Source organism: Enterococcus sp. 22-H-5-01, assembly GCF_050310005.1.
Lineage (GTDB): Bacteria > Bacillota > Bacilli > Lactobacillales > Enterococcaceae > Enterococcus_A > Enterococcus_A hailinensis.
The window spans coordinates 1947672-2005342 of the sequence record NZ_CP189993.1 but is presented as its reverse complement, the minus strand read 5'-3'; the positions used below and the strand labels follow the sequence as shown (position 1 = coordinate 2005342).

At 39.0% G+C, this 57671-nt stretch carries 47 protein-coding genes and 1 pseudogene (1 of these 48 only partly in view); 9 read left to right on the top strand and 39 right to left on the bottom strand.

The genetic code is table 11. The features are described from left to right. Positions 1-548 precede the first annotated feature (548 nt). Complete coding sequence (ahpC, locus tag ACQKTA_RS10190; RefSeq protein ID WP_407856496.1) at positions 549-1112, top strand: alkyl hydroperoxide reductase subunit C; 564 nt, start codon at positions 549-551, stop codon at positions 1110-1112. Positions 1113-1121: 9 nt separating this feature from the next. Next, the gene (gene ahpF, locus ACQKTA_RS10185; RefSeq protein ID WP_427813636.1) at positions 1122-2654 is read left to right on the top strand and encodes an alkyl hydroperoxide reductase subunit F; all 1533 of its coding nucleotides are present in this window, start codon (positions 1122-1124) and stop codon (positions 2652-2654) included. Positions 2655-2739: 85 nt separating this feature from the next. On the opposite strand, the gene spx is transcribed toward ahpF, so the two are convergent. Next, positions 2740-3165 carry a transcriptional regulator Spx gene (gene spx, locus ACQKTA_RS10180; RefSeq protein WP_427814547.1) on the bottom strand — a complete coding sequence of 142 codons (426 nt, stop codon included), beginning with the start codon at positions 3163-3165 and terminating at the stop codon, positions 2740-2742. 365 nt (positions 3166-3530) lie between these two features. Continuing rightward, positions 3531-4763 (bottom strand): 3D domain-containing protein, encoded by a 1233-nt coding sequence (locus ACQKTA_RS10175; RefSeq protein ID WP_427813635.1) that lies wholly within the window; start codon positions 4761-4763, stop codon positions 3531-3533. A gap of 473 nt (positions 4764-5236) precedes the next feature. Here ACQKTA_RS10175 and ACQKTA_RS10170 point away from each other — a divergent pair, with 473 nt between their 5' ends. Together ACQKTA_RS10170 and ACQKTA_RS10165 are read left to right on the top strand one after the other, a co-directional pair. Beyond that, the gene (locus ACQKTA_RS10170) at positions 5237-6964 is read left to right on the top strand and encodes an ABC transporter ATP-binding protein (RefSeq protein WP_427813634.1); all 1728 of its coding nucleotides are present in this window, start codon (positions 5237-5239) and stop codon (positions 6962-6964) included. Continuing rightward, positions 6957-8714, top strand: a complete 1758-nt coding sequence (locus ACQKTA_RS10165; RefSeq protein ID WP_427813633.1) for an ABC transporter ATP-binding protein — start codon at positions 6957-6959, stop codon at positions 8712-8714. Before ACQKTA_RS10170 ends, ACQKTA_RS10165 begins: the two co-directional genes overlap by 8 nt. 58 nt (positions 8715-8772) lie before the next feature. Here the strand turns inward: ACQKTA_RS10165 and pcp are convergent, their stop codons facing one another. The 12 genes from pcp to ACQKTA_RS10105 form a co-directional block, all read right to left on the bottom strand. Beyond that, positions 8773-9417: a pyroglutamyl-peptidase I gene (gene pcp, locus ACQKTA_RS10160; protein ID WP_427813632.1), complete on the bottom strand. Its 645-nt coding sequence runs from the start codon at positions 9415-9417 to the stop codon at positions 8773-8775. Positions 9418-9439: 22 nt separating this feature from the next. Beyond that, the gene (locus ACQKTA_RS10155) at positions 9440-10384 is read right to left on the bottom strand and encodes a DUF979 domain-containing protein (RefSeq protein ID WP_427813631.1); all 945 of its coding nucleotides are present in this window, start codon (positions 10382-10384) and stop codon (positions 9440-9442) included. Positions 10385-10396: 12 nt separating this feature from the next. Continuing rightward, a complete protein-coding gene (locus ACQKTA_RS10150; protein ID WP_332581660.1) occupies positions 10397-11077 on the bottom strand; it encodes a 5-oxoproline transporter, DUF969 family subunit in 681 nt (226 codons plus the stop codon). A gap of 165 nt (positions 11078-11242) precedes the next feature. Then, complete coding sequence (proB, locus tag ACQKTA_RS10145; RefSeq protein WP_427814546.1) at positions 11243-12019, bottom strand: glutamate 5-kinase; 777 nt, start codon at positions 12017-12019, stop codon at positions 11243-11245. Between the two features lie 446 nt (positions 12020-12465). After that, on the bottom strand, positions 12466-13632 hold the full coding sequence (locus tag ACQKTA_RS10140; RefSeq protein WP_427813630.1) for a glycoside hydrolase family 3 N-terminal domain-containing protein: 1167 nt from the start codon (positions 13630-13632) through the stop codon (positions 12466-12468). Between the two features lie 136 nt (positions 13633-13768). Further along, complete coding sequence (locus ACQKTA_RS10135; protein ID WP_427813629.1) at positions 13769-14473, bottom strand: winged helix-turn-helix domain-containing protein; 705 nt, start codon at positions 14471-14473, stop codon at positions 13769-13771. 169 nt (positions 14474-14642) lie between these two features. Continuing rightward, on the bottom strand, positions 14643-15254 hold the full coding sequence (locus ACQKTA_RS10130) for a hypothetical protein (RefSeq protein WP_427813628.1): 612 nt from the start codon (positions 15252-15254) through the stop codon (positions 14643-14645). 90 nt (positions 15255-15344) lie between these two features. Continuing rightward, positions 15345-16298, bottom strand: coding sequence for a rhodanese-related sulfurtransferase (locus tag ACQKTA_RS10125; protein ID WP_427813627.1), 954 nt, complete (start codon positions 16296-16298; stop codon positions 15345-15347). Positions 16299-16550: 252 nt separating this feature from the next. Further along, the gene (locus tag ACQKTA_RS10120) at positions 16551-17666 is read right to left on the bottom strand and encodes a DUF3089 domain-containing protein (RefSeq protein ID WP_427813626.1); all 1116 of its coding nucleotides are present in this window, start codon (positions 17664-17666) and stop codon (positions 16551-16553) included. A gap of 117 nt (positions 17667-17783) precedes the next feature. Then, a complete protein-coding gene (gene rsmA, locus ACQKTA_RS10115; protein WP_427813625.1) occupies positions 17784-18656 on the bottom strand; it encodes a 16S rRNA (adenine(1518)-N(6)/adenine(1519)-N(6))-dimethyltransferase RsmA in 873 nt (290 codons plus the stop codon). Further along, entirely contained in the window at positions 18653-19216 is a 564-nt protein-coding gene (gene rnmV / locus ACQKTA_RS10110; protein WP_407854998.1) for a ribonuclease M5, read from the bottom strand. Before rnmV ends, rsmA begins: the two co-directional genes overlap by 4 nt. Continuing rightward, positions 19209-19985: a TatD family hydrolase gene (locus tag ACQKTA_RS10105; protein WP_407856486.1), complete on the bottom strand. Its 777-nt coding sequence runs from the start codon at positions 19983-19985 to the stop codon at positions 19209-19211. Before ACQKTA_RS10105 ends, rnmV begins: the two co-directional genes overlap by 8 nt. Before the next feature lie 223 nt (positions 19986-20208). Between ACQKTA_RS10105 and ACQKTA_RS10100 the strand changes: the two genes are divergently transcribed. Next, positions 20209-20820 (top strand): hypothetical protein, encoded by a 612-nt coding sequence (locus ACQKTA_RS10100; RefSeq protein WP_427813624.1) that lies wholly within the window; start codon positions 20209-20211, stop codon positions 20818-20820. 46 nt (positions 20821-20866) lie between these two features. On the opposite strand, the gene ACQKTA_RS10095 is transcribed toward ACQKTA_RS10100, so the two are convergent. Further along, positions 20867-22360 (bottom strand): helix-turn-helix domain-containing protein, encoded by a 1494-nt coding sequence (locus ACQKTA_RS10095; RefSeq protein WP_427813623.1) that lies wholly within the window; start codon positions 22358-22360, stop codon positions 20867-20869. Between the two features lie 495 nt (positions 22361-22855). Further along, positions 22856-24316, bottom strand: a complete 1461-nt coding sequence (locus tag ACQKTA_RS10090) for an NAD-dependent succinate-semialdehyde dehydrogenase (RefSeq protein ID WP_427813622.1) — start codon at positions 24314-24316, stop codon at positions 22856-22858. A gap of 234 nt (positions 24317-24550) precedes the next feature. Between ACQKTA_RS10090 and ACQKTA_RS10085 the strand changes: the two genes are divergently transcribed. Further along, positions 24551-25060: a GNAT family N-acetyltransferase gene (locus ACQKTA_RS10085; RefSeq protein ID WP_427813621.1), complete on the top strand. Its 510-nt coding sequence runs from the start codon at positions 24551-24553 to the stop codon at positions 25058-25060. Positions 25061-25241: 181 nt separating this feature from the next. Here the strand turns inward: ACQKTA_RS10085 and ACQKTA_RS10080 are convergent, their stop codons facing one another. The 8 genes from ACQKTA_RS10080 to ACQKTA_RS10045 form a co-directional block, all read right to left on the bottom strand. Next, complete coding sequence (locus tag ACQKTA_RS10080; protein ID WP_427813620.1) at positions 25242-26840, bottom strand: SpaH/EbpB family LPXTG-anchored major pilin; 1599 nt, start codon at positions 26838-26840, stop codon at positions 25242-25244. Then, positions 26840-27544 (bottom strand): hypothetical protein, encoded by a 705-nt coding sequence (locus tag ACQKTA_RS10075; RefSeq protein WP_427813619.1) that lies wholly within the window; start codon positions 27542-27544, stop codon positions 26840-26842. Before ACQKTA_RS10075 ends, ACQKTA_RS10080 begins: the two co-directional genes overlap by 1 nt. Positions 27545-28197: 653 nt before the next feature. Beyond that, on the bottom strand, positions 28198-29586 hold the full coding sequence (locus tag ACQKTA_RS10070; RefSeq protein WP_427813618.1) for a helix-turn-helix domain-containing protein: 1389 nt from the start codon (positions 29584-29586) through the stop codon (positions 28198-28200). 586 nt (positions 29587-30172) lie between these two features. After that, positions 30173-30664 (bottom strand): SpaA isopeptide-forming pilin-related protein, encoded by a 492-nt coding sequence (locus tag ACQKTA_RS10065; RefSeq protein WP_427813617.1) that lies wholly within the window; start codon positions 30662-30664, stop codon positions 30173-30175. A gap of 18 nt (positions 30665-30682) precedes the next feature. After that, positions 30683-32776, bottom strand: a complete 2094-nt coding sequence (locus ACQKTA_RS10060; protein WP_427813616.1) for an SHIRT domain-containing protein — start codon at positions 32774-32776, stop codon at positions 30683-30685. Between the two features lie 336 nt (positions 32777-33112). Then, positions 33113-35731: an SHIRT domain-containing protein gene (locus ACQKTA_RS10055; protein ID WP_427813615.1), complete on the bottom strand. Its 2619-nt coding sequence runs from the start codon at positions 35729-35731 to the stop codon at positions 33113-33115. Positions 35732-36095: 364 nt separating this feature from the next. Beyond that, entirely contained in the window at positions 36096-37529 is a 1434-nt protein-coding gene (locus tag ACQKTA_RS10050) for a 6-phospho-beta-glucosidase (protein WP_427813614.1), read from the bottom strand. A gap of 26 nt (positions 37530-37555) precedes the next feature. Beyond that, on the bottom strand, positions 37556-38944 hold the full coding sequence (locus ACQKTA_RS10045) for a 6-phospho-beta-glucosidase (RefSeq protein ID WP_427813613.1): 1389 nt from the start codon (positions 38942-38944) through the stop codon (positions 37556-37558). A 217-nt stretch (positions 38945-39161) separates the two neighbouring features. Between ACQKTA_RS10045 and ACQKTA_RS10040 the strand changes: the two genes are divergently transcribed. Next, on the top strand, positions 39162-40079 hold the full coding sequence (locus ACQKTA_RS10040; protein ID WP_332581160.1) for a MurR/RpiR family transcriptional regulator: 918 nt from the start codon (positions 39162-39164) through the stop codon (positions 40077-40079). Between the two features lie 47 nt (positions 40080-40126). Here ACQKTA_RS10040 and ACQKTA_RS10035 read toward each other — a convergent pair whose 3' ends face one another. After that, positions 40127-42025, bottom strand: a complete 1899-nt coding sequence (locus tag ACQKTA_RS10035; RefSeq protein WP_427813612.1) for a beta-glucoside-specific PTS transporter subunit IIABC — start codon at positions 42023-42025, stop codon at positions 40127-40129. Positions 42026-42052: 27 nt separating this feature from the next. Further along, on the bottom strand, positions 42053-42895 hold the full coding sequence (gene licT / locus ACQKTA_RS10030) for a BglG family transcription antiterminator LicT (RefSeq protein WP_427813611.1): 843 nt from the start codon (positions 42893-42895) through the stop codon (positions 42053-42055). Between the two features lie 453 nt (positions 42896-43348). Here licT and ACQKTA_RS10025 point away from each other — a divergent pair, with 453 nt between their 5' ends. Next, the gene (locus ACQKTA_RS10025; RefSeq protein WP_427813610.1) at positions 43349-43861 is read left to right on the top strand and encodes a type 1 glutamine amidotransferase domain-containing protein; all 513 of its coding nucleotides are present in this window, start codon (positions 43349-43351) and stop codon (positions 43859-43861) included. A 39-nt stretch (positions 43862-43900) separates the two neighbouring features. On the opposite strand, the gene ACQKTA_RS10020 is transcribed toward ACQKTA_RS10025, so the two are convergent. From ACQKTA_RS10020 to ACQKTA_RS09965, 12 genes and pseudogenes are all read right to left on the bottom strand, one after another. After that, entirely contained in the window at positions 43901-44092 is a 192-nt protein-coding gene (locus ACQKTA_RS10020; protein WP_427813609.1) for a hypothetical protein, read from the bottom strand. 341 nt (positions 44093-44433) lie between these two features. Further along, positions 44434-44805, bottom strand: coding sequence for a cupin domain-containing protein (locus ACQKTA_RS10015; RefSeq protein ID WP_427813608.1), 372 nt, complete (start codon positions 44803-44805; stop codon positions 44434-44436). A gap of 155 nt (positions 44806-44960) precedes the next feature. Continuing rightward, entirely contained in the window at positions 44961-46970 is a 2010-nt protein-coding gene (gene metG, locus ACQKTA_RS10010) for a methionine--tRNA ligase (RefSeq protein WP_427813607.1), read from the bottom strand. A 185-nt stretch (positions 46971-47155) separates the two neighbouring features. Next, positions 47156-47590: a hypothetical protein gene (locus tag ACQKTA_RS10005; RefSeq protein ID WP_427813606.1), complete on the bottom strand. Its 435-nt coding sequence runs from the start codon at positions 47588-47590 to the stop codon at positions 47156-47158. A 109-nt stretch (positions 47591-47699) separates the two neighbouring features. Then, positions 47700-48869 (bottom strand): annotated as a pseudogene (locus tag ACQKTA_RS10000) (NAD(P)-dependent malic enzyme). A 1-nt stretch (position 48870) separates the two neighbouring features. Next, on the bottom strand, positions 48871-50238 hold the full coding sequence (gene fumC, locus ACQKTA_RS09995; protein ID WP_427813605.1) for a class II fumarate hydratase: 1368 nt from the start codon (positions 50236-50238) through the stop codon (positions 48871-48873). A gap of 144 nt (positions 50239-50382) precedes the next feature. Then, complete coding sequence (dtd, locus tag ACQKTA_RS09990; protein WP_332580674.1) at positions 50383-50829, bottom strand: D-aminoacyl-tRNA deacylase; 447 nt, start codon at positions 50827-50829, stop codon at positions 50383-50385. Between the two features lie 27 nt (positions 50830-50856). Beyond that, the gene (locus tag ACQKTA_RS09985; RefSeq protein ID WP_427813604.1) at positions 50857-53067 is read right to left on the bottom strand and encodes a RelA/SpoT family protein; all 2211 of its coding nucleotides are present in this window, start codon (positions 53065-53067) and stop codon (positions 50857-50859) included. A gap of 74 nt (positions 53068-53141) precedes the next feature. Then, the gene (locus ACQKTA_RS09980) at positions 53142-53885 is read right to left on the bottom strand and encodes a 16S rRNA (uracil(1498)-N(3))-methyltransferase (RefSeq protein ID WP_427813603.1); all 744 of its coding nucleotides are present in this window, start codon (positions 53883-53885) and stop codon (positions 53142-53144) included. A gap of 1 nt (position 53886) precedes the next feature. Further along, a complete protein-coding gene (gene prmA / locus ACQKTA_RS09975; RefSeq protein ID WP_332580677.1) occupies positions 53887-54834 on the bottom strand; it encodes a 50S ribosomal protein L11 methyltransferase in 948 nt (315 codons plus the stop codon). Positions 54835-54898: 64 nt separating this feature from the next. Further along, a complete protein-coding gene (locus tag ACQKTA_RS09970) occupies positions 54899-55375 on the bottom strand; it encodes a DUF3013 family protein (RefSeq protein ID WP_332580678.1) in 477 nt (158 codons plus the stop codon). Positions 55376-55377: 2 nt separating this feature from the next. Continuing rightward, positions 55378-56004 (bottom strand): DNA-3-methyladenine glycosylase, encoded by a 627-nt coding sequence (locus ACQKTA_RS09965; RefSeq protein WP_332580679.1) that lies wholly within the window; start codon positions 56002-56004, stop codon positions 55378-55380. A 181-nt stretch (positions 56005-56185) separates the two neighbouring features. Here ACQKTA_RS09965 and ACQKTA_RS09960 point away from each other — a divergent pair, with 181 nt between their 5' ends. Further along, positions 56186-57469, top strand: a complete 1284-nt coding sequence (locus tag ACQKTA_RS09960) for a replication-associated recombination protein A (protein ID WP_332580680.1) — start codon at positions 56186-56188, stop codon at positions 57467-57469. 34 nt (positions 57470-57503) lie between these two features. Here the strand turns inward: ACQKTA_RS09960 and ACQKTA_RS09955 are convergent, their stop codons facing one another. Further along, positions 57504-57671: the end of a serine acetyltransferase gene (locus tag ACQKTA_RS09955; RefSeq protein WP_427814545.1), read on the bottom strand. It continues 330 nt past the right edge of the window; 168 of the gene's 498 nt are visible here — the last part of the coding sequence; its start codon lies off the right edge, out of view; its stop codon occupies positions 57504-57506.

The window sequence follows — 57671 nt, the reverse complement described above, 5'->3', positions numbered from 1 at the left end:
ACCAACCTTTAATTAAAATTTAATTTAAAAACAAATAATGTCTAAAAAGATAATTACATTATCCTATGACCTATTTTTTATTACAAACGATAACGCTTGGAATATAACATTATCCCTACTAATTATAATAAAAAAGACTGAATAATAGCCAGCTTATTTTATAACTTCTTTTCTTTTTAATATTTTCTATACTTGATAATGAATAGTTGCACATAATATTTTCTTCTCACAATCCTATTTATTTTTTCTATTTGATTCTTCGCTATAAACGAATCAGCTTTGCTCGTAATCCCTATCAAACAAAATCATAGTCATTATTAATTGTCATTTTAGCTACTTGTTTACCTTCTAAAATATAGAATAACTATTATTAATTACGTTATATTTAAATAAATATTTACTAGATTAAAACCAGAAAAACGTTTGCAACTACTTTTCTTTTTGTTTATAATTATTGTAAATAAGAGGTCAAGCTTCCCCAGTTCCAGAGATCTCTTATTATCAACTATGAGAATATTTTCTCAATTTAAACTCAGGAGGGTTCATCTATGTCATTAATCGGAAAACAAGTCGAAGCATTCCAAGCACAAGCGTATCGTCAAGGAAAATTCATCGAGGTCTCAAATGAAACACTTCAAGGTAAATGGTCGATCATCTGCTTTTATCCCGCGGATTTCACCTTTGTCTGCCCAACTGAACTAGAAGATTTACAAGAACAATACGAAACATTGCAAACACTTGATGTGGAAGTCTACTCTTGTTCGACGGACACTCATTTCACACATAAAGCATGGCATGATACATCCGACGCGATCGGTAAGATCAACTACACGATGATTGGTGATCCATCCCATCATATTTCACGCATTTTTGATGTTTTAGATGAAGAAGCTGGTCTAGCACAACGCGGGACCTTCATCATTGATCCAGATGGCATTGTCCAAGCTATGGAAATCAACGCCGATGGAATTGGACGGGATGCTAGCGGATTGATCGATAAAATTCGTGCAGCTCAATATGTCCGTACACATCCAGGAGAAGTTTGTCCGGCTAAATGGAAAGAAGACGGCGAAACCTTGAAACCAAGCTTTGACTTAGTTGGAAAAATTTAAGGTGGCCCTATGTTAGATAATGAAACCAAAGAACAACTCAAACAATATTTAGCCTTACTAGAATCAGAAGTTGTCTTTTCAGCCAGTTTTGATCAATCGGAAGATTCGAAAAAGGTCGAAATATTTTTGACTGAAGTTGTAGAAATGAGCGAGCAACTGTCACTTGAAGCAAAACCTTTACTACGTACACCGAGCTTTGAGGTCAATCAAAAAGGCGCTCCAGCTAGCGGCATCATCTTTGCTGGTTTGCCGATGGGCCACGAATGTACTTCCTTTATCTTGGCACTGCTGCAAGTCAGTGGACGGCCTCCGAAAGTCGAAGACAGTATCGTCCAACAGATCCAAAGTATTGAACGACCTTTGACTTTCGAGACATACGTCAGCTTAACCTGTCACAATTGTCCGGATGTTGTTCAAGCATTGAATATTTTAGCGGTCTTGAATCCTAAGATTTCTCATACTATGATCGAGGGCGGCATGTACCAACAAGAAATCGATGACAAACAAGTCATGGCGGTACCGACTGTTTTCCTAGATGGATCCGAATTCGACAGTGGCCGAATGACGATCGAACAAATTTTGGCAAAAGTAGCGGGACCACTTAGTGCCGACGAATTTGCTGACAAAGACATTTTTGATGTTTTAGTCGTCGGCGGTGGACCAGCTGGTGCTAGTTCCGCTATCTACGCAGCACGAAAAGGCATCAAGACTGGGATGGTCGTAGAAACTTTTGGCGGTCAAGTCCTCGAAACTTTAGGGATCGAAAACGTCATCGGTACTCCCTATATCGAAGGCCCGCAATTAATGCGTCAAGTCGAAGAACACGTTAAACAATACGATGTCGATATCATGAAAGGACAACGTGCCACAGCGATCACGAAATCTGACTTAATCGAAGTGACATTGGAAAATGGTGCGCAATTAAAAGCTAAAACTGCGATCCTTTCCACTGGTGCTCGTTGGCGTGCGATCAATGTTCCTGGTGAAAAAGAATTCAAAAACAAAGGGATCGCTTATTGTCCTCACTGCGATGGTCCTTTGTTCAAAGACAAAGAAGTCGTCGTGATCGGCGGTGGAAACTCAGGGATCGAAGCAGCCATCGATTTAGCCGGCGTAGCGAAACATATCTATGTCTTAGAATTCTTACCGGAATTAAAAGCGGATCAAGTCTTGCAGAAAAAACTGCATTCGCTGGACAATGTCACCGTCATCACCAATGCCGCAACCAAAGAAATCACTGGCTCTTCACAGGTAGAAGCATTGACTTATACAGATCGGTTGACCAATGAAGAACATACTTTGAAGGTCGAAGGCGTCTTCATTCTGATTGGTTTGATGCCAAATACTGAATGGCTGCAAGACTCGCTTGAGTTAAATCAACGCGGTGAGATCTTAGTCGATGGTCATGGTGCGACCAATGTACCTGGTATTTTTGCTGCTGGTGATTGTACTGACAGTATCTACAAACAGATCATTATTTCGATGGGCTCAGGCGCTACTGCCGCTCTAGGAGCTTTTGATTATTTGATCCGTCACACGTAAAAAAACTCATTCAGTTTTCTTTTCGAAGAGACTGAATGAGTTTTTTATTGTTTAATGCAGTAAAAAATTCTTCGCCTCAGCATAATCAAGCGAATTGTTGGTTTTTCAAGTCCATATAAAGCAGCTGTTCGGTCATTCTTAATGAAGTCATCTTGCGAACTTCACGGGGAATAAACTGATGGATATCTTCTTCGTTATAACCGATCTGTAATTTCTTTCCATCAGTAATGATCGGACGGCGCAAAAGACTTGGATACTTCACGATAATCGCTACCAATTCGCTCAATGATAATTCATTGAAATCCAGCGCCAATTTTTCATAAACTTTTGAACGAGTCGAAATGATTTCATCCGTCCCAAATTCTGTTAAACACAAAATACGTTTAATCTCTTCTTCATTTAATGGTTCAGAGATAATGTTGCGTTCTTCGATTTCTAATCCTTGCTCTTTCAGCCAAACCTTGGCTTTACGACAAGACGTTCAACTTGAGGAGCTATATACTTTAATCATCTGCAGCATACCTTTCCTTCATCGAATTCAGTAGTTTTTTTATGAAGTAAATACTACAATATTTTTTTATGTATGTTAAATATTTCACTATAATATTTTTTGAAAAAGAATATTTTTTATAAATTACAGTAATTTATATAACTTTTATTCATATTTTCATTTTAAAGGCTTGCTAGGAATGATTAACTTATTGGTTGCATGGCTTAATTTTTAGAAGAAATGGTCTAGACGTTTTTATAACAACTAGTAGGTAGTTCTGCGTTTTTTATCAAAAATTTCCTAAAAACGACAAAAGCTGATTGGTGTTTAGCCAAAAAAAAGTTGGTCCAAAAGTAGTAACTACTCTTGGACCAACTGCTTCTATATTAACTAATGATCGTTACTGTGACCGAACGTCTGCCCCACTGTATGCACTGCTCTTCTGTAGGAAAATGACAATCAATAATATTTCCTTTGATTGCACCACCCGTATCACCAGCAATCGCAATACCATAACCTGAAACTTCCACCATTGAACCTAATGGGATCACGCTTGGGTCAACAGCGATCACTTGAGGATTTTGACGTAAGTCAATGCCCATCGCCGTAAAATACGTATTGACCGATTCAGCACATGAATAAGCTGTCGATTCCATTTGTAAGGTTCGACCAGAAGTTGTCGGCGTACTTGGCGTTGTCGCTTGGGCCGATGATTCTGTTGTTTGTTGACTTGTTGATGTTGTTGCTGCGGTACTGCTTGATGCAGCACTCGACGCTTTGGCTGTTGCTTGGGCCGCATCTTTGGCAGCTTGTTGTGCGGCAGCTTTGGCTGATGCTTCTTTGGCTGATTTTTCAGCCTGTGCTTTTTCAGCTGCTGCGGCTTGCGCGGCCTTTTCTGCTTGTGCTTTTTCAGCTGCCGCCTTTTCTTTGGCTTCTTTAGCCGCTTTTTCAGCCTGAGCTTTCAATGCTGCTTGACGTGCTTTTTCAACTTCTTTATCTTGGCTGATTTTTTCTAAACTAGCTTTATTGTCAGCCAACTCTTGTTTTAGATTGGCCATTTTATCATCTAACTTAGCCGTTTCAGCTGCCAGATTTTTGCTATCTGTTTCTAACTGAGTCTGGGTCTTTTCTTGTGTTGCTTTCAATTCAGTTAATTGTTCTTTCGCTTCACCTAAACTAGCGACTTTCGTTTTTTCAGTATTCTGGATGACCGACATCGCAAAAGCTCGATTCAAGAATTCACCTAAATTTTTCGCTTCTAATAACGCAGTGATCGAACGTTCATTCATCCCATTGACTTGGGCAGTTTTCATCCGTTCAGCGATCGCTGTTTTCCGACGCTCGATTTTTTGTTCGGTTGCTGTGATCTCCGTTTTTGTTTCAGTCAATTTGTTCTCATTTTGACTGATTTTTTCCCGAATATCATTTACTTCTTGATATTTTTCATTCACATCATTCAATGCTAATTGAATTTCACCGCTGATTTTATCGCTTTGACGCGTGATCACGGATTCTTGTTTATCTAATTCACTCAGTGACTCTGCTTGTGCAAAGACTGGGAAAAGTACGTTAACACCCAACAATAGTGTTGCAACGACCCCAAATACCTGCTTTTTCACTTAAAAAGTCCACCTTTCTATTTTACCCTTTGTCATTATACGAGAAAAAAGCTCTAATATTATTTCACCAGCATTACATTTGATTACAGATTGGGAATAAAAAGTAAGTAAAAATAATTTATATGGATGCATTCAGCATAAAAAGAGAGTCTTTTCAAGGATGAAAGGACTCTCTTTTTTGTCATGTTTCTGTAATATTCTAGTATCATCCTCTACATAATTCGAATGCTGTCCTCCTGATTCGTCTCATTTAAGACTAGCTTGTAGCTAAATTCGTCTATTTCATTATGAAAATAGGTATGATAATTTTCTAAATGTTTTTCATTTTTAAATATCTTTTGATATGATACAACTGATGACCCGTTTTTATTCTTTCTATAGAAGTTTATTTTTTTAGAATACTTAGAAATAAGCTACAATGAGAACAACATGCTGATTGTCGATTTTTTACTTTATATAATGGAGGAACTTATATGATTCAGCTTTTACGTTATGCCAAAGATTATCGTAAACAAGTGATCCTTGGCCCTTTTTTCAAATTTTTAGAAGCCATCTTCGAGTTGGTCTTGCCTTTGTTCATGGCGAAACTCGTCGATGAAGGAATCGCGCAACATGACCGTAGCAAAGTGATCCAAATGGCTTTGATCATGTTAGCCTTATCAGTCGTTGGATGGATCTGCGCATTGATCTGCCAGTACTATGCTTCGGTCGCTTCCCAAGGTTTCGGGACGGTCTTGCGCAATCGATTGATGGAAAAAATCAATCAATTCTCACACAACGAGTTAAACCGTTTTGGTACCGATACATTGATCACTCGAATGACCAACGATATCAACCAAATGCAGGGCGCTTTGGCAATGATGATTCGTCTAGTCATTCGGGCACCCTTTCTAAGCATTGGTTCAGTGATCATGTCCTTTTATATCGATTGGCAAATGGGACTGATCTTTTTGATCTTATTACCAATTTTTTGTCTGATCCTTTACTTGATCATTCGCTACTCAGTACCACTTTATAAAAACATCCAACAAAAATTGGATCAATTGAATCAATTAGTCACACAAAATTTAACTGGGGTTCGTGTGATCCGGGCTTTTGCTCGAACAGAAACAGAAACGAACCATTTCAACGATGAAGCGGAAGAAATTTCTCATTTGAACCAACGTGTCGCCAATATCTCAGCCTTGCTTTCACCTAGCACGACCTTGATCATGAATGCTGGAGTTGCTGCTTTGCTTTACTTTGGCGGTTTCAAAGTCAATGTTGGCCACTTAGAGCAAGGTCAGATCTTAGCTTTGATCAATTATATGAACCAAATGTTATTAGCATTGATCGTTGTTTCAAACTTAGTGGTTCTGTTCACGCGGGCAGCCGCTTCTGCTAACCGGATCAACGAAGTTTTCGCAACGGATACGACCTTAGCCAATGAGGGGACGATTCAAGAAACGAACCCGCAAGCTGCACTTTTAGCTTTTGACAAAGTTGATTTTCGTTATACAGAAAAATCTGGTTTAGCCCTTGAAGGTATTACTTTTTCAATGAAAAAAAATGAGATTCTGGGGATCACCGGAGCGACCGGCAGCGGGAAATCGACCTTGATCAGTTTGATTCCGCGATTTTACGATGCGACAACAGGAACTGTTACTTTCACCGGCAGCAACGTCAAAGAGTGGGATCTTGATAAACTGCGTTCTGAGATCGCAATCGTTCCTCAAACGGCTGTCTTGTTCAGAGGAACGATTCGGGAAAATCTCCTTTGGGGTAAAGCAGATGCTACCGACGAAGACTGTTGGACAGCTTTAGCCACTGCTCAAGCGAGTGAATTTGTCGAAACCTTGCCTAAAGGCTTAGATACCGTAATCTTAGAAAACGGGAAAAATTTCTCTGGCGGACAACGTCAGCGCTTAACGATTGCGCGCGCTTTGATCCGTAAACCAGAATTATTGATTCTTGATGATTCGTTATCCGCGTTGGATTATCAAACCGACCTTGATCTGCGTCAAGCATTGAAACAAGACTTGGACTGTGGTGTGATCATCATCTCGCAACGATTGCGTTCGATCCAAGAAGCAGAAACGATTTTACTGATGGATAGCGGAAAAATCGCGGCTAAAGGGAACCATGAAGCCTTATTGAACAATTCTGTCCTTTACCAAGAATTAGTCGAATCACAAGCGGAAGGAGTCGAATCACATGCGTAAACAAAAAAACTTCTTCCATTCAATGAAACTATTTATCCCTTATTTAGCTGCTTATCCGAAACAATTGATCATCGCAGTGATCTTAGGGATCGCAAGTGGGATCACCTCGGTCTTGATGACCTATTACATTGGAGTTGCAGTCGATCAAATGGTCGATAATGGCAATGTTGATTTCACGCACTTGTTCCATATCTTGCAACTCTTCATCGGGATCTTTTTAGTCACAGTCGTCAGTCAATATTTCATCCAGCGAATTGGAAATACCGTAGCTTTTGACTCGGTTGCTAAACTACGAGAAGAAACATTTACCCACTTGAATAAATTGCCTTTGAGCTACTACGATCAAAGTACCAAGGGTGATATCGTCAGCCGGTTCACTAATGACATGGATAATATCTCGACCGCGATCTCAGCCGTCTTCAACCAAGTCTTTTCAGGCATGACTGTCGTCTTAGTCGCTTTAGTCTTTATGCTGTTTCTAAGTCCGATGCTGACTTTAGTCGTTTTAGTCGCTACGCCGATTATTTTCTTACTGACGTATATCGTCGCCCGAGCATCGCAACAATCATTTACCAATCAACAACAATTAGTTGGTTCGATCTCTGGTTTTATCACTGAGATGGTCGGTAATCAAAAAATCGTCAAAGCCTTCCAACGAGAAGAACAAAATCAACAAAATTTTGAAGCCTTGAATCAAGAATTATATGTCCGAGGACAAAAAGCCCAATTCATTTCTTCATTGACCAACCCGTCTTCACGGTTCGTCGATCATTTGGCTTATTTATCGGTCGGTTTAGTTGGTGGACTATTAGCCTTACGGACCAATAGCGAGATCACGATCGGGATCATTTCAAGTTTCACGATCTACTCAAGCCAATTCACCAAACCATTTATTGAATTGTCAGGTATCACGATCCAGATCCAAACTGCGATTGCCGGATTGGATCGTTCCTTTGAATTATTAAAAGAACCGATTGAAAAACCGAATGCCCTAAATGCCAAAGTTTTGACCGACGCCAAAGGAAAAGTGGTCTTTGATCACGTCGACTTTGCTTACCAAAAAGATCAACCATTGATCGAAGATTTCAATTTGGTGGTCGAGCCTGGCCAAACGATTGCGATCGTCGGAAAAACGGGTGCCGGTAAATCAACCTTGGTCAACTTGCTGATGCGTTTTTATGAAGTCGATCATGGTACGATCCAAATCGATGGCACCGATATCCGCTATTTGACTCGCGACAGTTTGCGCCAACAATTCGGGATGGTTTTACAAGAAACCTGGTTGATGGACAGCAGCCTCCGCGAAAATCTTCGGTACGGCCGCGAATCAGCTACCGATGAAGAAATCTATGATGCGTTGAAAGATGCTTATATGTATGATTTCGTACTGCGCCTGCCGGATAAATTGGATACGATCGTCGGTGAAGCTGGAGTGAAACTCTCTGATGGTCAGCGCCAATTACTCACGATTGCTCGGACGATGATCAGTCGTCCTTCGATGTTGATTTTGGATGAAGCAACCAGTTCGGTCGACACGTTGACTGAACAAAAAATCCAAAATGCCTTTCTGGCAATGATGGAAAATCACACGAGTTTCGTGATCGCCCACCGCTTATCAACGATCCAAAGTGCCGACAAGATTTTGGTCTTGGATCACGGAAATATCGTAGAAATCGGCAGCCACGATCAACTACTCCAATTAGACGGCTATTACAAAAAACTTTACCAAGCACAATTTTCTCAAAGTTAATAAAAAAAGACGGAGACAAACGCATTGCTGCGTTTGTCTCCGTCTTTTTTGTTTTACCTTACATGATCGTTCCCATAGCAGTATTTTGGTCTTCTTCAGTCGTTACTGCAGCCGCAATCGCAAATTCTAATCCTTTTGCGATTGTTTCAACTGGTAAACTAGGCGTTCCAACTGGTAAGCCAACTACTTGTTCTGGTAAATATGGCACATGGATGAAGCCTCCGCGAAGATCCTTGCCTTGTTTTTCTGCTAAATACAACAAACGATACATGATATCGTTGCAGACGAAAGTTCCTGCAGTATAAGAGACACTTGAAGGAATTCCTGCTGCTTTTACATTGTTGACCATTGCTTTTACAGGGATAGTCGCAAAATAGGCTGTCTCGCCATCTTCATGGATTACTTGGTTCAATGGTTGTTGTTGCTCATTATCTGGAATACGTGCTTCCATCAAATTGATTGCTACTTTTTCAATCGAAATATCTGAACGTCCGCCCGCTTGTCCTACACAGATCACGACATCTGGTTGAACATCTTCGATTGCTTTAGCTAAAACTTCTCCGTCTTTTTCAAAAACCGTGGGAATCTCTAGCTTAGTGATACTTGCTCCTTCGATCGTGTCTGGTAATAATTTCACTGCTTCATAAGCAGGATTAATTTCTGCCCCGCCAAAGGGATCAAAACCAGTAATCAATACTTTCATAACTCTCACCTTTCTTCGTCAATTATTTAAATAAAATCATATAACAAATTTGAAATACTAAGAAAATCACTGCCAATAAGGCTTGGTTTTTGATAACGCCAAAGCGGTCTTTCATCTCTAACATCGCGACTGGCACGATGTTAAAGTTGGCAGCCATTGGAGTACACAACGTACCGCAATAGCCGCAAGTCAATGCGACCATGCCGATCAATACTGGATCTGCTCCATAAGCTAATACAAACGGTGCACCGATCCCGACAGTCATGACGGTGATAGCCGCAAAGGCATTCCCCATGATCATCGTGAACAACATCATCCCGATCGCAAAAACAATGATCCCTAAATTAACATTGCCTTTTGGAATGACCTTAGCTACTAGATCAGAGATCACTTCACCCACACCTGCAGCAGTGAAGATCGCCCCTAAACTTGCTAACAACATTGGCAACATACTTAATGGACCGACCGTTGATAACATCCGCTCCGCATCATCTAAGAAGACGATTGGTTTGTTTGAGTGAGAATAAACCATCAAGATCACGATCGCTACTAAAACACCGACACCCACACCGACTAATGCGCCTAAGTTCGTAAAGACCGCAAAAATAATTGCGAAAATTCCCATTGATAAAGCTGGAATAAAAATCTTCATTCCGATCTTATCAGCCATTTTCTTCGTAAAGACTTCATTTGGAGCACTTTCTTTTCCTTTGTTAACTTTTTTGAAGATCGGCGGCAAAGTCATGATAATTACTAAGACACCATCGATCATTGTTGGAATCCAACGACCAAACATCATCACGATCCCTAATGCGCACCAGAAAATTGCCGTACCGATCGGCGTAGGATTTTCTTTGTCCCGTGCGTTTTTGATCCCTGTGTAGACCGCGACCGCACCCATAATAATATAAATAATTTCAAGTAATTTTTCAGATAATAGTACATCTTGGCTTAGAAAAAATGACATCGACGTTCCTCCTTATTTACTGTTCCCGTAATATTTTTTGTATAATTTTCGATCTTTTAGGAAGTAATAAACAATCGCCACGATTACCGCAAAGAGCGCGACTGGAATTTCTACTTTAGCCAAATCAAGCAAACTCGTTTCATAGCCTAAATCTTTCAATGTTGCTTGGACTAATAATGCTCCCGGACCGCCGACAAACAATACTTGGAAGAAGAACCAAGCAATATTTTCCATCCCAGATGACATGCCTTTCAATTCCTCAACATAATCTTCTGCGGGTTCTTGGCCTTTCGCTTCGATCGAACCGATAACCATCGGCATAATGATCGGACGAACAAATCCAGCAACGCCGCCAAAACTAATATTGAATGCCGCAAAGAGTGACCGCATGATACCATAGGCCCCGATCACAGCTCCAGCAGACGCATTCTTGATTTTACCAATCAATTTAGCAGCGGATTCTTTCAAGCCATTTCGTTCCAACGTTCCCGTTACTAACATGATCAAGATAAAGATCGCCATCGAACGATTCGAAACAAAACTTGTTCCTAATGTCGTTAACAAACCTTCTACACCTAATCCTCCAGTGATTGCTGTCACTACTGCGGCAACTAAAATAATCAAAATTGAATCTAATTTTAGTGCAAACCCGATGATAACAATCAGAATTCCAATCAATTTTACTAATTCCATACTAACTATTCCCCTTTAATTAAAATTAATCTATTCATTTACTAAAATGAGTTTGATTCCGTTTCTTTAAAGCTACTAACGTAATATCAGATTGATTTTTTCATTATTTATCCAACAAACGAATGATTTTTCAATCTTCTGAATTTTCAATTTAAATAAAATAGCTCAGCGCTTGAACAACGTACCGACTTCTTGACCGGCCAAAATATCAAATAGTACTTCTGGACGTTTTCCGTTCGCTAGGATCATCGAAATGTTCGATGCTAATGCTCCGGAAGCAGTCTTTAATTTACTGCGGATACCGCCACGGCTAAGTCCATCCAATGCCGGACTCGCATTTTCGATCAAGGTTTGATCAATGCTTGCTAAATGTTGAAACATAGTTGCTTCTTCATTCATGAAGGGATTTTCTGAATACAGACCATTAACATCTGACAACATGATCAGTAAATCGGCGTTGACCGCTTTTGATACTAATAAAGCTAATTCATCATTGTCAGCAAATTTTGCTAAATGATTTCCTTCATCGATCGTTACTGCATCATTCTCGTTTATAATAGGTAAGATTTTATTGGCTAATAACTCATGGATCGTTTCAGCGAAGTTCGCTTGGCTTTCAGGATAAGCCAACACTTCACGACTCAACAATAGCTGACCAATCTGTTGTTCTTCCTTACCAAAAGCTTTTTCGTATAAACTAGTCAATTTTCCTTGTCCGACTGCTGCCGCTGCCGATCTTGAGACAGGCCCTAATTGAGTCAAACCGATTCCTACTGCCCCAGACGAAACCAAAATTACTTGCTTACCTTCTGCCGTTAATTCAGATAATACGAAAGCCAATCGCTCGATGACTGACTCCGCGATCCCTTGTTCGGAAGATACTAATAAGCTGGTTCCAACTTTTATTACAATAACGTTTGCTTCTCGTATTTCTCTTCTCAACATTCGATTCACCTTTTTATAATAACATTAAATAATAATTGTGTTTTACGATTTCTAATTATACTATCATAACAGTTGAGAAAAAAACAGATTTTTTATGAAATAAAATTTTAAAACTGTATTATTTATTATGGAAAAATAATTCAAATCGAGCTATATAGAGCGTTTTTATTCATCATAACTCATTAATAAAAGTAAAAAATTCTATTTTAAAAAAAATCGATAGAATTATTGATTAATTCCATCCGCATTCAAGTTCTATTCACTAGTTATATCCAAACCATTATTTGGTAAATATAAATAAAACATTACGGACATTTTCTTCATTATAATCTAATCTTTCAGCTCCTGTTTTATTTAATAACTAAAAAATTAATATATTCTATTTAACATTAGTAAATGTATAACAAAAAACCTTCTATTGAATAATCAATAGAAGGTTTTTTTTAAATCAATCCCAAATTCGCTTTCCAAGTCAATAAACGTTCCACGGATTGGTCCAATTGTTTCTCACTGTACTCACCGTTTTGGATCGCTGTTAAAATATAAGGAATCTGTGTGCTGTAGCTCGAAGATAGGATCATGTCATTTCCAGCTTGTAATGCTTGTAACCCAGCTTCTTCTTGCGAGATAAAATCAGCTAAGCCCGCCATATCCATATCATCCGTCATGATGACACCTTTGAAACCTAACTCATTACGGATCGTATCATGCACGGGTTTCGAGATCGAAGCTGGGCGATTGCCATCGATGGCTTGAACGATATTGTGTGACACCATGATGCTGTCAGCACCTGCTTTAATTCCTGCTTCAAAAGGCAAGAAATCATTTTTGCGTAAATCCTCTAAGGAACGATCATCAGTTACGATCTCAACGTGCGAATCACGGTTATTTCCATAACCAGGAAAGTGTTTCAATGTAGAACCGATCATTTGTTTTTTCATTTCGTCAACACTCAGTGTAACATATTTACTTGTTCCAGCAGCATCCATCCCGATTGTCCGATCATAGATAAACGATTGAGAGTCAGTCGAAACATCCGCATCTGGGAACATCCCGATCTGAATGCCTAATTCTTTAAAAACTTGAGCTTTGCGATCGATATCTTGGGTAATTCCATCCCAGCCATTGGTTTGATATTGTACTTGGGGACTTTCAAATGCTGGTGAAACGATTTGATTACGGCTTAACCGACTGACTGTTCCTCCTTCTTCATCTGAACCAATAAACATCGGTGTTTGGCTGGCTGCTTGATAACTAGCAATGATTTGCTTCAAATCACTTTGTCCCTTGCCTTCCATATCTCGATCAAACAATAGATACCCACCTAGATGATATTGTTGGATATCTGCGATTTGATTTGCTTCCGGTACACGCGCCATAAATAATTGCCCGACTTTTTCTTCAATAGACATTCCATCCATGGTTTGTTTCACTTTTTCTTTAACACTTTTATTTTCACTTGTATCCTCTTTTGATGTTTTCGTCGTCGTTGACTTACTTGTAGTCGTTGAATGACTGCTGGCAGAAGATTTTTTCTCTGAACTGCCGCAAGCGGTAAGTGTAACGACTGAAGCCAACACCAACAAACTAAATAATAGAAGCTTCTTCATGTTTATCCCCCTTTTACACATGGCTATTTTAGCACAGCTATCTGTAAGAAGCGCCTATTTACTATTAACGATTAGAATCCGCTCATAACAAAAAAAAGGAACAAAAGTAGCAGCTACTTTTGTTCCCGCACTTCTTTTATCTTGTTTGGATCGCTACGTCATTACGTACACGGTAGCCTTTTCCCCAAATCGTTTGAACGATTTCCTGATCCGTTTCTAAACATTCTAATTTTAATTTGATATTCTTAACTAGTGAAGAAAGTTGTGCCAAACGTGATTGAGAGATATCCCCCCAAAGTGCCATACATAAGTCATCCCGAGAAACGATCTCACCAGAATGATTACGCAAGATTTCTAAAACTTGTAATTCTAATGAAGAAAGATTGATCAATGTCATCGAAGTGATATCGTGCTCCTCTTCACCTGCAAAACAACGTTTTACGTGAAGTGGTTCAAAAGGTTTTCCTTGATATTGGGTCGCCACTTCGGCCAATTGTTCCCGTAACAATTCGATCGAGTCGCTGCTTTGGACAAAACCATTCAATCCTTGTTCATATAAAATCGCTTTTTCATCTTCTGTCAGCAAATGATCGACTTCTCGTAAAATACTTTGACCGCCGGCTTGTAATTTTGGTAATAACAATTCCATCTCATAGCTAGAAATCGTTTCGCCGATGATCACGATTGGAAAATAGTTAACAAATTCGGAAATTTGACCAGTCGCTTGCAATTCTTCCAAGATGCTTGTCGAACAAAAGAATTCATAGTTTAAATGTTGTAATTTTGTTGCTAAAATTTCTTCTGCTAAAATATTTTTGGTTAAAACTAATACTCGAACCATTTAATCGCCCTCATTTTCTAATCAATAATTATTATAAAAAGAATATAACTTAAAACTAAGCGAATAAATGGTCTTATTTTAGATGATATTGAATAAAATTATGAACATTCCTCATTTTTCTGTTTTTTTTAACATAAAATAAAGAAAAAATCGCGATTTCACTCGCGATTTAAGCCGTAGCATTGTTTAAGTTTTTCTTACGATTAAGAGCTTTTGCAAAAATTGGTAAGTTAAACTGCTTATATAAGGCACCCGCTACAAAATAGGCGATATTAAAGTCAATCAAGCTATGGATCAAGCCGCCAACTCCCATCAAAATAAAAATGGTATACATGTAGCCCTGTGAGTAAAATGTCTCGGGCATATTTCCCATAAAGTAAAAGACGGAGACGACCAACATTTCTGCCGCAGCATGGATCAAACCAATCACCAGATTAAATAACTGGAAACGCCCATTGGCTAAGGTAAATTTGCCATTTTTCAATACGATCTCTGGATGTCTTTGCAAGTAAGCCGCTCCGATCACGGCAAAAATTATATGTGATAATGCCCGCATCGCAATAATCGGCGTAGTTGATAGAAAGAACCCAAAAGTCGTTCCTAAAACTACAGCAACAGCAACTGCTGGCGAAAAGAACATCGCAATAAAGACTGGTACATGACTGGCTAACGTAAACGAAGCCGGTCCGATCACGATTTTCGGCATGACCATTGGAATCAAGACTCCTAACCCAATCAATAAAGCTGAAATCGTCAAATGTCTTACTGAATTATTTCGCATGTTTATCCCCCGTTAAGTGTCAAGACACTTGGATTTGACTTTAGTTTAGTCCAAACCGCATCAAGTGTCAAGACACATGGGTTTTTTTTATTATTTTACGAATTGGCTTTCTAATTCTTTGATTCGTTGTTCCCATTGAGCGGTACTGATTTGATGTTTTTTCACATACCGATTTTGCGGATAGCGCGCGCACTCGATCGAACAAGCCCCTAAGTATTTAGCCTCATTTTCTTCAGAGACTAACATTTGACGATTGCATTCGGGATTGCTGCAATTGATATAACGTTCGCACGGTGTCCCATCGAACCATTCTTTTCCGACCACATTTTTGTCTACTTGATTGATCTCAACACTAATACGTTCATCAAAGACATACATTTTGCCATCCCAAAGCTCTCCACGCGTTGCTTCGTCTTTCCCATAAGCAGCGATCCCACCATGTAGCTGAGCGACATCTTCAAAACCTTCTCGTAATAACCAACCGGAGAATTTTTCACATCGAATACCGCCAGTACAATAAGTAACGATTTTTTTATCCATGAATTGTTCTTTGTTGTCACGAATCCAGGCAGGCAGTTCTCTAAAATTACGGATTTCCGGCCGAATAGCGCCCCGAAAATGGCCTAGATCATATTCATAATCATTGCGCGCATCGATCACGACTGTATCTTCTGAAATCAAAGCTTCGCGAAAAGCTTTAGGCTCTAAATATTTTCCCGTTAGTTGATGTGGATCAACGTCTTCTTCCAAATTCAAAGCGACTAATTCTGCTCTTGGACGGACAAATAGTTTTTTAAACGCATGCCCTTCACTTTCGTCCATTTTAAAATAAGTATCCTTGAAACGTTCATCAGCTAACATCGCAGTCCTATATTGCTCTGTTGCTGCGATCGTCCCTGAGACGGTCCCGTTGATACCTTCTGGAGCAACTAAGATCCGACCTTTCAATCCTAAATCACGACAAAAGGCTTTGTGCTCTTGAGCAAAAGCTTCGGGGTCTTCAATTGTTGTATAGTTATAATATAGTAATACACGATAGTCCATGGTTGTTCCTCCTAAGTTGTCTCACCCTTTTTTTGTTTAAAAGAGCTCTCTGATTCTGTAGATTCATTCACTAACCCTTTTTCGTCTCTACATTTGATCAGCTGATTTTTTAATCTTTTATTACTATAGGAGATAGAAATCGTTTTTTCTAATTTGATGCTTGTAAAACTTTTTACAAAGATTGACAAAAAATTCATTTTATAAAAAAAAAGCACGAGAGCAAAATTTTCTACTTTGCTCTCGCGCTTTGGCTTATTGGGCTGTTTGTGTTTGGGTTTGGGCTTGATCCGGATGAACGGCAAGATATTGTGCCACTCGATTTTCAGCATTGGCTTGCAAGTTATAATAATAGAAACTGATATCATTATTAAGGTACGAGCCTTGCGGGAAAATCTTACGCGTACTTTCCGGCATTGAGTATTTGGCTTCATCCGCAGTGGAACAAACAACTAGACCGCGGGTCGTATCGACTGTTGCATCTGCTAGATTCATTTCTTTCGTATAATCACCAGAATCATTTCGAACATATGAACCTAAATTTTCTGCTGCGGTCGCCGTTGTACCATCAGTGGTCCAATTGATTGGATTGATGGCTAATGCTCCTTCATCCCAGGTTGGTAATTGACCCGTGAAGTCAGAAGCGACCGTATTATATGAAATCACGACGCCGGTATCATCTGCACCCGTTGCAAATTTAACTTGTGGATTATCCGTCATTTCTTGTTGGGTCACAGATTGACCAATCACATATGAGGCGATCATTCGATCACTTACACCAGGATTTGCTTTGAAATAATCATACATGATCGCTTTAAGCATCCGAGCGCCTTGTGAATGGCCCACTAAGATAAAGGGACGGTTATTATTTTCATGTTTGATATAGTAATCAAATGCAGCCATGACATCCACTTTAGGAACACCATCGATATATTCATTTTGTTCCGTTTTAGATTTAGACAATAACCAGTTAGAATCTAATTGACGATAATACGGAGCATAAATATTTCCGCTTGTCTCAAAGGCAGAACCTTGACTCGCTAAAAATACTTGCGCGCCTGCACGCATACTGGCATTGTCGATCTTGGCGATTGGAGACGCATCCGTATCTTTTCGAGCATACGCACTTGGATACAACATAAAAACATCGGCCTGATTCGTAATTTCCGTTGGTTTGGCCAGCCAATTGTCTGCATCACTATAATCAGTTGCTTTGATCGTTTCCCCGGCTTTTTCTGGATCTTTGGTTTTGACTGAGGTCTTGCGCGTCTCTTCTTTGGGTTCTTCTTTATTATTCATCGTGGTATACGCATAGTAGCCCCCCGCACCAAGTAGCACTACTACAAGCAATCCTAACATAAATTTTTTCATTTCTTCCTCCAGATAAAAACTATTTTATTGTTACTATTATAAGGGAGCTGGGTTTTAATTACCAAATTATCTGTGGATTTAATGAAAAAATAAAAAGAGCCGCAGCTCTTTTTATTTTTATTTATTCTGTTCCAAAGCATTTGATAAACGGGCAAATTCTGCTAATGAAAGAGTTTCACCTCGACGTTTTGGATCGATTTCGGCTTGTTGCAGGCTTGCTTCTAACCAAGCTTTTGTTGCATCGTCTTTCCCATAAGTATTCAATAAATTGTTCCATAATGTTTTACGACGTAAGACAAACGCTGATTTTGTCAGTTTGAAAAATTCTTTTTCATTTGTGACCTCGACTGCTGGTGTCTCACGGCGAACTAAGCGTAAAATCGCAGAATCCACATTCGGTTGCGGGATAAAAACTGTTTTAGGTACGATGAAAGCCGTTGTTGCTTCCATATAATATTGGACAGCGATCGACAATGAGCCATAGGCTTTTGTTCCTGGTTTGGCCGAAATACGATCGGCGACCTCCCGTTGCATCATCACGACCATTTCATCGACTGCCAATTCTGATTCTAAAATATGCATCATGATCGGCGTTGTAATATAGTAAGGCAAGTTTGCGACCACTTTGATTGGACCTTTTTGATCAAAGTAGGCGGTCTCTTGATTCAAATCGACTTTCAAGATATCGTTGTGGACGACTTTGATATTGTCATAAGGACTTAACGTATCGGCTAAAACTGGAATCAAACGATCATCGATCTCAAAAGCCAAAACTTGATGGGCTGCTCGGGCTAAATGTTCCGTTAATGCACCGATCCCTGGACCGACTTCGATCACATTAGTCTGATCATCGATCTCTGCAGTCGCGACAATTTTTTGTAAAATATTGGGTTCCGTCAAAAAATTTTGTCCTAAACTTTTTTTGAAAGAAAAACCATATTTTTGTAGGATTTCTTTTGTTCTAGAAGGCGTTGCTATATCTTTGTTCACAAGGTTTCCTCAACTTTCTTCATGGCCTCATGTAATTGATCTTCCGTAATACGAAACATCATCAAACGTTTTTCTAATTGTTTGGCATTCGTATATCCAATCTTTAATTCATCCCCAAGCTTTTCTCTACGTTCCCGCGCTTGAGCTCCCGCTATTAAACCATATCCTAATAAGGTTTGTCTAGTTATTTCGGGTTCGTCTGTCTCTGCTGGGGTCACGACTTTTTGCAACGCTTCGATGATCGCTTCATCACTAGCATGCTCGACCCCTAAACTTGCTCCTCTTTTCTGTGGTGCCGCCATTCGACGAGAAAGAAAAGCGTGTTGGGCATCAGGAACTACTTCCATGATCGTTTTCCTGATCTTTTCGCCTGAAAAATCAGGATCGGTAAACACGATCACCCCTCGTGTCGCTTGAGCGTGTTCGATTTGTTCTAAAATATTCTCATCGATCGCTGAACCTCTTGTTTCGATCGTATCGACTTCGAATACTTCTTTTAAACGTTTTGTATCGTCTTTGCCTTCAACAACTATGATTTCTTCGATTTTATCTTTAGCCATGATCACTGATCCTAAATAGACGGTGTGCATTTTCAGTCGTCTGACGTGCGACTTCTTCCCAAGGTAGATTACGTAATTCCGCGATTTTTTCGACCACATAACGAGTATAGCCTGGTTCATTACGTTTGCCGCGATATGGCATGGGTGCCAAATAAGGCGCATCCGTCTCAACCAATAATTTATCCATTGGGACAACAGTCGCTGCTTCTTGGACATCCAAAGCTTTTTTGAAGCTCACGACGCCAGAAAAAGAAACGTGCATACCTAAATCTAAGAAACGTTTGGCCCATTCGCCGCTGCCGCTGAAGCTGTGCATGATTCCGCCGATATCTCGAATGTCTTCTTCTTTTAAGATTTTATAAGTATCTTCTAGTGCTTCACGCGTATGGATACTGATTGGTAGATTCATTTCTTTAGCGATCGCGATTTGACGCCGAAAGACTCGATCTTGAACTTCTTTTGGATCTTCCATCCAATGATAATCTAAACCGATTTCGCCTAAAGCGACCACTTTTGGTAAAGTCAGTTTTTGGATCAAGTCTGTTTCGATTTCTTTCGTATAGCTGCCCGCTTCAGTCGGATGCCAGCCAATGATCGAATAAACTCCTTCATATTGTTGGTTTAATTCTAGACTTTTTTCGATCGTGGGTGTATCGAATCCTACAACTGCCATCTCAGTCACACCTAATTCTTGTGCGCGTTGGACAGTTTCCGGAATATCATTTTCAAATTGCTCTGCATTTAAATGCGTATGCGAATCAAAAATCATTTGTTTTCCTCTTTTCTTTCAATTTCCTAGTGGTTCTTCACTGAACAGATGTCTACCATACAATAGCACAAAATCCAGATTTTCTCATTCTCTATGAAAATCCGCCGAAAGTCGGATGTGTAATCATCAAATTCCTTTTATACTTGCCTATACCCTCATTTTAGGGTTGAAATGAATCAGTTCGTTCTATCCAAGAATTTTACTATATGAAAGCGGGGATCGTATGCCTAATTTTCAACGCGATTATCCAGAAGCGGCACGTTACTTAAAACAAAAATATCCAGAAAAAGTCCCGACGAACAGCGTCTGGCACTGGGGTATGCTGGCTTTATTCAGCTTGTTAGCCATTGCCGTCATCAAACAGCAATTACTATTGATCGGCCTTTTGATTTTGATCAGTGCTTTAGCTAAAGGTCCGGGAATGTTGATCTTCGGTGCCGTTTATTCTTTACTAGTCAGCTTCTTCCCGCCAATCGGGATCGTTTTATCCGCCTTGTTCTTTTTATTCAATCTGCGCTTATTGACTAAAAGCTGGCGGGTTAACTTAGTAACGACGTGGTTTTATTTATATCCTCTAGCAATGAGCTTGCTGCGTTATTTCACCCATTGGGATGCTTCGTGGCAAGTTGGTTTAGAGTTGCTGCCGGGCTTGCTATTATTGCATCTAGCCCTGGTTAAAGTTTATGACTTCCACCCAAGTGCCCGACAGGTCTCTTGGACGATCTTAGCTGCGCCTTTCGAATTGGTTTCTTTGCTGCTCCCTAAACGGTTCAAAAAAACGTTCAATAAAACAGCAACTACGAAAAAAGCGGACCTACCAAATCGCAAACTATAAAAAAACAACACTAGAAAATGGCCTATTTTCTAGTGTTGTTTTTAGTTTAGCCAGCCAATTGACTGACCAGTTGTTGAAGTTGGAACACATTTTGATTGGTTAAAAAGGGGTCGATCACGACTGTCGGATATTCAGCGGGGATCTCTTCGACACTGCTGGAAGTAACTAAAGCATCATACTTTTCCAATTCTGAGCGTTTGATCGCTGCATGACTTAATTTTTTCTCGACATAATGGACTTCAAAATTGCCATAGATTTGATTTTCGATTTGACTGCCTAAAAAGAATTCTTCCGTTGGTGATAATTCTGAAAGCAATAATAATTTCAATGGCCGATCACAGCTGGCAAGCAGAGTCAGACTTTGAGGAACCATCGTGATCAATAGATAGACATAATTCCAGACAAAGTCCTCTTCTTGATAGATTTGCTGGCGTCTGACAAATTGCTCGACGATTTTTTTAACTTTGCGAACAGCTTGTTCATGGGTCTCTGCTAATTTTTCTAAGAAGATCCGCCGTTGAAGAAAGAGGATATCGATCAATTGGCCGTCAGGCGCGTAAAGCCGTTGTTCATTCAATAGAACCAGCGTCACTGCTTGTTTTTTTTCATTCCCTAAAGAAAAATTCAATAAGCGGTCAAAATTTTCTACCAATTCTAAATGATGATAATAACTTTCGATGTATTCGCCACCTTTTTTAAAGGCGCTATGCAGCTGTCCAATACTCGAAACAACGCTATCACTGTACACTAACCACAGACAGTCTTTGACTAAATCAGCCGATAACTTCAAGCGAAACACTTCCATCGCCATTCGTTTGAAAGCATCCAAGATCGGAACATCCGGCAGCATTAAGTGGCTGCCTAATTTTTCTTTAGGATAATAATGACCGTTTTTGATCCGCCATAAGCTGATAAACAAGGTATATCCTAAGCGTTTACGCGAAATAAATTGATCATCTAGTCGATTGACTTGAATAAATTGATTGACGAAATCGGTGATTGAGCGAATTTGAAATTCACGCAAATCATGATACAAAGAATCCAATCGATCCGATTTTTCAAGAAAATAACGATAATACATATGACGGATCACGCTTTCTTTCCCTTCTAATCGCAACGGCCGATAGTGGAGCGTGATTCCAGCTCCTGATAAAACGCTTTCTATTTTCTTTAAATTGCGTTGTGTCTTAGATGAACTCAAAAAGAGTTTTTTTGACAACTCATTGATGTTCTCACAACTTTCATACAATAGTTCCTCCAAAATTTGAAATTCTGGCGATTGCTGGATCGTTTCTGCATATAAACGATTGATACTGATATGCGATTTGACCCTTAACTGATACAATCCTTTGTATTTAAAAATTTGGAAAGCATCTTGCTGGCTATTGATCAGTTTGACATCCTTTAATAAAACAGACAATGAACATTCCAATTCTTCCAATAATTGATCGCTAGGCAATCCCGTGCGACAAGCATATAATAATTCCACTAAACGTAAATGACGTAATGTACTAACACTCAAGATCTCCCTAAAATTCATTTCATCCCCCTCATTCCCCTAAAATCGATCGTGACGCTTGTGTTCTTTTGTTAAATGGTACCTGATATTCGTTTGAACTGCTTTGGTAGCAAAACGAATAAATTTTGTTATTAAATCTATTTTAAAAACGTTAAAGAGTGCGTCCTTTAAAATAACCTAGTTATTTGAATCACTTTCTAAAATTAAAATAAATTTTTTTCTAAATTAATAGTTAAATTTTTTTTGTTTCGTTTGAATTATTGTTCAAAAATAGTATTTATTGCGATATTCGTTGGCTTCCTGCCTTTTTAGCAACCATCGACTATTCGAACGGCTGTAACCATCAAACGGATAGTTAATGACGATCTAAACGACCGATACATTTTGATTTTTTTGATTTCTTATATCAAATTAACTCATAATTAAGCATGATGACTGAATCGCTGGTTAGATTATTTTTAGACAATAAAAAAGCTTACAGCCTTTAACTTTGCCGTAAGCTTTTTTGTCATCTAATTATTTAGCTGTGCGAATATTGACGAATTTCACTTCGACATATTCTTCCACTCCGTACGTACCATTTTCACGACCGAAACCAGAATGTTTCACTCCGCCAAATGGCGTTGCTGAGTTAGAGATGTTAGTGTCATTCACACCGACCATCCCGTATTGTAATTTATTGCTGACATTATCGATCGTATGGATATTCGTCGCAAAGAAATAAGAAGCCAAACCAAATTCTGTATCATTCGCATCTTTGATAACTTGTTCTTCATCGTCAAACGTAATCAATGGAATCACGGGACCAAAGGTTTCTTTATAGAAGATATCCATTTCTTTTGTAACACCAGCTAAAATCGTTGGTTCAAAGAAGAAACCATCTGCATATTCGCCTTCATCCAATTTATGGCCCCCAGCTAAAATCTTAGCGCCTTTATCCGTAGCATCTTTGATTTGTTCAACTACCTTATCGACACCGTCTTGATTGATCAATGGTCCGACCGTTGTATCATCCAAACCATTGCCGACAGTTACCTCTTTGATCGCTTCTACCAACAAATCGGTCACTTGATCTTTAACATCCTTGTGGACAAAGATCCGATTTGGCGACGTACATACTTGGCCATTATTGATAAATCTCGTTTTGATCAACGTATCGACAGCCCGTTCGATATCGGCATCCGGGAAAATAATGTATGGCGCATGACCACCAAGTTCCATTGAAACATTTTTCAATGTTGGCGCCGCCTGTTCATTTAATTTTTGGCCGACTTCAGTCGAACCAGTAAAGGTAATTTTTTGTACATCTTCTGATTCAGATAAGATCGTACCGATGGTTGAAGAATCCCCCATCACGATATTGACTACCCCTTCAGGAAAACCTGCTTTGTCAAATAATTCCATCAAAGCTAATGCAGATAACGGGGTTTGTTTCGATGGTTTTAAGATCACGGTACAACCAGCTGCGATTGCTGGTGAAATTTTTCGAATGATCATATTCGACGGGAAGTTCCAAGGAGTGATCGCACCCACGACTCCGACCGCCTGTTTTCGAACTTGCCATTGATTAGTTGCCGGTGAAGGAACGATCTCGCCTAATAAACGTTGGCCTTCTGCCGCATTCCAACGCAAGTTTTCAACGTTGGTTTGGATTTCACCTTTAGCTTGTGTCAAAGGTTTTCCTTGTTCCATCGTCATAATAGTTGCTAAGCGTTCTGCGTCTTCTTCGACTAAATCCGCCATTTTATTCATTAATTTGGCCCGTTCAGCTGGTGCTTTACGTGACCATTCAGGAAATGCTTGGTTTGCTGCCTCAATCGCTGCCTTGATTTCTTTTTCTCCGCCCGCTTGGATCTTAGCCAATGTTTCGCCGGTCGCAGGGTTTGTTACAGGTACCGCGTCTTCTGAGCCGTTTTCCCATTTTCCATTGATATAGAGACGTGTTTCGACTGCTGGTAAAGCTTGATGTTTTCCCATGTGTCTAAATCCTCCTTAGTATCTGGTTCTGGTCAATCGTAGTTAAACATTTTCCTATTTCCTACACTATTCACCCTAACACGGAAAAAAACAAAGCTCAAAAAATCAGCTTGTCTTTCTTTTATTTGAGATCAATCCATCATTTTTAGTGAAGACGATCAATAACTAGCGTATACTTTTGATAATCGATTATTTGCTGATCTCAAAAAGCCATTACAAAGGAGCTATCGTTTTATGCGTCTTATACTCTCACTTGATTTAGCTAAACAATCAGAATCTGCTGAATTTTTGACTTTAGACACTCAATATATGCTGCAACATTTAACGAACGAGTCTGATTCCTTGGCACAGTTGCTCTACCGGTCTTTCAAAGATTCTTTGGACGATCAAGGTGAAACACTCGAAGAATGGCAAACAGAAGTCACTGCAACTATGAACAATAAATATGGCGAAATCATTACTGCTTTTTCATTTAATCTATACCACGAGGAATTATTGATCGGTACTTTGATCACTGCTAGCTTTCGAGAGGTTCCATTGATCCTTTACATAGCGATCCATCCCGATTACCAAGGGCAAGGTCTAGCAAAAATTTTATTGCACTGCTTGATAAAGCAAGCGCAACAAGTTCATAGCCACCAGCAACTTTTTTTAGTGGTAGCCGCAAATAATGTACCTGCGTATAAACTATACAAAAAAATAGGTTTCACTGAACGTGGAACGAACTGGGATGCTATTCTCTAATATTTTGATACCAAAAACTTAGGAGGGATTTCTTTGTTTACACTTTATGTTATCGTAGTCGCTTTGATCGGTATTGCGACCGGTTTTTATTGGAGCAAAAAAATGCGTTCAAAAAAATAATTTTATCCGTAAAAAAAACGAGTGAAAAGAATTTCTTTTCACTCGTTTTTACTTATTTTGCTTACACTTCGAATCTTACACGACGGTAGCGGATCATCGCTGTGGCCATCAAGCCAAGACCGATCACGATAAATGCTGCGATCCCCATACCACCAGTACCTGGTAATAAGCCACCTTTAGGCGTATTAACTACATCTAATTTTTGGTCATCCGCATAAGAACCTTTTGATACTGTGAACGAAATGTCGTTAGTTAATAATTGGAAACCATTTGGTGCTTTGATTTCTCGTAAGTAATATGTGCCATAGTCTAATCCAGTGACGCTAAAACGTCCGTCTTGATCGGAAATAAATTTCTTCGCATCTGCATACGTTTCGTTTGCACCGACTGCGATCCAGCTATTGGCATTGTTTTCTACTTTTAAGTAGTGGTCTACGCTGTTGATTTTTTTGATCACTACAAATTCAGCACCAGCTAATGCATCTTTGTCTTCATTATCTTCATGTTTGTAGAATTTTTTACCACCCGTGATGATTGGCGGTACCACAGGATCATTTTTCTTTTCTTCGTCTTTGCCGCCATCATGGTTGATCGTCACAGAGAATTCATTGTTGATATCTTTATCCACCGGTGTGCTTTCTGTGAAAGATACCGCGTAGAAAATCTCTACTTTTTTACCTGCAAAATCAGCTAAATAATTCGCTGTTGTCACTGCATTGGCACCGGTCAAGTTCATTGAGATATTAAAGCCTGCTAAACCTGAAAATGGTGCCGTCAGATTGGTATAAGTAGTTGTTGCATGACTTAAGAAAATGTTTTTATCGATCGCGACGCCATTAACGACGATTCGTTCGATTTCTTCAAATTTTACGCCTTCAGTATCTACCGCATCTTTTAAGTCTAATTTGCTGTAACGAGGATCACCATTGCTTAAAATATCACCGATTTGACTTGGCATAGTAAATGCCGCACGGTAATGGATTTTTGCTCCGACTTCAAAATCATAGCTGCCAGCTGGACGTGATGGTAATGGTTTACCCTCTTCATCGACTAGTTCCTTTTCAGGATTTTCAGCTTCAACTTTGTTTTTGGGATATAAATGGATATCCGTATTTTCTTTTCCATCATTTTTCAACGGTAACATCAAAATTAATTTGTATGAACCAATCTCTACACCTGGAGAAGCATGCTCTTCAAAGTAATAAACTTTATAGGTTCCGTCTGAATTTTTTGCTGGTAAATTATTAAATGTCGCTTTTCCGTCTGCATCTGTTGTTTGGTCTCCCGGAACTTGCGTGGCCGTTTGTTTGTCTAAAGTAAAGTTCTCCATGACTTGTTTGGTTTTTGCAGCATATTCAGCATCGGTCTCTTTGCCAGTCAAAACAGCATTCAATGCCGCATAGAAATCTTTTGAGATGTCCCACGCGGTAAAGGTGATACCTTCTAACCCTTCGTAGCGATCAAATTCAGTCATTTCTTTCCCCGTATTTTCTACGCTATTCGATGGGAATTCATCCATTTTTTTCTTGTGTAACGTTACATCCACTGTGTTTTTTGAAGCAGCTTGCGCGCTAGTCCCACTGCCTAGTACCCCTGCTAGTAGTGGAACCATGCACAACATCGTCGTAACTATCGCGACCCATTTTCTTTTGTTTTTCATTATTCTTTTCCCCCTTGTTTTTTGAACAAACCGATAAAACCGATCGCTAGTAGCGATCCCCCTAAAAGACAATAGTTTTGGATCAAAGTATTTGTTGCTGGAAGTACTTTATCTGGATATGTTTTTGTTCCTTGCCAACTATCACTTGGTATCGTGATCGGCGGTTCTGAACTATCTATTGTCGGTGGTTCTATTGGTGTTGGTGAGATTTCTCCATATTTGCAATAAATCACCCATTCGGATACTTCCTCTTTTGTTTCGATATCTATCTGCGGCAAATAGATGATGACAGGCAACATCTGGTAGTTTTTCGTTTCCCCAGAAGCAAGGATCAGATAGGCCGCATCTCGCTCGGCTTGATAACGTGGCAAATTAAGTGCGACTCGCCCTGCTTCATCCACCGGTATCGCTGTCTGATTCACTTTCTTCAATTGCTCATTTTGTACAAATGATGCCAATTTTTCTTTTGTAGGATACTTATTTAAGATGTATTCTTTATCGGTTTTTTCATCGCTCGCTCGTTTGACTCGCCACTCAGTCAAGTCATAAATATCTAAGACGAGCGCTTCCGTTCCTTCATAACGTGAACCATCTATTTTCTGTGTATTTACCTGTACTTCCACTTTACCTTCCTCTGCAAAAGCAGTAACCCCCATGTTACAAATTCCCAGAATTAGTCCCAAGAGAAGAATCATTTTTTTCATTACGATCCCCTCCTTCTGTTACAACACTGATCTCGACCAACGAGTGAGCCGCCAATCAACATAAAACACTCCACAAACACGATGTAAGATCTTCCTGTGTTGTCTAACTTCCACTCGATCCTTTGAATGAGTGATTTTGATTCTTTTAAAACGATCCTCCTTTCTTTATTTTTTAGCTATTCACTGCTCACTTCCTTTCTTTTCGATCATCTTTAAATTAAGGCGACACACATCAGTGCTAGTCTGATTTTTTTCGTAAGTAATCGCAAAGTGACCGCAAAAAATCAGCTAGCTATTAAGAGTAAGTTCTATAGATTTACTCTGCAAAAAAGCCTGCAAATCACTTACCCTTGTTCTTTATAGCAATATAATAGCCGATATTATTTGCGGCTGCTTTTTGTATCTTTTTATAAAAAATAGTTATTAAAAACACTATTTTTGTTTATTATCCAATCTTTGATATAACAATTGACGTTATCGAATCCAATTACTTAAAAACGGATAAAGATTAATAAAGTTTGAATAGACCCAAAAAAATTTATCTTTTGAATTATTCATTATCCAAAAAAAATAAAGAAGACAGCTTAGACTGTCTTCTTTATTTAAAGCGCTATCATTTTAAACAAAAAATAATTTTCACGCTCTTTTATTGTTTAGCGATCTGATAGATCACTAATTAATTGTTGTAATTGACCGATATTTTGTCCTGTTAGATAAGGATCGATGATCACAGTCGGATAGTCGTAAGGGACTTCTTCTACACTGCTAGAGGTGATCAATGCATCATATTTGTCTAATTCTCGTTGCGTGACCCGCGCATCCCGTGAGCGTTCTTCGATGAAATGAACATTGAAATTACCATAGATTCGTTCTTCGATTTGCTCAGCTAAAAAAACTTCTTCGGTTGGAGAAAGCTCAGATAATAGAAGGATCTTCAGCTTTTGGTCTGCGCTCGCCAATAAATTTAGGCTTTGGGGCACCATCGTGATCAATAAATACGCATAATTCCAAACAAAATCATTTTCTTGATAAATGCGATAGCGTTTTACAAAGCTTTCCGAGATCCGCAAAACTTTTTTGACCGCTTGATAATGTGTCTCCATCATTTTTTCTAAGAAAATACTACGTTGCCGATAAAGAATGTCGATGTAGCGGCCTTTAGTCGTATACATCCGCTGATCATTCACCAAAACGATCGCCAGCTCACGTTCTTCGTCTTCATTCAATGAATAATTGATCAAACGATTAAATTCTCCCACTAGTTCAACATGCTTTTGAAACAAATCGCGATAACTTCGACTTTGTTTCATCGCTGATTTCCATTGATCTTCACTGAATACTAGCATATCCGCATAAGAAAGCCACAAGCAATCTTTGATTTGCTCAGTAGTTAAACGCAACCGAAACACTTCTAAGGCCATTCGTCCAAAAGCATCTAATATCTCTTCATCTGGTAAACTCAACGGACTGATCAGCTCTTCTACTGGATACAGACGACTATTTCTGATTCGCCACAAACTAATGTAGATATTGTAACTAAGACGCTTTCTAAAGATATGCCGATTCTCTAGATGATTTACCTGGATAAACTGATCTACAAGGTCAGTGATCGTTTTTATTTGATGCTCTTTCAAATCAGCAAACAATGACTCCAATCGATCCGATTTTTCCAAAAAGTAGCGATAATAAAAATGTCGTACGACGCTTTCTTTCCCCTCGATCCGCAATGGTCGATAATCTAATTTGATACCGACTTTTTTCAGTGCTAATTCGATTTTTTTTAAATAGCGTTGCGTATTCGATGCACTCAAATACAACTTATCTGCTAGGTCGCTGATACTTGAACATTTTTCATACAATAGTTCTTCAATGATTTGAAATTCTGGCGAATGTTGCAAAACATCCGCATACAAGCGATTGATACTTACGTGTGGTTTCACTTGTATTTGATACAGCCCTTTGAATTTTTCAATATGGAAATCATCCTGATCGTCATTGATCAGTTTGACATCCTTTAATAAGATCGGTAAAGAACACTCCAATTCCTCAAGCAGTTGATCACTTGGTAAGCCGACTTTACTCGCGTACTATAATTCGACAAAACGCAACCTTCTCAAACTGCTCGTTCCCAAGACTTCTCTAAAGTTCATCTCCTCGTCCCCTTTTTATACTCTCCTCGATGTATCTTTTTATACTATGTAAAACAAGTTCTTAATATATACTCATTTTTTCTCCTACCAACATAGTAATTCGATAAAATAGCTTACTTCGCTAGATCTTCCGTTAGGCCTTCACGCTCCTCTTTGACAAAATAATTTGTGGCAAGAATAAGATCTTATTTGGCGACTATTCCTTTTCCCTATCCGACTGATTCCGCTTTCAACTATCTCTATGATAACCAAACTTATTTTTTATGTATTTTTAGTTATTTTCAATTTCACAGTTATAATATACTCTTATAAATCAATTAAATAAGTATCTATTCTGTTTATATATCGTTATTTAATCCTTTTAATTAATTCGGTATAAATTTTACAAATAGTCAAAGTATCTGGATTTATTAAAAAAAAAGATTCACTAATAGCAAAAAAGACGATAACTTTTTTGTTATCGTCTTACGTTTACTAGCTATGTTCTTTTTATTCTAGGAACCACATAAAAAAGTGAGAGTACTACTCCACTAATACTTAAAAGCAGAGCACTAAAAGCAAATACTGATTTTCCTTTTCCGCCGGTCTGAGGAAGCATCGCAGCATATTTTTCATTTAGCAAGCGAAAAACACCGGCATATTTCCCTTCAGTCAGCAGTGTGAATTGGGGCGGAGCTTTGCCATCGCTACCTGCGATTCCGATGAAGCTATCCTGATTGATCACTCCACCTGCTTGTAAGGTAAAGCGCCATTGTCCACTGGGTTTGATATATCCATTAGGCGCTTTGGTTTCCACCAATTGAAAGTACATTCCTTCTTTAGCCGAAACAAAAAATTCAACTACTCCTTCTGCTTGACTCGTCTGTTTGCCTAAATGTTTCCAATGTTCCGATTCATCCGTTACGAGTTCTTGTTCTGCTGGTTTTTCTTCACCCACCCAGGCATACAGATCAAACTCTGCTCCTTGCAAACCATTGCCATCTTTCGCTTATTTGACGAAACGGAAATTATAGCCGACATACCGCCACTTGCCAACAAAGGTAACATCTTCTCCTTCAATCGTCTTTTGTGCTTTGTCCCAACCAGTAAATTCCCACCGTTGTCCATCCTTCGTATCAACAAATTGCGGAATCGTTGAATCGGCAGTGAATACATGTTGATCCGCATAACCACCCGTGGTTCCTGGTTTTAATTGAGTGATTTCTTCTGGCAATACTTGTTTCGGATCGGTTTCATTTTCAAAAATATGATGGACCAAATATCTTTTCAATTCTGGCTGTTCTGAAGACGTGATACTTTCATCTTCTGCTCCCATCGCAAGATTCGTAGGCAAAGTTCCTGACGCAGACAATTCAGTTCCTGCTTTTAATTTTACTTTTATTTTTAGGGTGTGGATGACCCCTGCTTCACACCCTGTCAGATCCCAAGTGATACTTTTACCATCGATTGTTGTCGTTTTTTTTCCATCTATATCAGTAGATGCTTGAATATCTTCGACGTTGCCTGTAAATTCAAATTCCTCGCTTAAGATATCTTTGATTTTAAGATCCAGCGCTGGAGCAGGTTCTACTAAGTCATCCAATACTTGTTCCATGATTTTTGCCATTGCAGCACTGTCTTCGGCCAAATATTCGGTTTGCTCATCATAAGAAATAGCTTTTAGACTATTCCCAAGTCCCCCTTTAGATACATAGATCCCGATTGGGTATACGCGAACACCTAAATCACGCAAAACTTTCGCTTGAGCAATTCCTTCTCCATTTTCACTAGGATAGCCGTCGCTTAGAAAAATCACTACTGGGATGCGATCAGGATCTTGATTGGCTTTGATGATATCGATTGCCCATTGCAGTCCACCACCGTAATTCGTAGCTCCGCCCAACATATTAGGTTTCGTCAGCAGTGTCTGGGCGATCTCCTTTGTATCTTTAGTAAAATCAGTTTTATAGATCGGTTGATTCGCATAAGAAAAAGCGACTAACGACATTCGATTATCGTATCCGGGCTGAGGTGTCTCCAGTAATAATTTGGCTGCCCCATTGATGATATCATTCAAATAAAGCGAACGATGGAACTTATATTTTTCGCCATTGAAGGCACTAACAGCTTCTGCCCAATATTGCATCGAGTCACTGAAATCTTGCACGACTACCACATCCAGCTTTGCTTTTTGATTCAATTTTTTACCATAATCAATGCGAATCTCTGCGGTTGTTCGATCCTCGTCTAACCATTTAGCTGCTTTATGCAAGACATGCTCTTCGTTTGAACTATCCACTTGGCTTTCGTAATCTTTTGCTTCTTCTGAAAGCTCTGGGATCGTACTTTGAAGCGTTGGTAAGTCTCCAGTCAATTCTAAGACCGGGTTATGTTTTAATTCTGAAAATCTCTGCTGGTTACTATCAAGTAGAAAGGCATGATTCCCTAAAATACGCAAACTATCAGGAAGCCTAACTGGTTTTCCCCCTAATCCATTTGCTGATTTGAAAGCAGAATTACAGATTTCATTCAATGTAGAATTTTCACCGAAAATTAAGCCGGTGATACCTGTATTTTGAAAAGCCCAGTCCCAAATGATACGCAACTTGGTACAATTAGAAAAATCCAAAGTCCCAGTCAAAGAAGTTCGATCCTTGAAAGCACTCGCTCCGATCACTTCAAGATTTGAACCTTGGGCAAATTCAATCCCTGTAAGTCGTTTATTAGCTTCACTTGTATTCTCTTTTGTAAAAGCATTGTCCTCGATTTTGATGACGGCATAAGCTTCATTATTATAAGTCACTGCATTAGGGATCCGTGTTACACCAGAAAAATCAGCTCTAGGTTCATACAACTCAGCGGTTTTGTCTGAATAGAACTTAAACCAAAATTTATCTGTTTGAGCGGTATGGATGTGTTCTCGAGCTCTACTATTGCTATTTTCTATTTTTTTTTGCTCACTGCCTTCGATCACTTCCGGATAGATTTCAGATAGCTCAGTAGGCTTTTTTATTTCCGCCGCCTGTACTGGAACAGTATGATCCACAGAAAAAAAAGCTGCAAAAGCTGTGCTTACTGTTTGAATGGTGAGTACTATCACCATTAAACCAAGCCAAGATTTAAAATAATTGTGTCGCCTTCTTTCTTTATTCATGTTTTCACCCTTATTTTCGTATTCTATATCTTTAAATTCAGTATAATATAGGGCTACTTTGATTAATTGTTCATTTTTTTTAAGCTTTATTCGTAAAAAGCTTAAATAATCTAAGATAAAATACATGTCTATAAATTAAAATAGAGTTATTCGTAAGAATAATACTTATAAAAATAACTAATTCTGCTAGTATAAGTCGTTTAGCTTTTGCTAATTTTTTCTCTTTAAAAAAATGAATACAAAAAAATAGTCTGTTGATAGTGCATCAAACAGACCATTTTTATCTTAATGAATATTCTTTTTTACTACATTAAAAGTGTAAACACCTGACAATCCCAACCCGATCAAACTGCAAATAACTGTCAGTAAGGTAATACTGGCTTTACCTTTACCACCTGTTTCCGGCATAGTAGGTTGTCTTGTCTCATTCTTTAGGCTCAAATAGCCCGCATATTCTCCAGTAGTCAGCTCTTTGAATTCTGGCGGCAGCCGACCGTCATCCCCAGCAATCCCGATCAGTTGATTATCTTTGATCAAACCTGTTTCAGCTAAAGTAAAACGCCATTGTCCGCTAGGTTTTAGATAACTATTTGGCGTCTTCGTTTCAACCAATTGAAAATAGGTTCCTGCCGCAGCCGAGACAAAGAGATCAACACGCCCGTCTGCTTGACTGACTTGTGTTTCTAATTGCTGCCATTTTCCAGCAGTGATGCTTTCTGTCGTGACGAGCTCTTTATTACTAGGTATCCCAGCGCCTTTCCAGGCATAAAGACTAAATTCAACATCTTTTAATCCTTTTTCGTGATCATCAAGTTTGATAAAACTAAAATGATAGCCTGCATATTTCCATTTACCAACAAAAGTCACATCGGCCCCAGCTATTTTTTTCGTTGTTTCGTCCCAGCCGACAAATTCCCACCGTTGGCCATCCTTGGTATTGACTGTTGTCGGAAAGTTGTTGTCAGCATTTACGACTGTCTGATCAGCATAACCTCCTTTAGAATCAGGTTTCAAATCCATGATTTCTTCTGGTAGCGGGGTTCCTGGATAAGTCGCATTCTCAAACTGATGATGCGCCAAGTAACGTTCTAGTGCTGGCTGATCTGTCGAGGTGATCCGACCATCTTCAGTATCCAACTCATCATTTGTCGGCAACACACCTGAAGCAGTTAATTCTGTCCCTGCTTTTAATTTCACTTTGATTTTCAATGTATGAGTAACACCTTTATCACATCCATTCAAATCCCAAGTAATGGTTTTTCCATTTACAGTCGCAGTCTTTTTACTTGGTGTATCTGTCGAGGCTACGATATCGTCAATCTCTCCAGTAAACTCAAATTCTTCGCTTAAGACGTCTTTGATTTTCACATCCAGTGTATCGATTGAATTGACCACGTCATCTAAGACTTGTTCCATGATTTTAACGAATGATTCGCTATTTTCTGCCAAATACTGTGTTTTGCCATCATAAGAGATATTTTTTAAATTTTCTCCCAGTGCATTGTTCTCAACATAGATACCGATTGGATAAACTTTTACGCCTAGGTTTCTTAGTTCCTCAGCAGCTTTTAAACCATAAAAATCTTCGCCATCGCCGAATGGCTGACCATCACTTAAAAAAATAACTACAGGGATTCGATCAGGATCTTGATTGGCTTTGATGATGTCAATAGCGCCTCGTAATCCTCCAGAATAATTGGTTGCACCGTTGTTCATGTTTGGTATACTGATCAATTGATTGGTAATATCTTGCACTTTTTTCGTAAAATCAGTGGCATAGATAGGCGTCGGATCATGTGAAAAAGCGACTAATGAAACACGATTGTCATAACCAGCTTTGGGTGTATCCAACAATAATTTAGCCGCTCCATTCACGATATCATCTAAATAGAAAGAACGATGATAGGAATATTTTTCGCCGCCTACTGTACTATAGGCGGTAGCTGGTAATTGCATCGAATCGCTATGGTCTTGTACGAATACTACATCTAAATTAGCTTTTTTTTCTGCCTTCTCTCCATAATCGATGCGAATTTCTGCAGTTGTCCGTTTTTCATCCAACCATTTGGCTGACTTATGCAAAATATATGGATCTTTAGAGCTGTCTACCCAACTTTCATAGTTTTTTGCATCATTTGATAACACCGGATTGCTGTTTTGAAGAGTTGGTAATTCTCCGGTCAATTCAAGCACAGTATTATGAGTCAAGGCTGAAAATGTTTCCGGCGCACTATTTGTCAAAAATGCTCGGTGTCCCACATGACGTAAACTAGCTGGCAAATGGACTTCTGTATTCAATAAAGAGTAGCATTCTTGAAACGAATACGAGCAGATATCTCTTAAAATCGATTTTTCACCAAAAATCAGACGCTCTATTTTCGTATTTCTAAAAGCGTAGTCCCAAATGATCAATAATTTTGTACAGTTGGAAAAATCTAAGCTCCCAGTTAGATTTTCACAATTTTGAAACGCTCGTGCGCCAATCACTTCCAAGTTGGAACCAGGACTAAAACGCAGTCCGGTAATTTTTTTGTTAGCTTTGTCATTTGCTTCATTTCCAAAAGCATTGTCTTCGATTTTAACGACTGGATAGCTCGTACCATTATGCGTTACCGTATTCGGAATCTGTGCAATGCCCGAGAAACGATCTAGTGCGTTGATCAATATAGCCGTTTGATCGGAATACAAATTGTATTCAAAATCGCCAACTTGGATGCTTGTTAATAACGTACCCGCTCTAGCAAGACTGTTTTTTGTCGTAGTCGGTTCTTTTTCTGACTCAACGATATCTGTTTTAATTTTTTTTTGACTATTAATGTTCTCGACTGCCTGGACTTGATTTGTTCCATTGATAAGCTCTACCAATGAAAAACTAAGCAATTGAAAGACAATCATTGATACCATCACGAACAGACAATAGCTAAAAAGTCGCGTTCCCCTTCTTTCCTTATTCATTCGTTTCACCCTCAATTTATTATTCTTAACGTCAGTATAAGGGATAACGTTTTTATTATTTGTTCATTTTTTTTATGCTTTTCACGGAAAGAATCGGCAAAAATAGAAGAATTGAATGAGTAACTTTATAATTATATTAGTTATATACGTTAAATATTTTATCCACCTTTTGTGTCCCTAAAAAAATTATTTGCTAATTATTTATTTTTTTCTTTTTTATTAATCTTGTCCAAAAATAAACTGCTTTTTGGTACAAAATTTATTCCCATAAAAAGAAAAAACAGCCTTTGCTCTATGAGCAAAGGCTGTTTTTTTAGGCAGTCGTTAAATCTTCGCCATTTGTTGCAATGACTTTTTTGTACCAATCAAATGATTTTTTCTTGCTGCGTTTCAAGGTTCCATTTCCTTGATTGTCTCGATCGACATAAATAAATCCGTAACGTTTCTTCATTTCACCTGTCCCTGCAGAAACTAAATCGATACAGCCCCAAGTCGTATAGCCTAAAAGATCTACACCATCTAGATCAACGGCATCGCGCATCGCTTGGACGTGTTGCGCTAAATAGTCGATGCGATAATCATCGGCGACATAGCCATTTTCATCCGGTGTATCTACTGCACCTAAACCATTTTCAACAATAAATAATGGTTTTTGATAACGATCATATAGATCATTCATCGTAATACGTAAGCCTAGTGGATCGATTTGCCAACCCCATTCACTTGATTCTAAGTATGGATTTTTGACTGAAGCAAAAATATTTCCAGCTGTTTGCTCAAGTAATTCAGGATCCGTTGTTGCTACCCGAGAAGAATAGTAAGAGAAAGAAATAAAATCAACGGTATGAGCTTTCAATAACTCTTTATCGCCTTCTTCCATTTTCACTTCGATCCCTTTACGTTCCATTTCCTTCAATGCATATGCTGGGTATTCACCACGCGATTGAACATCGATAAAGAAGTAGTTTTCACGTTCATCTTGACGTCCCGCCCACACATCTTCAGGTTTTGGTGTATAAGGATAGTACGAACCCGCGGCTAACATACAACCGACTTGATTTTCAGGATCTACTTCATGCGCAATTTTTGTTGCGATCGCTGAAGCAACTAACTCATGATGAGCCGCTTGATATTTGACCTGTTCGACATTATCGTCTTCTTCAAAGTAAAGACCCGCTCCCATGAATGGTGCATGTAAAATCATATTGATTTCATTGAAGGTCAACCAGTATTTCACCAACCCTTTATAGCGATTAAAGATCACACGGCATAGGTTTTCATAAAAACCAACTAATTCACGGCTGCGCCATGCGCCATATTTTTCTACTAGATGCATTGGGCAATCAAAATGAGTGATCGTCACTAACGGTTCGATACCATATTTTTTGCATTCTTCAAAAATGTCTTCGTAGAATTTCAACCCGGCTTCATTCGGTTCTTTTTCATCGCCATTTGGGAAAATACGGCTCCAAGCTAACGATAAACGATACGTTTTAAACCCCATTTCAGCAAACAGTGCGATGTCTTCTTTCCAGTGATGGTACATATCGATCGCTTCTTTTGCTGGATAAAAATGTTCTTCGTCAAAATCAAACATTTTCTTTTGTCCAGTGATTACTGGAAAACGATCTTCTCCGATCGGCACAACATCTACATTGGCTAAACCGCGTCCGTCTTCATTATATCCACCTTCACATTGATTAGCGGCAGTGGCGCCGCCCCATAAAAAGTCTTTTCTAAATCCCATGATTTCCCTGCTCTCTTTAATTTCTTTTATACATTTACTAAGTCTAATTCACGTGCTACTTCGTCTTGTACCTCGATGCCTTCTTTTTCTAAACGTTCAATCGTTGTTTTGAAGTTTGGCAAATGCTCTTTATGAGCAATAAATAATTCATCCATCATTCGTTGCGCTGTTTTTCCTGAACGGACCATCGGATTGATCGTGAACGCTTGTAAAGCCGTATCGTAATCACCCGTCACAGCAGCTTCGATCGTTAGTAATTCCATCGCCTTCATGACTTGTAACCAACCGCGTTCTGCTGTTGGGAGTTCACCAAAGGCAACACTGCGAGCACCTTGGCCACCGATATAAGCAGATACTTCGACTACACAATCTGCTGGAAGATCTGGAACAGCACCATTATTTTTAGTTGAAACAACAAGCTGGGTATCTTTATTGGCATAAATCGATGCGATCGATTCACAAGCAGCATCAGAATAATAAGCCCCACCACGTTGTCCAAGTTGTTCTGGTTTATAATCTAAGTTTGGATCTTTGTATAGTTCAAACAATTCTTCTTCAGTTCTTTTCACTTGCTGTGCTCGCGTCCCGATCGTCTTATATTCTTCCAAAGCATGCTCTAACATTTCTTCTTCCATATAATAGTAGCGATGATAGCCACAAGGAATCATTTGCATCTGTTCTAGTAAACGACGTGGGAATGGAATATCATGGATATTTTTTGGTAAACCTGTTTCACCAGCATACATTTTTTCAACGATTTCCATCGTTACATCTTTTCCATGATCATCCGCAACTTTATGCCAATGGAAATGATTCAAACCAGCAAATTTATAAATTAATTCATCTGCCTGCTTGCCTAACATTTCAGGTTCTACCATCGTCGCCATTACCGGCACATTGCATAAACCGATCACTTTGTCCCATTTTCCATAGCGGACAACTGCTTCGGTTACCATCCCACTTGGATTGGCAAAGTTAATCAACCAAGCATCCGGGCATAAGCGTTTCATATCTTCAACGATTTCTAAAATGATCGGAACCGTTCGGAAAGCTTTAAACATACCGCCAGCGCCATTGGTCTCTTGGCCCAACATGCCATAGTAAGCTGGGATTCGTTCATCTTTGATCCGCGCTTCTAACAAACCAACTCTAAATTGCGTAGTAACAAAATCGGCATCTTTCAACGCTTCTTCCCGATCAAGTGTCATGTAAACCTTTACATCATAAGGCGAAGCATCCCACATTCGTTGAGCCATCGCACCAACGATTGCTAATTTTTCTTTTCCTGCTTCAATATCTACTAACCAAATTTCTCGAATCGGTAATTCATCATAACGTTTGATAAAACCTTCCATTAATTCAGGGGTGTAGCTGCTGCCGCCACCGATTGTTGCAATTTTTACACCTGTCGCCATGTGATCGACTCCTTTGTTTTTATTTACAATATAATTATCTTATTTGTAAAATAGATTTTCAATCTAACTAGCAGATAATCCATGTTCATTTACAAAATTTTGATTTATGATCCACCTTTTTGTAAATTTCAATGGAATAATTTGTTTCAATCTTCCTATTAGCTATTTTTACATTTACGTTTAGAATATAATATATGTAAATAAAGGAGTGAGGCAAATGCTATTAACTGAAAAAATGCGACAAACTCGTTTTTCAAATGCCGAAAACACTCTGGTCGACTATATTTTAAAACAAGACCTTGCTATCAAAGATTTAACTGTTAAAGAAATCGCCGAAGCAAATTTTGTCCATCCTTCAACGTTGATCAGGGTCGCTAAAAAATTAGGTTACAATGGCTGGTTGGAATTACGCGATGAATTTCTTTCTGAGCAAACCTATCTACAAACATATTTCGATGATGTTGATGCCAATTTGCCATTTCAAACAAATGATGGACTCATGACGATCGCAAATAAAATCGCGTCACTTGAACGAACGACGATCAATGATACATTGAGCTTACTGAATCACGATGATTTGCAAAAAGCAAAACAACTATTGCTAAAATCAAAAAAAATAAAAATCTTCGGCAGCAATGCCAACCTGTTGATTTCGCAAGATTTTGCGCTGAAGATGCGGCGGATCCAAAAAGATGTCGTAACGAGTCAAACCATGGGTGAGAATGCTTATGAAGCTTTTAATTCCCAAGAAGATACTTGTGCGATTCTTATTTCTTATACTGGAGAAAATAGTTACATCCTACAAGTGGCAGAGATTTTAAAGCGTAGAAAGGCGCCTTTTATTGCTTTAACAAGTATTGGAGATAATACTTTAGCTTCAATGAGTCAAGCAGTTTTACGAATGACGACTCGTGAGCGCCTATACTCTAAAATCGCTAATTTCACGATCAATTCTTCCATCTGCTATCTATTAGATGTTTTATACAGCTGTGTGTTTGCCGAAGATTATCAAAAAAATCTAAATCATCTAATTGAGATTGGTGATTTGGTGGATAATCGTAAAACCAGTTCGGCCATAATGGCCGAATCACCAGAATCGATGATCCACTTTACCGAATCTTTCCGGCCGAATTAAATAGCATTAAAAAATGGAATATGCCGCAGAGGACATATTCCATTTTTTTAAACTAAAACCGTCAGTAATTCATCACTATGGCTGATATCCGTTGCTTGATCTGCTTCGATGATATCTAAATAATCCGCTGAATTTGTGATGATAACTGGTGTTTCCACGCTATAACCAGCGGCTTCGATCGCTCGAATGTCAAATGTGACTAATTTATCACCACGTTTTACTTTATCTCCTTGTTTGACAAAGGATTCAAAAAATTCGCCATTCAATTGAACCGTATCTAAACCAATGTGGATCAATAACTCTAAACCATTATCTGAAACTAAACCAATCGCATGTTTTGTTGGGAACATCGTCATGATCGTCCCATCAAAAGGCGCAATAACTTCTCCGACTGTTGGATGGATCACAACACCTTTACCTAAGACTCCTTGAGCAAACGCTTGGTCTTTCGCAGTATCTAACGGCATGATCGCGCCTTGAACTGGTGCTGTCACGATTTCTTTACGTACTTCCATCGCTGTTTTTTCTGCTGGTACTTCAACAGTCTCTTCATCTTTCCAGAAAATCATCGTTGCAGCAAAACTAAAGACCATCGCAACGCCAACCGCCACAAATTGACCAATCATTCCACTAGCATCATTCGTTGCTGAATTAATATGATTGACGAAACCAAAAGCTCCCAGTCCGCCCATCGTATAATACTTAGCTCCAAATAAGGCAGTTACTAATGCACCAACACCGCCACCGATCATTGAGATGATGAATGGTTTTTTCTTTGGTAATGACAATCCGTAAATCGCCGGTTCAGTCACACCGAAAATCCCTGAAATAACTGCTGGGATACAAAGTTGTTTTAACTTGGCATTTTTTAATTTGAAGAACATTGCCATGATGACAGCCGTTTGTGCAAAGCTGGCTGTGAAAGATGCTGCTAAAATAATATCGGAACCTGTAGTTGATAAGTTGATCATTGCTAATGGAATCAAACTCCAATGCAATCCAAAGATTACAAGTGCTTGCCAGAAGAATCCTACTACCACACTCATCAGAACCGGAGAGAACTCATATAGCGAAGTGAAGCCGCTTCCTAAAAGATTGGTCAGGAAAGTAATGATTGGTCCAATGACTAAGAAACCGAAAAAGACTGAGACTAAGATCGTAAATAATGGGACTAAGAATGTTTGAACCAATTCAGGAACTACTTTTTTCGCTAACTTCTGAACATGACTCGCAAACCAAATTACTAGAATGATCGGCACTACACTGCTCGTATAATCATTTGTGATGATCGGCAAACCAAATACGCGAATGAAAACAGGACTTTCAAACATGGTGTTAGCAAACAGTGTCATGATCGGTTTACCCGCACTTAACGCTGAAGCTTGGATCGTCGGATACACCAATGCGGCACCGATAGCCATCCCAGTGAATTCGCTAACTTTAAATTTACGAGCGGCGGTCAATCCAATCACGATCGGCATGAAATAAAAGATACAATCACCGGCTGCAGTCAAGAATAGATCGGTTCCGCTACCTGCAGTATAAAAATTTAGATATAGAAACAGTGCATTGAATCCCTTTAACATCCCGCAAGCCGCTAAAGCACCTAGGAATGGTTGGAAACAACCTGAGATCACATCGATCAAACGATTAAAAATATTTCCTTTTTCCGTCTCTTCTTCTGAAACCTCGCCACTGATTCCCGCAACCTCTAAGACTTCTGCAAAAACCAATGGTACATGGTTTCCGATGACGACTTGGAATTGGCCGCCGCTTTTCATTATAGTCACAACGCCATCCATATTTTTCAACACTTCTTCATTGGCTTTGCTTTCATCCTTCAATTTAAAGCGCAAGCGCGTGATGCAATGTGTCAAACTATTGATATTCTCTTTGCCACCAACATTTTCAACGATATTCTCAGCTAAATCATGATATTTTCCCACAGTCTGTTCCTCCTAAGTGTTTTCGTATTATTGATTTACTTTTTGGACCAATCGCGCAATATGGATCGTTAAATATAATTTCTCGTCATTCGACATTTCATAATGGTATGACTGTGCGATAAAATCAGCAATTTTTTCGACACATTGATAAGCATTCTGGTATTTTTTTCGAATGATCATTAATAATTCATCATCGGTTTCATCCGTTACTTGGCGCTGATTCATGATGCGTGAAGCAAAGAAACGTAAATGAGTCGTGAAACGATAGAAATACACAGACTCTTCATCTAATTGGACTTTAAAATAATAGCTGGTGATTTGAATAATTTCCTGCATCATTTCAGTCATCACAACAACATTGTCATTTCCATTTTCCGTTTGAGCATTGACGAGGTGCAAAGCAATATTTCCTGCTTCGTCTTCGCCCAAATCCACATCGAATTCTGCTTGGATTTTTTTTACTGCAGCTATCCCGACCGAAAATTCATCTGGGAAGAAGCGTTTAACATCCCAAAGCAGTAAATTTCGAACTCGAACCCCTTCGCTCACTCGTTGAATCGCGCCATAAAGATGGTCAGTGATTGAGATGTAGAGTGAATCATTCAAAGGATTTTTTAACGTAACTTTGGCTTCATCGATGATGTCATTGGCAACTTCAACATACTTTATTGGTACATCTGCTAATAATTCTTGAAACTTATGCGCTAAATCACTGTTGGCTAGCCGATAGGTTTTATCAATTGAGTCCGTTGCTATCTGGTCACCAACTTTCTTTTGAAAAGCCAATCCTCGGCCCATCACAACAATTTCGTTATCATTTTGATCGGTAGCTACCACTACATTGTTGTTCAAAACCTTTTGAATCTGCATCTAACACTCCCCCATCCTTTGATATTTAGAATTTTTCAGTCACTATCAATCATCAATCAGTTCCACTGCTCACCTCCGTGTCTTAGGCAACAAAAAAACCTCATGAAGGTACGACAAATAATTCTCGTACACCTCATCAGGTTTAGCTTGTAATTAAACAATCACTATCCGTCAATTGGCCTATCTAATTCAAAATTATCTTAGCAAACAAAGAAAGCGCTGTCAACAGCTTTTTAAAAAATTACTAGCCAATTAGGGGTGGCTAGCAAATGAAAAAGATTATTTGTGGGTAAATAGACTATAACCTGCAAACCTTAACTGAAACTAAAACTCGTTGTTTCTTAAAAAATAGATCATAAAACAAGAAAAATTATTCGATAAAAACAGATTATTTGAATTATTAAGTAGAATCCTTTAGGGTAAAACTATTAGATAGGAAAGGAAGTATACTCAATGACCAAAAAAATTGCAGCACTTGTTACTGACTTGGTGGAAGATGTTGAACTATCCTCTCCCAAAGAAGCTTTAGAAAAAGATGGCAACGAAGTGACGATCATTAGCTTCGAAGCTGATCAAGAAATCACTGGTAAAGAAGGAACGAAATTCAAAAGCGACAAAAGCATTGATGATGTTAAACCAGAAGGTTTCGATGCCTTATTGATCCCTGGAGGATTTTCTCCTGATCAATTGCGCAGCGATCCACGCTTTGTAGCCTTTGTTACTTATTTCCTCGATAAAGATCAACCATTGTTTGCCATTTGCCACGGTCCTCAGTTATTTATTCAAACTGGATTAACCAAAGGTCGGACGATGACTGCGTATACTACCGTACGCCCTGACATTGGCTACGCTGGCGCCATCGTGAAAGACGAAGCAGTTGTTGTTGATAACAAGCTAGTTACCAGCCGTACACCTGACGATATTCCTGATTTCAATAAAAAAATCATTGAAATACTACATGCTTAAATCAAAAAAAGCCCCGATCGCTGTGCGATCGGGGCTTTTTTAACCCATTTGAGTGAAACAATAGCCCGCGATTCCTAAAAACAAGATTCCCATGACTAGACTACTGCCTAAACTGATCATAATAAAAGGCGACGTCTCTCGATTTCCGCCAGCTTTCAAATTTGTAAACGTTCGTTTGGTGATCCATAATTGCCAAACACCTAATAAGAAAAAAATCACTCCGATGATCATCTGAATAACCCCTTTATTCTTATCTTACCTCGAGCTCCTAACGATGAAAACACTTTTTTAGTTATTTCCCCTAAAATGAACGATAGCCCGCTCAAAATTTGAGCGGGCTATCTAACTAATCAATATTTGTTATTCTAAAGTTGAGGGTGTTGACTATTACTAAAAATTAACTATTTCTCGTTTAAACGATGTATTCCCAAATCCTTCTAATACATCCTTGTAACCCTATAGTTACGCCAGTTTGATTAAATTTCATCAAAATGAGTTAAAGTGTCGCATAAAAATATCTTTCGTATTGAATTAATCATAGCACATTTTTGAAAAAAAGATAATTTATATGATTAAATGTTATCTAAATCTTTAACTGTTTTCTCGTTCACTACATTCCCCGTGTTCAAAGTTGTAGCTGGTTCAAGTAATAATACTTGGGAAATGCCCTCAGAAACCGGCATATGTTCTACTCCTTTAGGAACGATCATTGCTTCCCCAGAGTGCAGTGGATATTCTACTTCTTTTCCATTTTCTTTCACGTGAATCGTAATCAGACCCTCGATCACTAAGAAAAACTCATCTTCATTCTCATGATGATGCCACGTAAACTCATTTTCAAATTTTGCAACTTTTACTTGATAGTCTCCGATATCTCCTAATATTTTTGGCGACCATGTATCGTTAAATTGGCTAAACTTATCACTTAAATTAATAATTTCCATTCCAATCAGCTCCTTATATTCCTTATATCATGAAGGATACCATATTTTTGAGAAAAACAATTATTCAAACCTTTGCATTAAAAAAATTGTACTACCATAAGAAAGCCACTTCTGAAAAATAAAAAACTCTCGAAAAAATTCGAGAGTTTTTTGCTTTAACCGACGATTGCACCATTCGGCATGTCTTTTGGTGCTTCTACTACTTTTAATGTACCATCTGGTGCTTCAGCTGAAAGGATCATTCCTTGGCTGATTTCTCCACGCATTTTACGTGGCTTCAAGTTAGCGACGATCACTAATTTTTTGCCGATCAGGCTTTCAGGGTCTGGATAAAATTGAGCAATTCCTGAAAGGATCTGACGGTCTTGGTCATCCCCTGCGTCTAAGCGGAATTGCAATAATTTATCTGCCCCTTTGACAGGTTTGCATTCCATGACTTCTGCTACTTTTAATTCGACTTTATCAAAGACTTCAAATTTGATTTGTTTGTCTTTGACTGAAGCCAATTCAGTTTCCTCTGGATCCCATTTGATTTTTTCTTCTGTTGGTTGCGATCCTTCAGTCATTTTACCTTGGATATAGGCTACTTCTTCTTCCATATCTAAACGTGGGAAAATCGGTGTGCCTTTAGGTGTTACTTTAGTACTGGCTGGGAACTCGCCAAAATGGATCGTTGCAAGATCCATCATATCGGGGTTCAAGCCCAATTGTTCGAAAATACGTTTTGGTGTTTGAGTCATGATTGGTTGTAAAAGAATCGCTACGATACGTAAGCTTTCTGCTAAATGAACCATCACACTGTCTAACTCCGCTTTACGGTCTTCATCTTTTGCTAAGACCCAAGGTTCTGTTTCATCGATGTATTTATTCGCACGTGAAATCAGTGTCCAGATTTCAGCTAATGCATTATTGAATTCCATTTTATCCATTGATTCGCGGTAACGGCTGACCACATTGGCTGCAGTAGTCGATAATTCACTATCAAAGTCTGTTACTAATGATTTGTATTCCGGTACGATGCCATCACAATATTTATTGATCATCGCAACTGTCCGGTTCAATAAGTTTCCTAAGTCATTAGCTAAATCATAATTTACACGTGAAACAAAATCTTCTGGTGTGAAGACGCCATCTGAACCAAAAGGTACTGCACGCAATAAATAATAACGTAAAGCATCTAGACCATAACGTTCGACTAGCATTTCAGGATAAACGACATTGCCCTTAGATTTAGACATTTTGCCGTCTTTCATCATCAACCAGCCATGACCATAAATCTTTTTAGGTAATGGTAATTCTAATGCCATCAACATGATCGGCCAATAAATCGTGTGGAAACGAACGATTTCTTTTCCTACCATATGAACATCGGCTGGCCAATATTTTTGGAATAAGCTATCATCATCAGAACCATAGCCTAATGCCGTGATATAGTTTGATAATGCATCGATCCATACATACACGACATGTTCAGGATTCGCGTTGACTGGGATACCCCATTTGAACGTTGTACGCGATACAGCTAGATCTTCTAAACCTGGTTTGATAAAGTTGTTGATCATTTCATTTTTACGTGATTCAGGTTGAATAAATTCAGGATGTTCTTCGTAATAAGCCAATAAACGATCGGCATATTTGCTCATTCGGAAGAAGTAAGATTCTTCACGCACTAATTCGACCTCATGACCACTTGGCGCTTTCCCGCCGATCACGTTGCCTTCTTCGTCATGATAGACTTCTGCCAATTGTGTTTCTGTAAAATATTCTTCATCAGAAACAGAATACCAACCTTCGTATTCACCAAGATAGATATCCCCTTGTTCCAATAATTGATCAAAGATTTTTTTGACGGCCGCTTGATGATAATCATCCGTCGTACGGATAAATTTGTCATAGCTGATGTCTAAAGTCTTCCATAATTTCTTAATATCAGTAGCCATTTTGTCCACGTATTCTTGTGGTTCTACACCTAGTTCATCGGCTTTTTTTTCAATTTTTTGTCCGTGTTCATCGACCCCAGTCAAATAAAACACATCAAAACCCATTAAACGTTTATAACGAGCAATCGCATCACAGGCAATCGTTGTATAAGAATTACCGATATGTAATTTTCCGCTTGGATAATAGATCGGTGTTGTAATATAAAATGTTTCCTTCTCTGCCATGAGGCTCCTCCTTTAAAAATAGATTCTCTCGTAGTATACCACAAAATTATCGAGGTTTTCGGTTAAATTGGTCCGGAACAATCTCCACTTTTCATTTTTTTCAGCTATAAGAAAAAACAAGCCAAACTTGACTTGTTCCACTTCTCATTGGATAAATTTTTCTTTTTTGCTAAGCACTGAACACACTATTCTTCAACTAACCGTACCTTTTTTTCAAAATAATGCTTGAGTACTGTAGGTAAAAATAGTTGGTTGAAAGCTACAAATATAAATAAAAAGATAGCATAGACAATCGGGCCATAAATATCTTTTGATGCATGATAATTTTTAGTCGTTCTTGAAATACGATATGTTCGACTCTTTTGATAATAGATTTTAATTTTTTGTCCCTCTTTCAACTTAGGATCATCCAAGGCGACACCATAACTATTTTCTGGAAAACGAACTGTTTGGACGCCATTCTTATCAAAATGTACAATACCGATCGAAGAACCTTTTGCACTGCTTGCGAACTCTTTTTCTGTTTTCCAATTGTCATACCCGATGTACAACATCAAGAAACCTAACAAGATCAGTAAAATTGTACAAAGCCTACGGATAATTTTTTGTTTTGCTCCCACTTAAAAATTCCTCACTTTAACTCGATTACCCTTATTTCAGCATTTGCTGATTAAAAAATTTAGTCAAAACTAAAATAACTCTCTGCCGATTCGCTTTGGTTTGATTGAACTACCTGGTCACACCATCTTTTCGTGCCGCTTCAGCAACCTTCATGGTAATTTGTTCGACTACATTCTCATCAAATGCTGACGGAATAACATAATCTGAATTCAATTCACTGTAAGGGATCGTATCTGCTAGCGCATGGGCACAAGCTAGTTTCATACTAGAAGTTATTTTTTTAGCTTCGGCAGCAAATGCTCCCCTGAAAAGACCTGGAAAAGCTAAAACATTATTGATTTGATTGGGGAAATCCGAACGGCCCGTCCCAACGATATCTGCTCCAGCAGCATTTGCCTCATCATAAGAAATTTCCGGTTCTGGATTGGCCATCGGAAAAACGATATTTCCATTGTTCATTGAAGCAATCATTTTTTTCGTAACGATCTTAGGAGCGGAAACACCGATAAATACATCGGCACCAACGAAGGCTTCTTCCATCGTTCCAGAAAAATTTTACGGAGAAATCAAGGCTAGAATTTCTTTTTCAACAAATGTTGGCTTGCTCATTTGCTGATGTAAAGCTCCCTCTTTATTAAAAGCAAAAATTTCTTTCACGCCCAGTCTAACTAGCATTTGGATAATTGCACTCCCTGCCGCACCGGTTCCAGAAATCACTACTTTCAAATTTTGTGGTTCTTTTTTTACTAATTTCAAAGCATTGATCAATGCTGCCGTAACGACGATTGCCGTACCATGTTGATCATCGTGAAAGACAGGAATATCTAATGCTTCGATCAAAGCTCGTTCGATCTCAACGCAGCGAGGTGCACTGATATCTTCCAAATTTATTCCGCCAAATGTCGGCGCGATAGCTTTCACGATCTGAATGATTTCTTGCGGGTCTTTATTGTCTAAACAAATCGGGACGGCATCAATATCCGCAAATTCTTTAAACAATAATGCTTTGCCTTCCATCACTGGCAAAGCAGCTGCAGGGCCAATATCACCAAGGCCAAGAACCGCCGTCCCATCAGTTACTACTGCTACACTATTTCCTTTCCAAGTATAATCATAAGCCTTCTTCGGATCATCAGCGATCTTTCGACAAGGTTCGGCCACTCCAGGAGTATATGCTAGAGAGAGATCTTCTTTAGTCTTCACTCGTATTTTACTAGTCACTTCAATTTTGCCTCGCCATTTTTCATGCGCCTGTAACGCGTCTTCGTAAATCGTCATCTTATTTCTCTCCAATCATTTTTTCCGGTTGAACCCATTGATCATATTCTGCTTCGGTTACATATCCCAAAGCTAAGGCCGCCGTTTTCAATGTCGTACCTTCTTCAAAAGCTTTTTTAGCGATTTGTGCTCCTTTATCATAGCCGATATGAGGGTTTAAAGCTGTCACTAACATCAAGGATTGCTCTACTAACTGATTCATCCGTTCTGTATTGACCACTAAGCCCTTCAAACAATTTTGATTAAACGAAAGGAGGGCATCCGTCAATAATCGAATACTTTGCAGTAAATCAAAAGCAAGCAAGGGTAAGTAAACATTCAATTCAAAATTCCCTTGCGAGGCTGCGACACCGATTGCTGTATCATTTCCCATGACTTGGACCGCTACCATCGATAACGCTTCACATTGAGTCGGATTGATTTTTCCTGGCATGATCGAGCTCCCCGGTTCATTCGCTGGTAAAGTGATCTCCCCTAATCCACTACGAGGACCGCTCGCTAACCAACGAATATCATTAGCCATTTTTAGACAATTTGCGGCTAACGCTTTTAAGGCTCCGCTGACAAAAACGACTGCATCGCGATTAGCCAATGCATGGAATTTATTCGGTTCACTGATGAAATGAATCCCCGTTTCTTTTTTTACTGCGTCGATAAAAGCTTCTTCATACGCCGTGGATGCATTCAACCCTGTTCCTACCGCTGTACCGCCAATCGCTAATTGACGAAGCTCTGCCAAACTATGGATCAGCATCGTCTCATTATGTTCCAAAGCTGAGCGCCATCCGCTGATTTCTTGGGCAAACGTTATCGGCGTCGCATCTTGGAGGTGAGTGCGCCCAATCTTGATAACTTGTTCATTTTGACCCTCTAATACTTCCAAGGTAGCAATCATTTCATGAATCGCAGGTAGTAATTCACTTTCTATTTTTAATGTTCCGGCAATGTGCAAGGCTGTCGGGAAAACATCGTTGGAACTTTGGGACATATTGACGTCATCATTTGGATGGATCGCTAGATTTTCATGACTGGCAAGCAAAGCAATTACTTCATTGGCATTCATATTCGTCTGAGTGCCGCTACCCGTTTGCCACACAACTAATGGAAAAGCCTCCCACTGCTCTTGTACCAATAATTGGTCCACTGCCTTTTGGATGGCTTCCGCTTTTGGTTGACTTAATTTCCCAGTCTGCCGATTTGCGATCGCAGCCATTTTTTTTACAATAATCAGCGCTTGTAAAAGTTCTTGCGGCATTTTTTCACCGCTGATTTTAAAATTTTGGCGACTGCGTTCCGTTTGAGCTCCCCATAAAGCATCTTTAGGGACTTCAATCTTCCCCATTGAATCTCGTTCCGTTCGTGTTTCCATCTAGCATCTCCTTTATTTTTTGTCGTTTAACTTAATTATCGCTTATTTAACTTAAAAATGATAGTTTATTATTACTGAACGTCCGTTTTAATTGATTTGTTAGTACAAAAAAGGACAAGAGGATTTAAGCTCTTGTCCTTTTTGCTATTTATCTCGGGTATCAAAAATAATCGTAACTGGGCCATCATTGACTAGCGCCACATCCATATCGCCACCGAATTTTCCAGTCTCGACCGTCAATCCAGCTTGACGTAATCCAGTATTGAAATATTCATACAAAGGAATCGCCGTCTCCGGCCGCGCCGCTTTAATGAAACTTGGGCGATTACCCTTTCTCGTATCCGCATATAATGTGAATTGAGAAACACTCAATATACTGCCGTTGATATCTTGCACAGATTGATTCATTTTTCCTGCTTCATCTTCGAACACTCGTAATAATGGGATCTTACGAATCAAATAATCCGCATCTTCTTGGGTATCCTCTTCGTGAATCCCTAAAAGAATCATAAAGCCCCGATCGATTTCACCAATGATTTGATCCTCAATCGTCACACTGGCTTGACTTACTCGTTGCACAACTGCTCGCATACGTACCTCCTGCGTTTATTCCGTAAACTATCCTTTCGTTCGCTTGACGCTGTAAATATCAGGAATAGTTTTGATTTTATCAACAATCGAATACAAATGATTCAAGTTTTGGATTTTCAAGGTCAAATTGATAACTGCTAAGCGATCCTTGGTTGGTTTAGCTTCTACGCTGACTAATTTTTTCGTCATACCGCTCACGACATTCAAAACATCATTTAATAAACCATTACGATTACAGCCATAAATTTCTAAATCGGCATCGTACTCTTGAATTGAATTAGAAGTATCTTCCCATTCAACATCAATCAAACGTTGCTGAACTTCTTCATCTTGTTTTGCGATGTTTGGACAATCAGCTCGATGGATCGAGATACCTCGACCTTTTGTAATATATCCGACAATATCATCGCCAGGAACTGGGTTGCAGCAATGGCTGATCCGAATCAATAAATTATCGATCCCTTGAATGACAATACCGCCTTCATGCCGAACCTTGATTTTTTCAGGTTCTTTTGGCGTATTGATCATCTCATCAACTGCATCCTGTTGTTTTTGTTTCAATTGTTCCCGACGTTCTTTTTCGGTTAAACGGTTAGTAAAGGTCAAAGCACTTAATTCACCAAAACCAATAGACGCGTACAAATCCTCTTCGCTATGGAAATTCATTTTATCCAATACTTCAGCTAATTTGTCTTTCGTCAAAAATTCTTTTGGTACAAAACCAAGATCGTTCAAACATTTCACGACTGCATCATGGCCCTTAGTGACATTTTCATCACGATCCTGTGTTTTGAAGAAACGTTTGATTTTATTTTTAGCTTTACTTGTTTTGACTAAATTCAGCCAGTCACGACTTGGACCAAAAGAATTAGCAGAAGTCATGATTTCAATGATATCGCCATTTTTTAATTTATAATCCAATTGGACCATCTTGCCATTGACTTTGGCACCGGTCGTTTTGTTTCCGATATCAGTATGGATACTATAAGCAAAATCTAAGGGACCAGAACCTTTAGGCAATTCAGTCACATCGCCTTTTGGAGTAAAGACATACACTTTATCACTGAAGATATCGCCTTTGACACTTTCCATAAATTCAGAAGCATCGTAACTTTCATCTTGTAATTCGATGATTTCACGGAACCAATCCAATTGACGATTATCTTGATTGGTTTCTTGTTTTTCGGTTTTACCTTCTTTATACGCCCAATGTGCTGCAACCCCGAACTCAGCGATTTGATGCATTTCATGGGTCCGAATCTGAACTTCGATCGGATTACCGCTAGGTCCAATGATCGTTGTATGCAACGATTGATACATGTTGGTTTTAGGCATCGCGATGTAGTCTTTAAACCGTCCAGGCATCGGTTTCCATTTTGTATGGATCGCCCCTAATACTGCATAGCAATCTTTGATTGAATCTACGATGACACGAATCGCTAATAGATCATAAATTTCATCAAACTGTTTCTTTTGATCACGCATTTTACGATAAATCGAATAAATATGTTTTGGTCGTCCGTAAATATCCGCTTCAATCCCTAATTCTTGGGTCGCTTCTTTGATTTCATTGACTGATTTCTCAACAAACCCTTCACGTTCATCCCGCTTGCTGCGCATCAAGTGGACGATCCGATAATATTGTTTCGGATTTAAATAACGTAATGCCGTATCTTCTAGTTCCCACTTGATCCGGCTCATCCCTAAACGATCCGCTAAAGGTGCATAGATCTCTAAAGTTTCTCGAGCGATCCGGCGCTGCTTATCATCGCGTAAATATTTCAAGGTCCGCATGTTGTGCAGACGGTCCGCTAATTTGACCATGATCACTCGTAGATCTTGCGCCATCGCTAACAACATCTTACGGTGATTTTCAGCAAGTTGTTCTTCGTGAGATTTATATTTGATCTTCCCTAATTTGGTCACGCCATCAACTAAAGAAGCCACGTCCGCTCCAAATTCTGTTTTTAAATTCTCTAATGTTACGGGCGTATCTTCAACTACATCATGTAAAAAACCTGTAGCTACAGTATGCGGATCCATATGTAGATCTGCTAAGATTCCCGCTACTTGAATCGGATGGATAATATACGGTTCGCCTGATTTTCGTACTTGTGGCTTATGGGCTTCGTAAGCAAAATCGTAGGCTTTTTGTACAAACGCCACGTGCTCTTTTCCCATGTATGTACTAACCATCCTAATGACGTCAGGACCAGTTAATTCAACTTCTTTTGCCATGTGACGTTCCTCCTTTTATTTTCTGAAAATGATGGTTCTTATTATACAAACTCTCGTAAGCTTTTTCAATCAAATCAGCGTTCCAATTCGTAATAGAAACTGGCCGCACTTAAAAGATAAAATGGTGCTGTCTCAGTTCGCAAAATCCGTGGACCTAATCCGCAAAGTTTTGCGCCTGCTAATTGGAATGCTTCGATTTCTTTTGGTGTCAAGCCGCCCTCTGGACCGAAAACGACCAATAATTTTTGACCCGCAGTCAGAGATTGGAACGTTTGGACAAGTTGCGCTTGTTCCCCTTGTTTAGCTGATTCTTCATACGCGATCAAAACCGCATCGTATTCGTTAAATGAAGCAATCAATTCTTTTTCTGAAGCAAATTGCACCATCGGCAAGGCTTGACGATGGGATTGTTCCGCAGCTTCTTGCGCAATTTTATTTAATCGTTGCTGCTTTTTCTGTTGCTTTTTAGCATCCCATTTAGCAACTGACGTCTCACCTTGAAAGGCGATAAACGCTGAAGCTCCAAGTTCAGTTCCTTTTTGAACGATCAGTTCGAGTTTTTCGCCTTTAGGAAAACCGCTAGCGATCGTAATCGCAATCGGCAATTCACGTTGTAACGCTTCTTTTTCTATTTCGGCTAAAAGTACGTGATCGCTATCGATTTCAGTAATTTCTGCTTTGACTGTTACTTGATCATTGAAAACAAGGAATACTTGATTTCCTACAGTCATTCGCATGACTCTAGACATATGATGATGCGGCTCTCCGCTGATTTTGACAGCTGATTGATAGGGTTGATCGATAAAATAGCGTTGCATCTTAATTTTCCTCAGGTTTCTTCAAAATAATTGCAAACCAATCTTTTTGTTGGAAAATCCGATCTACTTCAAAACCTTGGGCAGTCATTTTTTCTAAGACCATTTCTTTTTTATCTTCAATAATTCCTGAAACGATCAATGTTCCATCTTGTTTCAATAAACGCCATGCATCTTCCACCATCAATACGATGATATCCGCTAAAATATTAGCAACGATCACATCGGCTTCTTGTTCGATACCAACTAATAAGTTATTTGCAGATACATGGATATTTTCAGTATTATCGTTCAAGTCTACATTCTCTTGGGCTGAACGGACAGCGACTTCATCTAAGTCATAAGCATAGATTTCTTTGGCTCCATAAAGTGAGCTGGCAATACTTAACACGCCTGAACCAGTACCGACATCTAAAACTGTTTCACCACCACGCAAGACCGTTTCCAATGCTTGTAAGGTTAAGTTTGTCGTAGGATGTGTTCCGGTTCCGAAAGCCATTCCCGGATCTAAAGTAATAATTTTTTCATCTACATGCTGAGCTTCATATTTTTCCCAGCTAGGAACGATGGTTAAATAGCGTGTTACTCGAACGGGATGGTAATATTTCTTCCAGGCCGTCGCCCAGTCGCTTTCTTCTACTTCACTGACTTCAACGATATTTTTACCGATGTTCAAGCCAAATTCTGGCAGCAGTGCGATTCGATCTTTGATAAAGGGTAAGATTTCAGGTAAGAAAATCGTTTCTGGAAAGTAAGCTGCTACGATCGCACCCTCTTTAATGCTAGAAATCGTTTCTTTATCTAACAATTCACCGAATTGATCTTCTTGATAATTTTCAAAATCCAGGGCATCTTCAATCGCTACACCCGATGCTCCAGCTTCCATCAAAATATTCGAAACAGCTTCGACTGCTTCACTTTCAGTAGTAACTTTTACTTCATTCCATTTCATAAAGGTTCTCCTTGCTCTTCTTAAAATAATTTCAGCTTATTAATTTTCAGTTGATTGCTGTCTGTTAATAGCTTGGATAAGGTAGATAACTACTATCACTTGGTTTGATCAATGCTTTGAAGATCGTATCGTCCCAAAGCATCTCAAAGACTGCATCTTCACTGTCATCTGCCAAGAAGTCTAGTAAATCACTTTGTCCTTCTTCGATCACATCTCTTAAATAATCGACGACAGCAGTCAGCTCATTTTTTTTCATACCCTTTTTGCCTTCATAGGGAATGACCGCTAAAAAATCCTCGGCATCGTATTTAGATTTAGCAGGATCCACCAACAAAATCGCATCTTCAAATTCAATAATTTCTTCTTCTGATGCAATTCCGTCAACGTCATCGATCGCGATCTGTGCTTTGTTTTCACCATAAATCCGAAAAGCAATCTCAAAACTACGATTGCGAACATCCCAATCTAATGCCAATTCGTAATCTGGAATTTTTTTGTTCAAATAACTATCTAAATAAGTAATCATCGTTTCTTTTGCCATCTTTATTTCCTCCAACCATTTTCTTTATCAATTAAACTTTTTCTTTGCTTCGTTATGTACGGATTCCCACGAACAACAAAACGTAAAGGACGTTCAGTCCAGATACCTTTATTGGGAATACCAATTCGCGGAAGTGCATCGATCACTTTAGGTAACCGACGTTTCTCGGGAACCAAATGTAAGGAACTAGAAAAAATAGAGCTACCATATAATTCAGGTTCGATTCCTAGTGCTTCAACCAATTTTCCAGGACCGTTTGAAAGTTCAGCTCCTAATCTGCCATGACGATTCACAATCATTTGCTCTAAACCTTCTACCGGTTCAAAGCCTCGGATCATCACTCCTTGTGGGATTCCAACAGGTTGTGTGATCATATTCAAAATCAAATGTGTGTGCATCGTATACAAATAAATCGTTCCCGGTTGTTCATACATCGCTCGAACCCTGGGTGTATCACGCATCCCATAACTGTGGGCCGCTTCATCATCAGGACCTAGATAGGCTTCACAATCCACAATGTATCCCCCTAATTTTCCAGTTGGGGTCTCATGTTCGATATACATTCCTAACAAATATTTAGCAATATTTTCAGTTGTTTCATGATTAAAATACTCGATAACTTCTTCCATTTTATTCACCTTCTCCATGATACACAATAATCCAGTCCCACGCTACGTCCAGCAATCAAAACCCAACAAACATAAGAGAAAAATGATATAATTAGAACAATCTATTTGCTGATTTATCGCTTCATAATTTATACATAGCAGTAACTTGTCATCTATAGCTACTAAATCAAGGAGGTCTATGATGCAACAACCTTTAGCTTACCGTATGCGTCCGCGTAATCTAGACGAAGTAGTCGGTCAACAGCAGTTAGTCGGAAAAGGAAAAATCATCCGCCGAATGGTCGATGCTCGTATGCTTTCATCAATGATTTTATATGGACCACCTGGTACTGGAAAAACGAGTATCGCTAGTGCCATCGCTGGTTCGACGAATTATGCTTTTCGCATGTTGAATGCAGCAACCGATACAAAAAAAGATTTGCAGATCGTAGCGGAAGAAGCAAAAATGAGCGGGACTGTCATTTTATTATTAGATGAAGTCCATCGTTTAGATAAAACCAAACAAGATTTTCTTTTGCCGCATCTAGAAAGCGGAAGAATCATAATGATTGGTGCAACTACCGAAAATCCTTATATCACAATCAATCCTGCGATCCGTAGTCGGACACAAATTTTTGAAGTCAAGCCACTTGATGAAGACGATATAATCACCGCTGTCCAAGCGGCTTTGAACGATCCTGAACGCGGGCTTGGCGAATACCCGGTAGAACTAGATGAAGAAGCGTTAAAACATCTTGCTCGAGCGACCAATGGAGATCTTCGAAGTGCCCTGAACGGATTAGAACTAGCCACTAAATCAACACCGAAAAATGATTCTGGTCAGATCCATTTGACCCTTTCCATTATTGAAGAATGTGTCCAACGTAAAGCTTTGACCCACGACAAAGATGGCGACGCCCATTATGATGTGATTTCTGCTTTCCAAAAGTCCATTCGGGGAAGTGATGTCAATGCTGCCTTGCATTATTTAGGCCGTTTAGTTGAAGCTGGAGATTTACCAATTATCTGTCGTCGATTGATGGTGATCGGCTATGAAGATATTGGACTGGCAAATCCAGCGGCAGCGGCTAGAACAGTTCAAGCCGTCCAAGCAGCTGAAAAATTAGGTTTTCCTGAAGCAAGGATTCCTTTAGCGGATGCAGTAGTCGACCTTTGTCTTTCACCGAAATCTAATTCTGCATACGCTGCTTTGGATGCCGCGATTGCAGATATTCGCATGGGGAATGCCGGGGAAGTTCCTGACCATTTACGCGACAGCCATTACAAAGGCGCTGAAAAATTAAATCGTGGTGTTGGGTATCAATACCCGCATAATTTTGACAATGCTTGGGTCGACCAGCAATACTTGCCCGATAAAATTAAACACGCTCATTATTATGAACCAAAAGCGACTGGAAAATACGAGCAAGCGCTGGGACAACAATATCAGCGAATTTCGGAATGGAAAAAACAAAAAAATAAATAATCAAATATAAAAATCGTTGTATATTTAACAAAAACTACTGATTGTCAAACTCACGAATTCGTTGGCGATCGACTTCAATAATTTCTTCACCAGAAGGCATTGGTTGTTTAAAAACAAGATCGTAAGCTGGATTTTTTGATTTATATTGATTAACACCAAAAGCGATACTATTTTCCGGTATATCTTTTGTAATAATCGCACC

Excerpts from the sequence above, each read along its gene's own strand:
- ACQKTA_RS10080 (WP_427813620.1), bottom strand. The coding sequence starts at position 26,840 with ATGAAAAACAAAAGAAAATGGGTCGCGATAGTTACGACGATGTTGTGC.
- ACQKTA_RS10060 (WP_427813616.1), bottom strand. The coding sequence starts at position 32,776 with ATGGTGATAGTACTCACCATTCAAACAGTAAGCACAGCTTTTGCAGCT.
- dtd (WP_332580674.1), bottom strand. The coding sequence starts at position 50,829 with ATGCGAGCAGTTGTGCAACGAGTAAGTCAAGCCAGTGTGACGATTGAG.
- ACQKTA_RS10125 (WP_427813627.1), bottom strand. The coding sequence starts at position 16,298 with ATGGACTATCGTGTATTACTATATTATAACTATACAACAATTGAAGAC.
- pcp (WP_427813632.1), bottom strand. The coding sequence starts at position 9,417 with ATGAAAGTATTGATTACTGGTTTTGATCCCTTTGGCGGGGCAGAAATT.
- rnmV (WP_407854998.1), bottom strand. The coding sequence starts at position 19,216 with ATGGCTAAAGATAAAATCGAAGAAATCATAGTTGTTGAAGGCAAAGAC.
- ACQKTA_RS10100 (WP_427813624.1), top strand. The coding sequence starts at position 20,209 with ATGCCTAATTTTCAACGCGATTATCCAGAAGCGGCACGTTACTTAAAA.
- ACQKTA_RS10040 (WP_332581160.1), top strand. The coding sequence starts at position 39,162 with ATGCTATTAACTGAAAAAATGCGACAAACTCGTTTTTCAAATGCCGAA.
- ACQKTA_RS10120 (WP_427813626.1), bottom strand. The coding sequence starts at position 17,666 with ATGAAAAAATTTATGTTAGGATTGCTTGTAGTAGTGCTACTTGGTGCG.
- ahpF (WP_427813636.1), top strand. The coding sequence starts at position 1,122 with ATGTTAGATAATGAAACCAAAGAACAACTCAAACAATATTTAGCCTTA.
- ACQKTA_RS10075 (WP_427813619.1), bottom strand. The coding sequence starts at position 27,544 with ATGAAAAAAATGATTCTTCTCTTGGGACTAATTCTGGGAATTTGTAAC.
- fumC (WP_427813605.1), bottom strand. The coding sequence starts at position 50,238 with ATGGAAACACGAACGGAACGAGATTCAATGGGGAAGATTGAAGTCCCT.
- ACQKTA_RS10015 (WP_427813608.1), bottom strand. The coding sequence starts at position 44,805 with ATGGAAATTATTAATTTAAGTGATAAGTTTAGCCAATTTAACGATACA.
- ACQKTA_RS09960 (WP_332580680.1), top strand. The coding sequence starts at position 56,186 with ATGCAACAACCTTTAGCTTACCGTATGCGTCCGCGTAATCTAGACGAA.
- ACQKTA_RS10095 (WP_427813623.1), bottom strand. The coding sequence starts at position 22,360 with ATGAATTTTAGGGAGATCTTGAGTGTTAGTACATTACGTCATTTACGT.
- metG (WP_427813607.1), bottom strand. The coding sequence starts at position 46,970 with ATGGCAGAGAAGGAAACATTTTATATTACAACACCGATCTATTATCCA.
- ACQKTA_RS09970 (WP_332580678.1), bottom strand. The coding sequence starts at position 55,375 with ATGGCAAAAGAAACGATGATTACTTATTTAGATAGTTATTTGAACAAA.
- prmA (WP_332580677.1), bottom strand. The coding sequence starts at position 54,834 with ATGAAATGGAATGAAGTAAAAGTTACTACTGAAAGTGAAGCAGTCGAA.
- ACQKTA_RS10165 (WP_427813633.1), top strand. The coding sequence starts at position 6,957 with ATGCGTAAACAAAAAAACTTCTTCCATTCAATGAAACTATTTATCCCT.
- ACQKTA_RS10170 (WP_427813634.1), top strand. The coding sequence starts at position 5,237 with ATGATTCAGCTTTTACGTTATGCCAAAGATTATCGTAAACAAGTGATC.
- ACQKTA_RS10150 (WP_332581660.1), bottom strand. The coding sequence starts at position 11,077 with ATGGAATTAGTAAAATTGATTGGAATTCTGATTGTTATCATCGGGTTT.
- licT (WP_427813611.1), bottom strand. The coding sequence starts at position 42,895 with ATGCAGATTCAAAAGGTTTTGAACAACAATGTAGTGGTAGCTACCGAT.
- ACQKTA_RS10050 (WP_427813614.1), bottom strand. The coding sequence starts at position 37,529 with ATGGGATTTAGAAAAGACTTTTTATGGGGCGGCGCCACTGCCGCTAAT.
- ACQKTA_RS10045 (WP_427813613.1), bottom strand. The coding sequence starts at position 38,944 with ATGGCGACAGGTGTAAAAATTGCAACAATCGGTGGCGGCAGCAGCTAC.
- ACQKTA_RS09985 (WP_427813604.1), bottom strand. The coding sequence starts at position 53,067 with ATGGCAAAAGAAGTTGAATTAACTGGTCCTGACGTCATTAGGATGGTT.
- ACQKTA_RS10105 (WP_407856486.1), bottom strand. The coding sequence starts at position 19,985 with ATGATTTTTGATTCGCATACGCATTTAAATGCAGAGCAATTTGAAAAT.
- ahpC (WP_407856496.1), top strand. The coding sequence starts at position 549 with ATGTCATTAATCGGAAAACAAGTCGAAGCATTCCAAGCACAAGCGTAT.
- ACQKTA_RS10140 (WP_427813630.1), bottom strand. The coding sequence starts at position 13,632 with ATGAAGAAGCTTCTATTATTTAGTTTGTTGGTGTTGGCTTCAGTCGTT.
- ACQKTA_RS10055 (WP_427813615.1), bottom strand. The coding sequence starts at position 35,731 with ATGGTATCAATGATTGTCTTTCAATTGCTTAGTTTTTCATTGGTAGAG.
- ACQKTA_RS10135 (WP_427813629.1), bottom strand. The coding sequence starts at position 14,473 with ATGGTTCGAGTATTAGTTTTAACCAAAAATATTTTAGCAGAAGAAATT.
- ACQKTA_RS09980 (WP_427813603.1), bottom strand. The coding sequence starts at position 53,885 with ATGCAACGCTATTTTATCGATCAACCCTATCAATCAGCTGTCAAAATC.
- ACQKTA_RS10155 (WP_427813631.1), bottom strand. The coding sequence starts at position 10,384 with ATGTCATTTTTTCTAAGCCAAGATGTACTATTATCTGAAAAATTACTT.
- ACQKTA_RS10085 (WP_427813621.1), top strand. The coding sequence starts at position 24,551 with ATGCGTCTTATACTCTCACTTGATTTAGCTAAACAATCAGAATCTGCT.
- ACQKTA_RS10090 (WP_427813622.1), bottom strand. The coding sequence starts at position 24,316 with ATGGGAAAACATCAAGCTTTACCAGCAGTCGAAACACGTCTCTATATC.
- ACQKTA_RS10020 (WP_427813609.1), bottom strand. The coding sequence starts at position 44,092 with ATGATCATCGGAGTGATTTTTTTCTTATTAGGTGTTTGGCAATTATGG.
- ACQKTA_RS10025 (WP_427813610.1), top strand. The coding sequence starts at position 43,349 with ATGACCAAAAAAATTGCAGCACTTGTTACTGACTTGGTGGAAGATGTT.
- ACQKTA_RS10130 (WP_427813628.1), bottom strand. The coding sequence starts at position 15,254 with ATGCGAAATAATTCAGTAAGACATTTGACGATTTCAGCTTTATTGATT.
- ACQKTA_RS09965 (WP_332580679.1), bottom strand. The coding sequence starts at position 56,004 with ATGGAAGAAGTTATCGAGTATTTTAATCATGAAACAACTGAAAATATT.